Below are 40540 nucleotides of genomic sequence, written 5' to 3'. Positions count from 1 at the left end.
TAGGTGGTGGTGGCGCCGTGGTGGGAGGCCACTGCGGGGCGGGGACGATCCACCGGCAACGACAACTCCTCCGGAAGGTCCGCGAGCGCGTCGCGCCAGAACACGAGGTCGTCGCGGCGGCTTCGGATCCGGGCCGCTTCGCGCGCACTGCCGGGGTGGATCCGCGCGAGGTCGGTGCCCGGCGCCGCGGCGGCGAACTCGTCGAGGAACTCCACGAACTCGCTGTGGTGGGCGGACAGTTCGGGGCCGGTGTAGCGGTCGGGATTGGCCAGGAAGTGCAGGATCGTCCGCGGCGGTTCTCCGGTCTGATACAGGTTGACCAGGAGATCCTCGACCGGCCCGGAGCTGAGGATGTGGAAGTCCCCGGTCAACTCGCCGAAGCGGATCTTCTGGGGGAAGAACATGACGTTCACCATCGGGCCCGCGAACCGCCGCTGCCCGCGCGATCCGGTGGCGGCGCGAATATCGGCGAGGCCGCACCGCTGGTGGCGCAACGCTCCGACCAAGTCGGATTGGACCCGCCGTACCAGCGTCGCGACCGTGTCTTCCGCGCCGAGTGCGAGCGGAAGCGGCGCGAGGTTGACGAACACCCCCCCGGACCGGCGCAGGACGGCCGTGGTTCGGCCGGAGACGGGAACATCGACGAGGACCTCGTCCCGGCCGGTCATCCGGGCGAGATAGCAACCGAACGCGGCGATCACCACCGCGGCCGGGCTCGCGTCGAGCGCTTTCGCGGCGTCCGCGATCCGCACCACCAGCGCCGTCGGCAGTTCGGCCATCGCGACCACGCTGTCCGCACGCGGCGGCGCGTAGCGGGTCGCCAGACTGGATTCGTCATCGGCGACATCGGCGAGCTTGTCCACCCAATATGCCTGGTCGTCGGCGAACCGCTTCGACTCCCGATACGTGCGGTCGGCCTCGTACAGTGTGCGAAGGTCCGCCGCCCGATTCGGTTCCGGCGGCCGTTCCTCCACGGCGGCCGTATACAACTCCGCGAGCCGGTTCAACATCGTCATCGCGGCGTAGCCGTCCACCGCGACATGGTGAGCTCTGTTGTACAACAGGTAATGCCGGTCGCCGACCCGCAGAAGCGCCCCCGCCCACAACCGGTCCCGAGCCATATCCAGCGGTGCGGTGTATTCGTCGTGCATCCACTTCAATGCCGCCGCCATGGGATCCGGTTCGGCACGCGTATCGATTACCGGCCCCGTCGAAGCCAGTGACGGGTCGAACAGTTGATGCGGGGTGCCGTCCACCTCGACCAGCCGAAAATACCCTGACTGGAACTCGTGACCCGCGCGAATTATCAGCGAACGCAGAAGCTCACGATCGAGCTCGCCGTGGAACTCGACGTATTGCGCCTCGCATATCGGGACGTCCGGACTCAAGCGTTGCGCCAGCCACAGCCCCCGCTGTCCGGCTGACAGCGGTACAGGCTCTGGTGGCGACACGTCCGGTGCGGTGTTCGATCCACGGTCGGGGTCGAACTGCGGTCGCTGAACGGTCATCACCTTGCCTCCAGACCCGACCGGAAATCAGTTTAAGCCGACCGGTTCGTTCGCGTACACCTAAACCACGATGCAGAGCGGCAAATAGTTGCCGACTTTACGAAATTGATAAGGGCCGGTGCGCGGAGCTGTCACGGCAGAGGCTTATGCGACGCGGTAGGGGACGAACTGCACTGCGGCCCGATTCGGCGATGGCGCGGTTGTAGTGTCAATTGATGGCGCGGTTGTAGTGTCAATTGCGGTGCCGCACGCGAACCGTGCACTGGAGAGCGGACGGGCGCTTAGTCCCTTATTACTGATTCATCCTCGTTCTCGGCACCGCTGAATTTCCCGCATCCCCGTCGGGCTGCGCGGCGGGAATGCTGGACGTGACCCCGGTTCCGGTGGAATCGGTCACGGATCGAGCGATGCTCAGTCGGCAGCCGCGATGGGTTCGGCGATGTCTACCGAAGCGGGGACTGTCGTCTTCCATCGCGCGTCGACGACCAGACCGGCCAGTCCGACCGCGAGGCAGGCGCCGGACAGCGCGAGCATCGCCGGATGGGTGGTCCCGGTGAGCGCGTCGCCGAGGATGACGGTGCCGATCGTGCCGGGCAGTACACCCAGCACCGTGGCGAACAGATACGGCCAGAACCGGATCGAGGACAAGCCACAGCAGTAGTTGATCACCGAGAACGGTACGGCCGCGATGAGCCGCAGCGAGCCGACCGCGAGCCAGCCGCGGCGGGCGAGACGTTCATCGATGGCGCGCACCGCGGGATGGGTGAGCCGGGCGGCGACCTGATTGCGATCGAGCGCGCGGATGAGCACGATGGCCAGGGCCGCGCTGACGGTCGTCGCGCTCACCGCGAGCGTGATGCCAAGCAGCGGGCCGAACAGCAGTCCGGCGCTGACGGTGAATACGGTGCGCGGGATCGGCGCCACCGTCACCAGAGCATGGACCAGGAAGAACAGCAGCGGGAAGACCGGGCCGACGGAAGTCGCCCAGTCCTGCACCTGGCGGGGCGACGGCAGCGGGACCAGCAGCGCCGCGCCGAACAGCGCGACCGCGCCAACGATCAGCGCGACGATACGCGGGTCACGGATCAGCCTCGTCACGGGCGACAGGTTACCGGTTGGTAGTGGCGGGCAGGGTCAACCGGCTGGGAATCCGCCCGCTAGCATCAGTGGAAGCGGGACGAATGCCCGTTAACCGAAGTAGTCGCTGAGCTGGGCGAATGTGAGGGTATCGGGCGCGCACTGGCGGTGCGCCCGTGGTGAGGAAGAGGAACAGCAAGCTATGCCGATTGCTTCAGATCCCGGGGCCGACCCGGTGCCCGAATACGGCGCATGGCGCAAGGGTGTTGCCGGGGTGCTGGCGAAGGCTCGCCGCGTCGATGTCAGCGAACTTCCCGAGGAGCCCGAGCGACTGCTCGACGAGACCACCTATGACGGGCTGACGGTCGCCCCGCTCTACACCCGGCGCGATGAGCTGCCGGAGCAGCCCCTGCCCGGAACGTTCCCCTTCGTTCGCGGCCGGGACGCCACTCGCGACGTGCACCGGGGTTGGTTCGTCAGCGCCCGGTTCGCCCAGCGCGACGCCGCGGTGGCGAACCGCGAGATCCTGGCCGCGCTGGAGAACGGGATCAGCGCGATCTGGCTCGGTGCGGGCGAGCGCGGCGTACCGGTGGCGGATCTGCCGACCGCCCTGACCGGCCTGCTCTTCGAACTCGCCCCGCTCACGCTGGACGCGGGCGGCGACGTCGCCGACGCGGCGGCGCAGGTGTTCACGGCGCTCGACGGCTACACCGCGCCGGCGCGCGATGGCATCCGGGTCTCGCTCGGCGCCGCGCCTCTGACCAGCCGCTTCGCCGGACCGGCCGACACCGGTCTCGCCGAGGCCGTCGCACTGGCCGGACAGGCGGCGCGACGACCGGAAACGGTGCGTGCGATCACCGTGGACGGCACCGTCTTCCACGACGCGGGCGCCTCCGACGCCCAGGAACTGGGCGCGGCGGTCGCCGCTGGCCTGGCCTACCTGCGGTCGCTGACGGAGAGCCTGGACATCGCCGACGCGCTGGGACAGCTGGAGTTCCGGTTCGCCGCCACCGACGATCAGTTCGCCACCATCGCGAAGTTCCGTGCCGCCAGGCGGCTGTGGGCGCGGGTCGCGCAGGTCTGCGGAGCACCGGATTTCGGCGGCGCGCCCCAGCACGCGGTCACCTCGGCCGCCATGATGAGTCAGCGCGACCCTTGGGTGAACATGCTGCGCACCACGCTCGCCGCGTTCGGCGCGGGCATCGGCGGCGCCGACACCGTGACCGTGCTGCCGTTCGACTCCGCCCTGCCGCCCGGCGAACTCGGCGTCTCGCAGGCGTTCGCCGATCGGATGGCCCGCAACACTCAGCTGCTGCTGCTCGAGGAATCGCACCTCGGCCACGTGCAGGATCCGGGTGCGGGCTCCTGGTACATCGAGGACCTCACCGCCGCGCTGGCGGCGAAGGCATGGGAGTTCCTCCAGGAGATCGAGGCGGCCGGAGGCTACCTCGCCGCGCTGGAGTCCGGGCTGCTCGCCGAGCGGGTCGCGGCGACCAAGGCCGCTCGCGACGCGGATGTCGCGCACCGCAAGACCGCCGTCACCGGCGTGAACGAATTCCCGAACCTCGCCGAGCAGCCGCTGTCCGAGGCGGCGCGGCAGACCGGCCGGGTCGCCCGCTACGGCGCCGCGTTCGAGCAGCTGCGCAACCGCTCCGACGCCTACCTCGCGGAGCACGGCGCGCGGCCGAAAGCGCTGCTGGTGCCGCTCGGCTCGGTGGCCGAGCACAACGTGCGGGTCACCTTCATCGCGAATCTGCTGGCTTCGGGCGGCATCGAGTCGATCAATCCGGGTCCGCTCGCGGTGGACGGAATCGCCGCGGCGGCCGCCGAAGCGGGGGCGCCGATCGCGGTGCTGTGTGGCTCGGATACGCGCTACGGATCGGAAGCGGGTGAAGCGGTGCGGCAACTGCGCGCCGCGGGCGTGCCCACCGTGCTGCTGGCGGGTGCGGCGAAGGCCGTCGCCGACCTGGACGACGCGCAACGCCCGGACGGATTCCTCGCCGCGCGCATCGACGCCGTCGCCGCGCTGTCCGGCCTGCTGGAGAAGGTGGGAGCCTGATGACCACTCGTGAGATCAAGCACGTGATCGGTAGTTTCGCCGACGTGCCGCTGGCCGAGCGCGCGCCGGAGCCCGCCGCGGTCGACGCGGCGCAGGTGACGGAGTACGTGCGCGCGGCCGCGGCGGCCAACCAGTACGCCCCCGAACAGCTGGTGTGGTCGACCCCGGAAGGCATCGACGTGCCGCCGGTGTTCACCAAGGCCGACCGGGACGCGATCGCGGCCGCAGGATATCCGCTCGACAGCGTGCCCGGTGTCGCGCCGTTCGTGCGCGGTCCGTACCCCACGATGTATGTCAACCAGCCGTGGACCATCCGCCAGTACGCGGGTTTCTCCACCGCAGCGGACTCGAATGCCTTCTACCGGCGCAACCTGCAGGCGGGCCAGAAGGGTCTGTCGGTCGCGTTCGACCTGGCGACCCACCGCGGCTACGACTCCGATCATCCGCGGGTGCAAGGTGACGTCGGCATGGCGGGCGTCGCCATCGACTCGATCCTGGACATGCGCCAGCTGTTCGACCACATCCCGCTGGACCAGGTCAGCGTCTCGATGACGATGAACGGCGCGGTGCTGCCGATCCTGGCGCTGTACGTCGTGGCCGCCGAGGAACAGGGCGTCGCGCCGGAACAGCTGGCCGGAACCATTCAGAACGACATTCTGAAAGAGTTCATGGTCCGCAACACCTACATCTACCCGCCGAAGCCATCGATGCGGATCATCTCCGACATCTTCGCCTACACCAGCGCGAAGATGCCGAAGTTCAACTCGATCTCCATCTCCGGCTACCACATCCAGGAAGCGGGCGCGACCGCCGACCTGGAACTGGCCTACACCCTCGCCGACGGCGTCGAGTACATCCGGGCGGGCATCGACGCGGGCATGGAGGTCGACAAGTTCGCGCCGCGGCTGTCGTTCTTCTGGGCCATCGGCATGAACTTCTTCATGGAGGTCGCCAAGCTGCGCGCCGGGCGCCTGCTGTGGAGTGAGCTGGTCGCGAAGTTCAACCCGAAGAGCGCGAAATCGCTGTCGCTGCGCACCCATTCGCAGACCTCCGGCTGGTCGCTCACCGCGCAGGACGCCTACAACAACGTCGCGCGCACCTGCATCGAGGCGATGGCAGCTACCCAGGGCCACACCCAGTCGCTGCACACCAACGCGCTCGACGAGGCGCTGGCGCTGCCCACGGACTTCTCCGCCCGCGTCGCCCGTAACACCCAGCTGCTGATCCAGCAGGAGTCCAACACCACCCGCCCGATCGACCCGTGGGGCGGCTCGTATTACGTCGAGTGGCTCACCCACCAGCTGGCCGACCGCGCCCGCGCGCATATCGCGGAGGTCGAGGCGCACGGCGGCATGGCGCAGGCGATCGGCGAGGGCATCCCGAAACTGCGCATCGAAGAAGCCGCCGCGCGCACCCAGGCGCGGATCGACACCGGCCAGCAGCCGGTGATCGGCGTCAACAAGTATCAGGTCGAAGAGGACCAGCAGGTCGAGGTCCTCAAGGTCGAGAACTCGCGGGTGCGCGCCGAGCAGATCGAGAAGCTGCGACGCCTGCGCGCCGAGCGTGACCCCGACGCGGTACGGCGGGCGCTGGCCGAATTGACCCGCGCCGCGGCCTCTTCCGAGGGCGGCATGGCGAACAACCTGCTCGCGCTGGCCATCGACGCCGCACGGGCCAAGGCCACCGTCGGCGAGATCTCCGATGCGCTGGAGCAGGTATACGGCCGCCACCAGGCGGAGATCCGTACCCTCTCCGGTGTGTACCGCGACGAGGCCGGGAAGGTCACCAACATCACCAAGGCGAGCGAGCTGGTCGAGGAATTCGCCGAGGCCGAGGGCCGCAGGCCGCGCATCCTCGTCGCGAAGATGGGGCAGGACGGCCACGACCGGGGACAGAAGGTGATCGCCACGGCCTTCGCCGACCTCGGCTTCGACGTCGACGTGGGCCCGCTGTTCCAGACCCCGGAAGAGGTGGCGCAGCAGGCGGCCGACAACGATGTGCACGTCGTCGGTGTGTCGTCGCTGGCGGCGGGCCACCTCACGCTGGTGCCCGCCCTGCGGCAGGCACTGGCCGATGTCGGACGCCCCGACATCATGGTCATCGTCGGCGGCGTCATCCCGCCCGGTGACTTCGAGGAGCTCTACCAGGCGGGCGCGGCGGCGATCTTCCCGCCCGGCACGGTGATCGCGGACGCGGCGATCGACTTGCTGAAGAAGCTCGGCGCCGAACTCGGTCACGAACTCGGCAGCGGCGCCGCGGATTCCGCCGCGACGGAATGAGCGAAGCGGGTTCCCCGGCGCGCGACACCCCGAAGGTGACCGCGCGCCGGGCGATCGACGTCGACGCCCTCGCCGCGGCGGTCCGCGCCGACGAGCGTGCCGCTCTGGCGCGGGCGATCACGCTGGTGGAATCCACCAGGGCCGATCACCGTGCGCTGGCGCAGCAGCTGCTGCTGAAAGTGACGCCGGAGGCGGGCGCGGGGGGCGCGCCGTCCAACCGCGTCGGCATCACCGGCGTTCCCGGCGTCGGCAAGTCGACCTTCATCGACGCGCTCGGCATGTATCTGATCGAGCGGGGACACCGGGTCGCGGTGCTGGCGGTCGACCCGTCCTCGACCAGGACCGGCGGTTCCATCCTCGGCGACAAGACCAGGATGGCGCGGCTGTCGGTGCAGCGCGAGGCCTACATCCGGCCCTCGCCCACGGCGGGCACGCTCGGCGGCGTCGCCAAGGCGACACGCGAGACCATCGTGCTGCTCGAGGCGGCGGGATACGACGTGATCCTGGTGGAGACCGTCGGGGTGGGCCAGTCGGAGGTCACCGTCGCGAACATGGTCGACGTGTTCTGCTTCCTCACCCTGGCCAGGACCGGCGACCAGCTGCAAGGGATCAAGAAGGGTGTGCTCGAACTCGCCGACCTGGTCGCGGTGAACAAAGCCGACGGCAAACACGAGGTCGAGGCCAGAGCCGCCGCCCGGGAACTCGCAGGCGCGCTGCGGCTGATCCACCCGCACGACGCGCTGTGGCGGCCGCCGGTGCTGACCATGAGCGGTTTGGAAGGCGTCGGCCTGGACCGGTTCTGGGACACGGTGCTCGAACATCGTCGTGTGCTCACCGACGCCGGGGAGTTCGCCGAGAAGCGCCGTCGCCAGCAAGTGGACTGGACCTGGACCATGGTGCACGACCAGCTGCTGCGCAGGCTCTCGGACAACCCGGACGTGAAAGCCATTCGGGCGCAAGTGGAGAAGCAGGTCCGCGACGGCACCCTCACCGCCGCGCTCGCCGCCGAGGAACTGCTGAACGCCTTCGACGGCCGCTGAGCCGCCGGGATCCGATCCAACGCCTATCGCGCGTTCAGCTGGATCCGCGCCACCAAGGCACGGTGGTCCGCGCCGGGGAGTCCCACGGTCTCGACCGCGACCGCGCTACCGCCGGCGACGAGGATGTGGTCGATACCGACCAGGGGCGGCCACCGCTTGTCGGTCGGATAGGTGACCAGATGTCCGGCGCCCGCCTGCTCGGCGGCGTCGGCGAAGCGGCCGGACAGCATCGCGCGGAACTGCCGGTGGTCGTAGGTCGCGTTGAAATCGCCGCCGGCGAGCACCGGTCGATCCGCGGGTGATCGGTCGAGAATCACCCGCAGCCGGGACAATTCGTCGGCCCATACCCGCGTGCCGTACACCGGCGGTACCGGATGGAAGGCGTACACCGCGACCGGGCCGACGCCTGGAACGTCGGCGGTCGCCGACAGCTGGTTCAGCACGAAGCCGTCGTACTCGACGGTTTCGGTCAGCGGGTAGCTGCTCCATATTCCCGTCCCGGTCGCTGTCCTTCCCGGTGAGACGAACCGGTACGGCAAGACTTGGTCCAGTCCCGCGCGGCCGAGTTCCTCGACTGCCGTCGGCGTGAGTTCGTTCACGGTGAGGACGGCGACGTTCCTCGCGCGTACCTCGTCGACCAGCGCCCGGGGATCGGCTCCGTCGAAAAGGAGATTGGCTTGCATCACCGTCAGGGTGTGCCCGTCCGCGTCGCCGGAACGGCCGACGTACAGCGGCGCTTGCGTCCACGCCGCGATGGCGACGACGACGATCGCGACCGCCGCACCGCTCCACTGCCGCATGGCGACGAACGCCACCGCCCCCAGCACGGCAGAACCCATCAGATACGGCGCACCCGAAGCCGCCAAGACCAACATCCGCGACTGCGACCCACTGAAGTGCAGTGCGAGCCCCACGTACCCGGCCAGTGCGGCAAGCCAGGCCAGTAGCTGGACGACGACCACGATCGACTTCGAGATCACGTCCGATATTCGAACACACCGGCGAGGCCGGGCATTCGACGGCAGCCGCCGCCGACCGCTGCTGCCGAGGCAGAGCGTGTTCTTCGGCCGTTCCAGACGCCGTAGGTGACGACCGCTGCGGGCAGGTGCGGTCGGGCTGGTGCCCGCACGGCCCAGCGGCTCACGGTCATGGCGACCCGAGCCGGTCGACACCGGTCATTCGAGGCCGAACAGCGCCGCCGCGTTGCGATAGCAGACCTGGCGTAACCAGTCGTCACCGAGATCCAGCCGTTCGAGCGCCTCGATCGAATGACCGTAGGAATGTGGGATGTTCGGGAAGTCGCTGCCGAACAGGATGCGGTCGGCGAAGGCGCGCAGCCTACCGTGTTCGTGCACCGGAAACGGGGCGTCGGCCTCGGAGAAATCGGTCCACACCATGGTGGTGTCCAGCCGCACGTCCGCGTAGGCCTCGGCCAGGTCCAGGAATTCGGAGTACTCCGGCGTGCCCATGTGCGCGACGATCAGCCGCAGGCGCGGAAAGCGCCGCAGCACACCGGCGATCGGGTCCGGCCCGGTGTGCGTTCCGGGCGCGGGGCCGGAACCGCAATGGATGACGATGGGAACGCGCGCGTCCTCCAGTAGGCCCCACACCGGGTCCAGCAGCGGGTCGCCCGGATGGTAGCCGCCGACTTGGACGTGCGCTTTGAAGACGCGGGCGCCACGTTCGACGGCCTCCCGCACATAGCTCGCGGCCGGTGGTTCAGGAAAGAAGGTGGCGGTGTGCAGGCAATCGGGCGTGCGTGCCGCGAAGTCTGCGGTCCATTCGTTCAGCCACGCGGCCATGTCCGGCTTGTGGGGGTAGACGAGAGCGGTGAACGCGCGAACGCCGAAGTCGCGCAGCGTCTTCAAACGGACCTGCTCGTCGGCGCGGTAGGTGATCGGCCAGGCGCGGCCGGTCAACGGACCTGCCGAGTCGAAGTAGGCCCACACCTTCCGCAGCACCTGGTCGGGCATGAAATGCGTATGGACGTCGATGATTCCGGGCAGCCCGAGCCGGGTGCGGAAGGCGGCCAGGTAGGTCGTGTCGTCGGCGTCGGTCACCGGACCTCCTGTGTGGCGGGCGGATGCACCGTGCGCGCGAGGTCGCCGACCCGGGCGATCAGTCGCTCGAAGAACAGCTCCTGGTCGGTGCCGATCACGATGTCGGCGTTGGGTTCCCGGCCCCACATGCCCGTCCAGTCGGCGACCGTGGTCGCGCGGGTGATGGTTCCGGCCAGTTCTACGTCCACCGTCGCCGGGCGGGTACGGGCCAGCGCCGGGTCCAGCGCCACCGCGGCCGCGAACGGGTCGTGCATGTGGGCCAAGTAGCCCAGGTCGTAGCCGTGGTGGAAATCGAAGTAGAACCGCACCGCGTCGGTGACGTGCCGGACGATCGGATTGCTCGCCGCCGAGCGGGCTTCGGGCGGATCGGCGGGCGAGACGACCTCCACCGGATAGCTCTTCGCGCGCTCGGCGAGGCGGGCCAGGTGCTCGGGCCGCATCTCGATGGTCTCGGTGATGTCGAGCGCGCACACGATCGGCCTGCGCTGCGCGGGGGCCGCGGCGAACGCGTCGAAGACCTCCTTGGCGGCCTCCGGATCGACGTGCACGTTCCACTCGTTGGTCGGCGTCGTGTTGCCCGGATGATTGAACGCGCCGCCCATGATCACCAGGCGGTGCAGCAACAGCGGCAGCTCCGGTTCGATCCGCAAGGCGAGTGCGAGATTGGTCAGCGGCCCGGTGCACAGGCCGACGATCTCCCCGGGATGCGCGCGCACCAGCTCGACCCACATCCGCGCGGCCGATCGCGGCGAGAGACGGCGAGCCGACCGGGGGAGTTCGGCGTACCCGATGCCCTGGGGTCCGTGCGTGTCCTCGGTGGTGCGCAGCGGGATCGCGAGTGGTTCGGCCGCGCCGAGCGCCACTTCGATGTCCGGTGCGTGGCAGACATCCAGCCAGGCCAGATTGTTCGCCGCCACCTGTGCCGCCGGAACGTTGCCCGCGGTGGCGGCGATTCCGGTGATCTCGGCCTCGGGGGAGCCGAGCAGGTACAGCAGCGCGAGCGAGTCGTCGATGCCGGTGTCGACGTCCAGGATGATCTTCTGCCGCACGGGACGAGACTAGCGAGCCGGGGTGTCGGGGCGTCGCCGAGGTGGCCGATAGCTCGGTGATGGCAGGCGGTAGTACATACGTCTGGTACATATGTCTTAGACGTTGTAGCCTCGAGTCATGGGAAATCGCGAGGATCTGCTGGCGGGAGCACGGAAAGTCATCATCGAGCGGGGCGTCGCCAAGGCGACCGCCCGCGACATCGCCTCGGCGGCCGGTGTGAGCCTGGCGGCGATCGGCTACCACTTCGGCTCGAAAGACCAGCTGATCACCGAGGCCCTGGCCGACTCGCTGGGCACCGCGATCGGCGACAGCATGGAACAGAAGATCCGCGAGGGTAGTGGTGTGACGCCGCTGGCAGCGTTCGCCACGATGTGGAACGGCATGCCCGCGGTGTTCACCGAGAACCACGACAGCATGCTGGCGAGCATGGAGAACCTCGTTCGCGTCGCCCGCTCGCCGGAGTCGCGGAAGTTCTTCGCGCAGAGCCTGCCCGGGGCCTACCGGGAGATGGCGGACGCGCTGCGGGCGGCGCACCCGCAGCTGAGCGAAGACCAGGCCGAGGCGATCGGCGAACTGTATTTCGTACTCGTCCAGGGCCTCGGCGTACTGCAAACCATCGCTCCGGACGCGAACCTCCCCGACGGCGACCGCCTGGCGCAGGCGGTCGCCGCACTGGCCGGGGTCGAGGATTAGTGCTCATGGACCGCTCCGACGGGGATGGGGCACAGGCGCGGTACCGCGAGCACCACTGGTCGGCGCCGCGAAGGAGTTCGCGGCGCCTCAGCGAGACGGATCAGTGGGTCGGCAGGGGCCAGGCGGGACGGTCCGCGCCGTAGGTGGGTGCGGGCCAGGCGTAGTCCGGGTATTCGGGGAGTACGGGGGGCGCGGTGACGACTTGTCCGTGCCGGACCACCTGCGCTGCGCTCGGCTCCGCGGCTGCCGGATGACGCGGTGTGCGGTCGGGGGCGCTGAGCAGCCAGGACGCGGTGCGGGCCAGAGCCACACGCACGTCCCGCCCGATGCCGTCGCCCGCGCGCGCGACCAGGGCGTCGATCACTCCGGCGGCGAGGAGGTAGCCCGAGGCGTGGTCGAGCGCCTGGGCGGGCAGCGCTCCTGGCACGGAGGGCGCGCCCTCCAGGATCGAGATGCCGGATGCGGCCTGCACGATGCTGTCGAAGCCGCGCCGCTCACCCCACGGCCCGGCTTCACCCCAGGCGGACACCCGCCCGTGGATCAGCCCTGGCCTGGCGGCGGCCCGCACCCCGGCGCGCTCCAGTGCGCCCGGCCGGTAGCCGGTGATCAGCACATCGGCGGCGGCGATCAGATCATCGAGGCCACTGGTGCGCAGATCGACCAACGCCGAGCGCTTGCCCTGACAGGTGTCGGCGAATTGCCACGGGATCTCGGGCAGTTGCGGCGGGTCGACCCGCAACACTTCGGCGCCGAGCAAAGCCAGCGCCCGCGTCGCGACCGGGCCCGCGATCACCCTGGTCAGATCGAGCACACGCAATCCCCGCAGCGGCTGCAAAGGTGCGGCGCCCGTAGGCAATCCGGCTTCCCCACGGTCGGCGCGCCGGTCGATCGCGACCAAGGGGCCCGCCGCCGCGGCCTGTCCTTCCGGGCTGGCGGTCCACTCCTCCTCGGTGCGGACGCGGACCGCGATAGCGCCCTGCGCGGAGGCCTGTTCCTCCAGATCCGAGGCGCGGATCATCGCAATTCGGGCGACGGCGAGATCGACCGGCACGGAGTCGGGCAAGCCGAGTGTGGCGAGCAGTCGCGCCCGGTGATGCGGATAGTTGGCGTGCGTGCGAACCCACCCGTCGAAGGTGGGGAAGAAGCCGGAGAGGTCGGCGAACTGCGTCGGCAGTTGGCCGCCGATGCGTAACAGACGCTCGCTGGAGAAGGCCGCGGTGATGCGGGCCGGGTCGATGCGATGCGCCACCGGGGCCAGACCGCGGGCCGCTCGCATGCGGTTCGCCGCGGCGGTCAGCGCCGCGACCGAACCGGCGGCGAGTGCCCAGACCGGTAGTGTCGCGGCGAGATTGCTACCCGGATCGGGCGCGGGGGAGATGGGCGAGGCGGTGACACCGATACCGGCCTCGTAGTCCTGGACGAGCCGTGCGTGCGTGTTCACTCGCTTCAGCGTAGTTGGCGGTACGGCGAACTCGGGTGCGGTGGTCGTCACAGCCGCGCCGGATGCGGTCCGCGGCTTCCGCACCGCACCGTCGTTCTGTGATGTCACCTGCGCCGATTCGGTCCGGCGACCAGTGCGACCCGCATGCGGGCGCGCCGCGCCTCGATGCGGCGGGGTGGTCGACGAACGGATGGCGCGCCCGTCCCGGTGGGACACATGGACAGGCGCGAACGGCGACCGCAGGATCGCACAAGGGCGACGCCGAGATAGCGGATGAAATGCTGACGAGCTCGAGGCCCCGGCGTCTCGGACGGCGGTGGATGCGGGCCGTGGCAGCACCATGCCACACCAAAGAGACTGTCCGAGCGCACTTCTCGCCAGTGAAAATAGTGGGGGGCGCGAAGACCGGACGTATCGGCCAGCATGTCCACATGCTGCACCGCAGCAGCCGGCGCGGTGACGCCGCGCCGATCCGATGACCTGTCCGTCGCGTGCGGGCAGAGGGGCAGAGCATGGCCGGCGCACCGAACTGCCGCGCGTGGGCCATAGGTGAGGTCGATCGACGATGACGAACGTCTACGCCGGAAGCGCGGAATACACGGTGCCGACGATCAGAAAGAAGCCGAATTCACCCGCGCGAGAACGCGTGCCGGTCTTCGGCATCGACCTGCGGCCGCGTGCGGCTCTGCTCCCGGACCGGGTCCGCTCCGCGCCGATCACACTCGACTACGAGCTGATGGCCGTGCAGGACGCGCAGAACGCGGGGTACCTCCGGGAGATCCAGGACCTCGCCGCCGAGCGCGCGGCACTCGGCACCGCCGGTCACGACCAGGCGACGCGATTGCGCGTGGAGCAGCTCGAGGCGGGGCTCGCGGCGGCGACGACGGACGCGGCGGCGGCGGGAGTCGCCGCGGGCGACGTCGATCGTGCGGTGGAGTACGGCCGCGCCGGCGCCTACTGGGCCGACCGCCCCGCGCACCGCTACCTCGGCCGGATCGCTCAGTTGACCGACGAGATGAGTTCTCGTCTCACGGAATTGGCCGACTATCGGCAGCGGATCGCCGAACTCGAACAGCGAATCGCGCGGACGAGCCCCGGCGGGGCCTGAGCCGTCCGGTACGCCCCGGTGCCGTACCCGCTCCCGCGGACGGGGATGCTGCATCGGTGCAGGAGATCTTTCGGACTGTCGGCGTCGAGGGGTGGTTGCATGCCCGGTGCGTCGATTGCGGCGCCGAGGCGGGCGTCCGGGCGGACGAACCGGTGGTGCTCGCCTCGGTGGTGAAGGTGCCGCTGGTCCTGGAGTTCGCCAGGCAAGTAGCGGCGGGACAGTTGGACCCCGCCGACCGAGTGCGGGCGCGGGCGGCGGATCGGCTCGGCGGCGTCGGCACCGCGGGCTGCGCCGACGACGTCGAGTTCAGCCTGCGCGACGCGGCGTACTTCGCGCTCACCGTCAGCGACAACACCGCGGCGGACCTGCTGTTCGACCGGGTGGGGCTGGACAACGTGCGCTCGCTGCTGCGCGAACTGGGCCTCGCCGCCACCCGTGTGGTGGGTCCGCCGCGCACCGTGGTGCAGTCCATGGCCGAGGACATCGGCGCCGCCGACGCGGTCGAGTTCGCCCGCCGGTTTCCCGCGCTCGACGCCGAGCAGGTGCTGCGCACCCGCGCGCTGGACCCGCGGCGCACCACCGCGAGCACCCCGCGGGAGATGGCGCGGCTGCTCAGCATGATCGCCCGGGACGAGGCGGGCGCACCGGAGGCGTGCCGGTGGGTGCGTGATCTGATGCGCCAGCAGGTGAACTGGTACCGGCTCGCCGCCGCCTTTCCGCCGGACGTGCAGGTCTGGGCGAAGACGGGGACGCTGCCCGGGGTGCGCAACGAGGTCGGCGTCGTCGAGTATCCGGATGGAAAGCGTTATGCCGTAGCGGTTTTCACTCGAGCGGCGACCTTGGCGCAGCGGCTGCCGGAGGTGGATCGCGCCATCGGCGCAGCCGCCGTCGAGGCGATCGGCCGGATCGTTCACGGCGGGCCGTAGACGACGTTCCATGGCCGTTGCGGCGGGTCCGCGACCGGACTCGGCCGTGACGCGCCGTCGCCTTGCAGCACCGCGACGACCAGTTCGGCCAGCTCGCCCACCAGTGGATGCGCCACGCCTACCGGCCAGGCCAGCGACAACCGATGACTCAGCGTGCCCTCGGGCAGTGGCCGCCAGACCACGCGGGGTTCCTTCTGCGCCACCATCCCCTGGTCGAAGGCCACGCCCCGCCCCGAGAGCACCATGCCCAGGACGAATTCGGGATTGCGCGCGTGCTGCACCGAGGCCGGGCGGAAGCCGTGCTCCCAGCAGCGGCGCAGCGTGGCGTCGTAGAGTCCGGGCGCGGCCGCGCGCGGGAAGATCACCAGGCCGTGCCCGGCGAGGTCGGCCAGTTCCAGCGCCGACCGCGCGGCCAGCGGCGAATCGCGGGGCAGCACCACGCCGAGCGGTGTCTCCACCACCGGGCCGAGTTCCAGGCCGACCACGTCGACCGGGTGTTGCAGGACTCCGGCGTCCAATTGACGGTCGGCGAGCAGCCGGACCTGCTCGGCGGTGGTCAGTTCCTGCAGATCCACCCGGAGGTCTCTGGCCTCGAACGCGGTGAGCAGCGCGGCGAGCACCCGCCCGGCCAGTTCGGGCGGCACTCCGATCCGCACGGCGTCCATCTCGCCCCGATGCGCCTTCCCGACTAGCGTTCTCGTCCGCTCCCAGCGCGCGAGCAGGTCTCGCGACTCGGCGAGCAGAATCTGCCCGGCCTCGGTGAGTTCGACGCGGCGGCTGTCGCGCTCGAACAGACGCGCGCCGAGGTCGGCCTCCAGGCGGCGGATGCGCTGGCTCAGCGGCGGCTGGGCGATGCCGAGCCGCTCGGCGGCCCGCCCGAAATGCAATTCCTCGGCGACGGCGACGAAATACCGGAGCTGGCGCAGCTGGTCCACGCTGCGACGATATCTCTTCCGATATCACCGAGCGTCGACACCGGTCTTGGACACGGCCGCAGGGCATGTGGTGTGGTGCCCGCATGACAGGTTTCGGACGGCGTGAATTTCTCGGCGCGACGGCGGGCGCGGCCGCGCTGGCAGGGTTAGTCGCTTGCGCTACAACGGATTCCGCCGACAATGGTGCGGCGACTTCGGTTCCCGGGGGCGGATCGCCCGGCGGGGTGACGCTGCGGTGGTGGGGCAACAACAGCTGGGAGATCCGCCTGCCGGGGGGCAAGGTCGTGCTCATCGACCCCTGGCTGACCAGGTTCCATACCGGAACCTACACCGCCGAGGGCGCGGATCCGCAGACCCCGATCACCGTGGACACCACGCTGATCGACCACTACGTCGACAGCGGTGAATTGCGCGCCGATCACATCCTGGTCACCCACGGCCACTACGACCACCTCACCGACGTGCCGTATCTGGCGAAGAAGACCGGAGCGACGGTGCTCGGCACCGAGACGCACCTGAACCTCATGGCCGCGCTCGGCGCCCCGGAGCAACAGCTCGCCTTGGCGACGGGCGGCGAGTTCCTCCGTTTCGACGGATACACCATCCGGGTGCTGCGTTCGCTGCACTCCGCATCCGGGGCGCGCGCCACGGTGGCTTTCGCGGGTACCCGTCCAGGCCTGGGCGCGGGAGAACTGCCGCAGCCCAGAGTGATTCGTGATCTGGTCGAGGGCGGCACACTCGCCTACGAGGTGAGCGGCGGCGGCGTGAGCGTGCTGAACTTCGGCGGCTCGAACTACATCGAGTCGGAACTGGCGGGCTTGCGCCCGGACGTGCTGCTGCTGCCCGCCGGAGGCGGGAAGATTCAGGACTACGTCGGGCGCCTGCTGCGCGCCACCGGCAATCCGCGCTACGTGCTGCCCACCCACTGGGACGACTTCGACCATCCACTCACCGAACCCGCTCGCGACTGGGGCGGTCTGGAGCCGCTACGAGCGGCGGTGCGTGCGGCGAGCCCGCAGAGCACTTTCGTCACCGTGGACCATCTACAGACCTTCACGCCGTGACCGGCCTGGATCTCGCCGGGGCCGATCGGGCCGGGTGCCACAGCACAAGTGTCACCCGATGCGGCGGCCGTGGCGACTACCGTGGTCTGGTCCGGCCGCGCGCCGGGACATGCGACGGAGAAGGGAGATCGAACATGGCAGGCGGTATCACCGACTCGGAGTGGTTGCGGACGCTGCGATCCGAGGCGGTCGTGCGGCATCACCTGCTGTGCTTCCCGCCGGGCGGAGGCTCGGCCACGGCATACCGAGATCTCGCACAGCGGTTCGGGCCGGGTGTCGCGGTGTCCGCGGTCCAGTATCCCGGGCGGCAGGACCGGTTGGGCGACGACCTGATCACCGACCTGGCCGCACTGGCGGACCGGATCGCGCGAGAAGTGCTCGCGCAGGGCGAGATCGCGTCGCTGTCCTTGTTCGGCCACAGCATGGGCGCGACTGTGGCGTTCGAGACCGCGCGCAGGCTCGAGCGCGCCGGGCAGCCGCTGGCCACCCTGTTCGTCTCCGGCCGTCCCGCACCGACATTCGAGGAGACGCAGCGGCTGCACCTGGCCTCCGACGACGCGCTCATCGATGAGCTGGTACGGCTGGCCTCGGATCCCGCTCCGCTGGAGATGCTGCGCGCCGAGCCGGGCCTCGCCGAACTCGTGCTGCCCGCCGTGCGCGCGGATTATCGAGCGGTCGAGACCTACCGTCATCAGCCGGGAGAACCGTTGCGCGTCGACATCGCGGCGCTGGTCAGCACCGAGGACCCGACGATGCGACCCGAACAGGCCGACGAGTGGCGAGCGCACACCAGCGGCGGATTCGATCGCGCGACGTTCCCCGGCGGGCATTTCTACCTGGACGAGCACGGCGCGCAGGTCGCGAGCTTCGTGGAGCGCCACCTCGGCGCCTGAGCACGGCCGCCTCGTCAGTGCGGTGCGTGCACACGGGTGGCCGGGGTGGCCCGCCTGCGCAGCGCCCACCCATAGCCGATCCAGGACGCCACCACCAGCGCGGCCACGACTGCCCGCACCAACCCGAGTGCGCTTTCGGGGTAGATCACGCCGGTGATGTAGTGATCGATGAACCCGCTCGACGGCAGCCGCTGCTCCCCGGCACGCTCGCGCGCCCAGTTCTCCAGATACGTGAGCGGGCAGTCGATGCCGAACACGATCGTGCTGAATCCCCAGCAGACCGCGAGCACATGCAGCCAGATCGTGCGCCCGAAGCGCCACGCGAGGAACCCGCCGACCACCACGTAGGCCACGAACGCGAAATGCGTGACGGCGGTGGCGTCGGCCAACAGCCGGTAGAGCACGCCTCCAGCGTAACCTTCCCTCGCGCGGCGGGACCCGTGTCGGCCGCTACCACGGGGAAGGCTGATAGTCCTTGAGGAAGCAGCCGAACAGATCGATCCCGTTCTCACCCTGCACGATGGGGTCGTAGACCCGCGCCGCGCCGTCGACCAGGTCCAGCGGGGCGTGGAAACCCTCTTCGGCGAGGCGGAGCTTGGTGTAGTGCGGGCGCTCGTCGGTGATCCAGCCGGTATCGACCGCGGTCATCAGGATGCCGTCCTGCTCCAGCATCTCCCTGGCGCTGGTGCGGGTCAGCATGTTCAGCGCCGCCTTGGCCATGTTGGTGTGCGGGTGTCCCGGGCCCTTGTACGCGCGGGAGAACTGCCCTTCCATCGCGGAGACGTTCACGACGTATTTCCGGCGCGCCGCGGCGGCCGCCATCGCCGGGCGCAGGCGCGAGACGAGGATGAACGGCGCGACCGAGTTGCACAGCTGCACTTCCAGCAGTTCGGTCGGATCCACCTGCGCGACGGTCTGCACCCAGCTGTTGGTGTGCGCGAGGTCGGGCACCAGGCCGCCCGCGTCGATCGCGACGCCGCGCGCGATCCGTTCCGGCGTCGCCGATCCGGCGACCAAGGCCAGCTCGGCGACATCGGCGGCGGTGAGCGCCGGGGTGAGCGAGGCGGTCAGCGCGGTGGGGTGCGCCTGCATGGTCTTGCCGAAGCTGACCACCTCCGGCAGCGCGCCCGCGGGCAGCGGACCCGATTCCGCCTCGACCAAAGCGCTGTAGGCGCCGGGGGAGCGACGGACCGTCTGTGCGGCGTTGTTGATCAGGATGTCCAGCGGGCCCTGGGCGGCGACATCGTCGGCCAAGGCGACCACCTGGGCCGGATCGCGCAGATCGATGCCGACGATGCGTAACCGGTGCAACCAGTCGGCGCTGTCGTCCATCGCGGCGAAACGCCGGATCGCGTCGTTGGGAAAGCGGGTCGTGATGGTGGTGTGCGCGCCGTCGCGCAGCAGGCGCAGCGCGATGTACATGCCGATCTTGGCGCGGCCGCCGGTGAGCAGTGCCCGCCTTCCGGTCAGATCGGTACGAGCGTCCCGTTTGATGTGGCTGCGCGTCGCGCAGTCCGGGCACAGCTGGTGGTAGAAGGCATCGACCCGGGTGTAGCGCTGCTTGCAGATGTAGCAGGGACGCGGGCGGATCAGCGTGCCCGCGCTGGCTCCGGTGGTGGTGGAGCTGATCGGGATGCCCGCGGTCTCGTCATCGATCCGGTTCGGCGAGCCGGTCGCGGTCGCGGCGACCACCGCGCGGTCGGCGGCCGACACCGCCGCGCGCGCATCCGAGCGGCGCCGCTGCTTGAGCTTCTTGAACATGCGCCCGACCGCGCGTTGCACCGCCACCGAGTCGGGATGGTCCTTCTCCAGCGTTCCGGCCTGCTCCAGGACCCGAAGACAGGTCGCGAGGTCCTCGGGATCGATCATGCTTTCGGCCATCGCGGCGGGGGACATCCTTCATCGAGCTGGGCAGACGACCGGCCCATTGTCGCAAACTCGCCGGACCGGTCGCCCGCGCCCCGTCCGGTACGCCGTGGTCAGCTGCTGCGCGGGGTGATCGCCGCGCGGTCGGCGCGCAGGTCGTCGACGAAGTTGGCGATGGCCTCGGCGACCAACAACGGCTCGGTGATCGGCAGCCAGTGATTCGCCGGGACGGCGCAGCGCCACAGCTTGTCGACCCAGCGCGCGGAGGCGTCGTAGACGGCGGCCGGGACGAACGGGTCGGTGGTGTCGACCAGCAGCTGGACCGGGACGGCCGTCCGGCGCACCCGCGGCTTGCCCAGGTGGTGCAGCAGATTCGCCTGCGCGATGCGCGCGCCCGCGAGCAGATCGCCACGCCAGGTGGGCGCGATCCGCGCGGGCAGCGGTGATACTCCTCCGAGCCCGCGCACGAGCAGGCCGCGCAGGCGGGGCGGGTAGAGCCTGCGGGCCATGGGACCGGGCGTCAGCGCCCAGCGCGCACCGTGCAACCACCAGCCCACATCTCGGAGTTCGCGGCCGGCGCGGGGCGCCAGCGCGCGCAGCCACAGGCCGAGATGATCGAGGTTCGGTCCGGCGATCGCGGTGAACGAGGCGATGCGGGTGTTGGCACGCTCGTCGCAGACCGCTTCCCACAGTTGCACCGCGCCCCAGCCGTGGCCGCATGTGTGCACCGGCCTGCGCGGGCTGGCGGCGTCGATCACCGCGAAGAAGTCCTCCGCCAGCGTGCCGAGGCGATATTCCGACAGTACGGCGGGAACGGCCGAATCGCCGTGGCCGCGAACGTCATAGGTGATGACCCGGAAGCCGTCGGCCAGCAGGGCCGCGACCGTGGACCACACGCTATGAGTGTCGGTGAGGCCGTGCACCAGTACCAAGGGCTCCGCGGCGGCATCACCCCATTCGAAGACGGCGAGTTCGGCGCCGTCCCGGTCGACCGTCCAGGTGCGGTCCGGTCGGGGCGTTTCGGTGGTGTCGAGCAGTTCGGTCATGTCCTTACCTCATTCGCTGCCGGCTACCGATCCGATGGCACGTCGCCGTCGTGCCCGATGTCAGTAATTCCGATACGGACAGTACGAAGGATTGACCCTTGGAGGGAAAGGTAAAACGTCCGAATATGGCGCAGCTCACCACCGGAATCGCGGCACGGGCGGCGGTTTCTCCTCAGCGCTCGGCAGGCTGCCCGCCTCCGCTCGCGGTCGGGCCTGCTCATCCGGGCGCGGGCTCGCATTCGGGTGGCCGTGACGGCGGCTCGCTTCCCTTGTTGACAACTCGCCAATAGTTCGGGAATCTGAGGCGTAACCGGCGAAGGGGCCGGACCGGAGCTAGCAAAGGATCCAGCGATGGCGCGCGCGGCGTGGAGTGACGACGAGGTCGAGGCGGTACGAGACCTGGCGAAGACCTTCTTCGAGAAGGAGGTCGTGCCTCATGAGGAGAAATTCGTCGCGCAAGGGCACCCCGATCGCGCGCTGTACAACCGGGCCGGTGAACTCGGCCTGCTGTGTCCCGCGATTCCCGCCGAATACGGCGGTGGCGGCGGTACGTTCGCGCACGAAGCCGCCATCATCGAGGAGCAGGCCCGCGCCGGGGACGGATCGATGGGCATCCCCGTGCACAGTTCGATCATCGCGCCGTACCTGTACGAGTTCGGTTCCGAGGAACTCAAGCGGCGTGTGCTGCCCAAGGCCGCGAGCGGCGAGATCGTGCTTTCCATCGGCATGACCGAGCCGGGCACCGGATCGGACCTGCAGAACATCAAGACCCGCGCGGTACTGGAGGGCGACGAGTACGTCATCACCGGCTCGAAGATCTTCATCACCAACGGCTGGCTCTGCGATGGCATCATCATCGCCGCCAAAACCGACCCCACCAAGGGCGCGGCCGGTGTCTCGCTGATCTTCGCCGAAGTCGGTGACCACACTCCCGGTTTCGAGCGCGGGCGCATCCTGAACAAGATCGGCGGCAAGGCCCAGGACACCGCGGAGCTGTTCTTCGACGGCCTGCGTGTGCCCGCGTCCAACCTCCTCGGCGGCGCCGAGGGTCAGGGCTTCTACCAGATGATGCAGATGCTCGCGCAGGAACGCCTGGTCACGGCGATCATCGCGGTCGCCATGATGGAGAAGGCGGTGCAGCTCACCGTCGATTACACCAAGGGCCGCGAAGCGTTCGGCAAACCGCTGTTCGCCATGCAGAACACCAAGTTCGAACTCGCCGAGTGCGCGACCATCACCAAGGTCTCGCGCACCTTCCTCGACGACTGCATCGACAAGCACCTGCGCGGTGAACTCGACATTCCCAGCGCTGCCATGTCGAAATACTGGCTGACCGATCAGCTCGGTATCGTGGTGGACCGCTGCCTGCAACTGTTCGGCGGCTACGGCTATATGACGGAGTATCCGATTTCCCAGCTCTACACCGGCGCCCGCGTCCTGCGCATCCTCGCGGGCAGCAACGAGGTGATGAAGGATCTCATTGCCCGGTCTCTCTGACACCAGGAGTGCGGCCGCGGACGGTGGCGCCGACCCGGCGCTACCGCGCCGCCGCAGGCTCGAACCCGACGAGCGGCGCGCGCAGATCCTCGCCTGCGCGATCGACATGTTCGGCGAGCGCCCGTACGCGGCCGTCTCCACCGCCGAACTGGCGCAGCGCGCGGGCGTCGCGCGCGGTCTGATCAACCACTATTTCGGCAACAAGCGCGACCTCTATCTCGCGGTGGTGCGGCGCATGGTGACGTTGCCCAAACTCGACAACATGGTCGTGCCCACCGGCAGCTGGCGTGAGCGGGTCGATGCCAGCGTGCGCTGGCTGCTGGACACCATCGCCGAGCACGGCAGCACCTGGGTGAAGGTCACCAGCCACGAGGGCGTCGGCGACGATCCCGAGGTGCAGCAGATCCTCGACGCCGCCGACGACGCGGCGGCCGAGCGCCTGCTGCTGATGGTCGGCCTCGCCGATTCGGCACACGACGCCGAACTGCGCGCGATGGTGCGTGCCTATGGTGGTCTGGTCAAGGTCGCGGGCCGGGAATGGATCACGCGCGGCACGCTCACCCGCGCGCAGGTGCACGAGCTGCTGTGCGACATGCTGCTGACGCTGGTCACCGAATCGCTGCCCAAGGTCGACCGCAGGCAGTCACCCGGCGGCCCGGATCACCGCTCGCCGCTGTAGCGAATCGGACGCAAGGCGCCCGGCCCGTGGCCGTGGCGGCCGTGCTTCAGTTCGATCGCCTGTTCCCGGTGATGTTCGACGAGCAGGGCGCCGACGCCGGTGATCCACAGCGCGGCCGTCACGACCACACCGACGCCGGTCCAGCCGGTGAACCCGTATCCGGCGGCGGTCAGAGTACAGGCCAGCGCTACGACGCCGAGGGTGCACAACACGATGCCCGGGAGGTTGAAGTTGTCATCGAGCAAATCTCCGGCCCTGGCATGCCAATGCGGGGTATCCCGGCCGCTCGAGGTCGTCTTATCGGACATGGATCCTCCTGAAGAAAGGCCGCGGTCAGGTGGGTCGTATGTCGACCAGCATGCGCCTCGGCTAACAGATTCGCGAGAGTTGCGACACGTTTGTTATTACGGCCCGATCACAAATATCCGACACTTCGAATCAACTTTTCGCCGCGCGCGCCCTATTCTGTGTCGGTATATCGGGGCGGGTCCGGGCAGTCCGAGGTTCCTGCGCGGTGTTGGTGTGGAGAGGGACCTGAATGACACGGGCAGAACGGCGTGATACGGATCGCTGGCCGCAGGCGCGGCCGGAGGATCGCTGGTCGGAGCCGGAGCCCGACGGCGGCTGGGCGGACGAGGAGGACGAGCGCTGGCCCGAGCAGCCGCCGAGCCGCCGCCGAACCGGCCGACTGCGGGTGGAGATCCCGCCGATCGTCAATCCGTACGCGATTGTCGCGCTCGTGGCGGCGCTGCTGGGACTGTTCCCGGTCGCCATCGTGTTCGGCTTCATCGCCTTCAGCCACCCGCGCGGCCGGGTCATGGCGATGTTCGCGCTGCTGCTCGGCGTCGCCGAGATCACCGCGGTGGCCGGGTTCGTCCTGCTGACGGGCAACTGGCTGCCGGACGTGATGAACCGTCAGTCCGTGATCGCGCCCACGCCCGTCGCGTCGGTGCCGACGACCGTCGAGCGTCCGGTGGTGACGACTACGGCGGCAGCGCCGAGCCCCGCTGTGACCACTACGCCGTCAGCGAGCCAGGGACCGGTCACGAAAGGTTCGTCGTGCAGCGAGGCGCAACTCGGCCAGATCGGCAGCGCCGCCGACGGTGGCACCCTGATCTGCCTCACCACCTCCGGCGGCTACCAGTGGGCGGGCCCGCACGTCGTCGCGACCGCCGTGCAGCAAGCAGGGTCGAAGTGCGACGCCTCCGGGGCGAAGACCGGACGCACCGCCGACGGCCGGGCCCTGGTGTGCGAACTCAGCGGCCGCAGCGGCACCTGGGTGTTGTGGACCGAATAACGCTCGCTATTCGGCCTTCTTGGCGCGGCTCGGCTGCACCCTGGGCGGTTCGTTGGGCATCTTCGGATATTGCGGGGGCCACGGCGCGTCCATGAGACCGGCCGCCATGTCCCGGTCGGACATCTCCAGCAGCGGGGCGATGGACTGGGGCGCACGATCGGCCCACGGGTCCCCCGATGCGGCGTAGCGTGCCGGGACGGTCGCGATGGTCAGCTCGTCGGGCACCACCGAATCCAGATCCGCCCAGCTGATCGGCGTCGAGACCTGCGCGCCGACCTTCGGCCGCACGCACCAGGCGCCGAACACCGTTTTGTGCGGCGCGTTCTGATTGAAATCGATGAAGACCCGGTTGCCGCGTTCTTCCTTCCACCACTGCGCGGTGATGTCCTCCGGGAACCGGCGCTCCAATTCGCGGGCCAGCGCCACCGCGGCGGCCCGCACCTGATAACCGTCCCACTTCGGTTCCAGCGCCGAGTAGAGATGCAAGCCGCGTGAGCCGGAGGTCTTGATCCAGGATTCGATGCCGAGTTCGGCGAGCAGATCCCTGGTGCGTATCGCGGCGTGCCGGAGATCGGCGAAGGTGATGCCCGGCGAAGGATCGAGGTCGATGCGCAGCTCGTCGGCGATCTCCAGATTGTCGGCGCGGTTGGGCCAGACGTGGAACCCGAGGCATCCCTGGTTCACCGCCCACAGGATGTGGGCGAGATCGTGGGCGACGAGGGCGTCGCTGGTGGTGCCGTTCGGTGTGGACACCTCCACGGTGTGCAGCCAGTCCGGCGCGGATTTAGGCACCCGTTTCTGGAACCAGGACTTGCCGGACGCTCCGTCGGGATACCGCTCCAGCAGCAGCGGACGCCCGCCGACCACATTCAGGAACGGCTCGGCGATCGCCTGGTAGTAACGCACCAGATCGAGTTTCGTCTCGCCGCGCTTGGTGAAATAGATCTTGCCCGGATTGCTGATCGTGACGGTCCGGCCGTCGGTCTCGATGTCGACGGACTCGGTCATCGCGCCGCGCCTTCGCCGAACAGCGTGCTCAATTCCGCGGGCGCGACCTCGTCCAGCTGCGCGTAGGTACACGATTCCGGCGTCCGGTCGGTGCGGAAGCGCACCAGCCTGCCGCCGTGGCGCAGCCGTCCCGACTGCACGTGCTCGTAGCGCACCTCGGCGACCAGCTCCGTCCGCAACGCCTCCCAGGACAGATCCTTGCCGCCGGTCCAGCGGCTGACGCCGCCGGGCATCTTGCCCTCCGCCGCCGCCTGCGCCGCGGCGTCGGCCCAATCCCGCCAGGGATGGTTGTCGAGCGCGTTCTCCCGCAGTGGCGCGAGCTCCTCGACCAGTTCCTTGCGCCGGGCCGCGGTGAAGCTGCTGGCCACGCCGACGTGGTGCAGGCGGCCCTCGTCGTCGAACAGTCCGAGCAGCAGCGAGCCGACCCCGGCCCCGTCCTTGTGCCAGCGGAAACCCGCCACCACGCAGTCGGCGGTGCGCTCGTGCTTGACCTTCAGCATCACCCGCTTGTCCTGGAGATAGGCGAGGTCGTCGGATTTGACCATCACGCCGTCGAACCCCGCGCCCTCGAAACGGGTGAACCAGTCCTCGGCGACGTCGGGATCGTGGGTGAGCGGAGTCAGGTGCACGCGCGCGAGCGCGGTGTCCAGGATCGTTTCGAGCAGCCGCCTGCGTTCGATGAACGGCTCCCCGGTCAGATCCTTGTCGCCGAGGGCGAGCAGATCGAAGGCCACGAAACTGGCCGGCGTCTCCGCGGCCAGCTTGGCGACCCTGGACGCGGCCGGATGCAGCCGGTTCTGCAAGGTGTCGAAATCCAGACCCTGTTCGGTGACCACCACGATCTCGCCGTCCACCACGCAGCGGTCCGGCAGCGCCTGCTTCAGCAATTCGGCGACCTCGGGAAAATACCTGGTCAGCGGCCGGTCATTACGCGAGCCGAGTTCCACTTCGGCGCCGTCGCGGAACACGATGCAACGGAAACCGTCCCATTTGGGTTCGTAGCTCAGGCCCGGCTCGCGCGGCACCGCGGGCGCGGATTTGGCCAGCATCGGCCGCACTGGTGGCATCACCGGTAGATCCACGCGATCCTCCTCGGGTTCGATCCTCACCCATGTCGACGGTGCGCGCGGACCGAACTCATCGGTATGCGGCCGCGGCCTCGGCTCGATCGTAGGCGGGTGCCCCGACAGGTTCGTGGACTTCGCCGGTCAGTTCTCCAGCCAGCCGTGCTGGTCGGCGAACGCGGTGAGCCGGTCGCGGATGGTGAGGATCTCACCCGCGGTGAGCGCGGGGCTGGCGTCCAGGAGCAGTTCGGTGATCAGGCGCTGGTGCTCGGCGACGGTGAGCTGTCCCGAACCCGCCCTGTCCTTCCCCTTGTGCCGGGCGGGGGGTGCGGACGACCCGCCGACCACAGTGAGATTGACCGCCTTGGGTCCGCGGTCGCCTTCGGTCACCTCGAACTCGAACACCCGTCCCTGTCGCAACTCGTCCTCGTCCAGGCCGATGTCGTTGACGTGGACGAACACATCGGGTCCACCGTCCTCCGGCCGAATGAATCCGAATCCCCGAGAGCTGTCGAACGACACCAATTTCCCGATGGACACCAACACCCGCTCCTCGTCGCCGTCGCTACTCGGCAACTTTAACGCGCCTTTTCGCCGTCGTCGGAGGAAAGCGCCTTTTGCAGCGAATTGAAAACGGTCAGTCCCTGACCGACCATTCCGTTCACCAGTTCGCTGACTCCGTCCGGTCCGTTCAGTACGGTGAGATTCGCGTTCGCCAACCCGTTCGACGCCTGCCGCACGATTTCCGGAAGTTGTTCGATCAACAACTGATCCAGCGCGATGCGGTTGTTCGACGCGGCCGCCTCGGCCTGGATCCGGGTCCGGTCGGCTTCCGCCTCGGCCAGGATGCGCACCCGATCCGCTTCCGCCTGAGCGGGTTTGACGACCTCGGCCTGCAACTGCTGCTCACGCAGCTCGGCCTCCTTGCGCGCCTGCTCGGCCTGGGCGGTGAGCACCTCCTGCAACGCCATCGCCTCGGCGAGCGGGCCCGCCTGCGCCGCCTCCGCGTTGGCCTTGTCGATGTCGCGCTGGTACTGCGCGCGCAGGATCGCCGTCTCGCGCTGATATTCCGCCTGCCTGCGCTGGGATTCCTGCTCGGCCTGCGCCGCCGCCTGCGCGGCCTGCGATTGCGCGATCTGCGCGTCGCGCTGGACGGCGGCATTGTGCGGGGCGGCGAGCGCGGCGATATAGCCGAGGTTGCCGTCATCGATGGACTGGATCTGGAACGAATCGACCCACAGACCGATGTTGCTCATCTCGACTTTCGACGCGACGAGCACTTCGTCGGCCAGTTTCTGCCGTTCCCGGATGATCTCCTCGACCGTCATCGAGCCGACGATCGAACGCAGGTGCCCGGAGAAGATGCGTCCGGTCAGCACCGACATCTCCCGCTCCTGCTCGGAGAGGAACCGCTGGGCGGCATTCACGATGGAGGAGGTGTCGTTGGCCACCTTGAACGCGATCACAGCGCGGACGTCGAGCTGGATCGCCTGTTTGGTGACGCACCGCTCCTTGATCTCGGATTCGAACATCGCCAGCGACAGGTAGCGCACCTTGCGGAACAGCGGAATCACCCAGGCGCCGCGTCCGATGACTACTTTGAACGGCGTGTTGTCGCGGCTCTTGCCGCCGCTGACCAGCATCGCCTCGTCCGGGTCCGGCACATGGTAGCCCAGCACGTCTGTCTCCCTTACTTTCTCAGGTTTCTGCTGCCGGGTCCGGGGCGAGCGGAATCCACGGGACGACGTCGACGACGCGCCCCGGATGGACCGCGATGACCAGCACGGTCGCACCGGCCGGGATCGGCTCGGTGGACTGTGCGATGTACAGCTCGGTTCCCCCGCGAATCGCGACCAGGACCTCGCTCAGCGTCCCGGCACCTCGGATCGGCGATGTGAGCGTACCCGTCAAACCCACCACCGGGTCGGTCATCGCGCGATCTCCTTCTTCCGGCTCTCGGACCGTCACCCTACGTCTCGCACAGCGCCTTTCGGTATCGGTGCGGCGGAACGGCGCGGCGGCGCGAGTATGTTTCTTGCATGGGAGGTCGGCTGGCGCTGGTGGTGGGGTCGGAATGCGCGGCGCTGGGAGATCTGGGTTTCACCGAAGAACTCGCCAACGGCTTGTACGGGAGTCTGACCGAAGCGGGCGGGTGGCGGCCCGCCATCGAGCTGGACGGCCCGGTGCTGAATCCCACTGCCGCGCAACTGCTCGAGGCCGTCGACGCTGCCTTCACGGCGGCATCGCAGCGGCAGGCAACCCTGCTGCTCGGCTTCATCGGGCACGGCGTGGCGACCAGCGCCGAGGACTTCTACCTGCTCGGCCACGATTCACCCGCTGATCCCACCTCGCACAACGCGTTTCACCTGACCCAAGAGATCCGCGAGCGGCTCGACCGCGCCGCGCTGGACGGGCTCGTGCTGCTCGTCGACGCCTGCGAGGCGGGGCAGGGCGTCCAAGGGGCCGCGCGCCGGTGGACCGATCTGCTGGCGCAGTCGGGCGGCCGGATGGAACTGCTGGTCGCCTCGGGCGACGGGCCCGCGTATTCCGGATGCTTCACCCGCACCATGCTCGCCACCTTCGACCTGGGCCTGCCGCTGCGCGGGGAGAACCTGCTGCCCTCGGACCTGGTCGATCCGATCGCCGTGCAGTGCACCCATCAACAGCCGCAGCATCTGTCGTTCAGTTCCGGCGCGGTGTCCCCGGCACAGGGCGTCGACCCGGGGCTGTGGCTGGTGCCGAACACCGCGCGCCACCGCGACGCGGTGAGCGGACGCTCCGCGGCCGGATTCGTCGACCAGCTCACCCGGCGTCTGCTGCTGACGCCCGATGTGCGCGAGCGTCTCGACGCGATCGTCGACGCGGGCAGCCACCGGCTGCGTGCGGTGCTGGGTCCGGCGGGCGTGGGCAAGTCCACGCTGCTGGCGATGCTGATCCGCCCCAGCCTGGTCGACGGGCTCGCCGTCACCCCCGACTACATCACCGCCGCGGTGTTCCTGACGGTGAACAGTTCGGTGGAGTCCGTGGCCGCTGAGCTGGCCGCGCAGCTCGACGCGCGCGTGCCCGGCTTCCGTGAGGCGGCGCGCGCGGCCAGGGCGCACCGGCCCAGGGACGAGTTCGACATCTTCGACATCCTGGTCCGCCGCCCGTTGGCGCGGCTGTCCACGGCGGGCCGCCGGGTCACCCTGGTGTTCGACGGACTGAACCAGCCGCAGGAGGGGACCAGGCGGTTGCTCGTGGCCGCGATCGCCGATCTGACCGGCCGCGAGGATCTTCGGCACGTGCGCGTGATCGTCGGCATCCGGCCCGGCACCGGCGTGGAGGACGATCCGGGGCTGGCGCACATGTACCGCATCGATATCGCCGAACCGGCGGCCGACGATATCGCCGCCGTGGTGGATTCCGCGCGCGGCACGGCGCCGCTGGGCCCGGTCGACTGGATCGGCTGGATCCAGCGGCTGCTGGCGGAGACCCCCACGGACGCGAGCGGTTCGCGGGTGGTGGCGGGCGGCTGGCTGGTCGCAGGCATCCTGCTGGAGGTCGCTTCGGGATTGACCGACGGCGCGGTGGCCTCCGGGATCGGCCTCGACCGGGTCATCGCGCTGCGGGTCGAGACGGCGCTGCGCGGGCTCGATCCCGAAACCTCCGGTGACACAGCGGCTCTGCTCGGTGTGCTGGTCGCGGCGGGTGTCGGGCCGGTGTTGCCGCTGGAGCTCTTGGATTCGGCGCTGTTGTCGCTCGGCGTCGACCTCAGCGCCGCCCGGGTCCGCGACATCGCCGTGAATCTCGGCACCCTGGTCACCCGCAGTCATCCCGGCACCGTTCGCGAGTCGCTCGGCGTGACCCACAGCGCGTTCCTGCCCGCGCTGGGCGCGGAATGCCACCGCCTCGGCGTGCGCATCGCGGACGCCCACCGCGCCCTGGTCGCGGCGATCCAGGCCGACGGAGGCGACCGGGCCGCGGACTACGCGCGCGGCGCGGCCGTACGCCACTGCCTGGCCTACGGCGATGCCGCCTTGGCCATCGACTTCCTGGAGAAACTGGAAACCGGCAGGTCGGCCGACGACCGCGACCTGTGGGCGGCGTGGACGCCCGACTTCGCCGAGTCACTGGGACCGGACCATCCCGACACCTTCATCACGCGGGAACGGTGGGCATATCACCGCGCCGAGAGCGGCGACCTGGTCGGCGCCGTCGCCGATTTCGAACAGTTGCTCGCCGACCGGTTGCGGGTGTTCGGACCCGACGATCCGGCCACCTCGGACACCCGCGACAAGCTGGCGAGCTACCGCGCCCGCTGCGGCGACTACTCCGGCGCGGGCGAGGAGTTCGAGCATCTGCTCGCCGACCGGCTGCGCCTGCTCGGGCCCGACCATCCCGAAACCCTGCGCACCAGGAACAACCTGGCGTCCAATCGCGGCGACGTCGGCGATTTCGCCGGGGCGATCGACCGGTTCGAACAGCTGCGCGCCGACCGCGCCCGCGTGCTCGGCGCCGATCACCCGGACACCTTGCGCACCCGCAACAGCCTCGCGTACTGGCGGGCGGCAAGCGGCGATCTCGCAGGCGCACGGGCCGAATTCGAGCAGTTGGTAGCCGACTATCTGCGCGTCTTCGGCGCCGACCATCCCAATACGCTCGGCGCGCGCAACAACCTCGCGGCGTTCCGCGCGCGAAGCGGTGATCTGTCCGGGGCGGGCGCGGAGTTCACCCGACTGCTCGACGATCGTCTGCGGGTGCTCGGACCGGACCACCCCGACACGCTGCTCACCCGCGGCAAACTGGCCGCCTACCGCGCCGACAGCGGCGATCTCGCGGGCGCGATCACCGACCTGGAGAAACTGCTCGGCGACCGGTTGCGCGTGCTCGGCCCGGACCATCCGGACACCTTCGACACCCGCAACGAACTCGCGGGCTGCCGCGCCCGGCACGGCGACCTGACCCGCGCCGTCGCGGAACTGGAGGTGTTGCTGGTCGCGGAGTTGCGCGCTCTCGGCCCCAGTCACGGCGCCACCATTCGGACGCGGAACACGCTGGCGTACTGGCGGGGCCGGTCCGGGAACCTACCGTCCGGCCGCACCGGGTGACGTGCGGGGCGGTCAGGAACGGTAGAGCGAGCGATACACCGTGAGCATCGCGAGGCAGTGCTCGATGATCTGCTCGCGGGTGGCGCGCAGCGAGCCGTTCAGCCATGCCGAGAACATGCCCGCGTTCCCGCTGGCCATGGTCACCGCCGCCAGCCTGCGCTTGACCGGATCGTCGATGTGGCCGAACAGATGGTCCTGCATGATCCGGGTGAAGACCGGCATCACCGCGAAGGTGGTCTGCCCGAGCCCGGTGCTGGAATACGGCTCGACCAGGAACAGCCGCGATTTGCGCGGGTCGGCGAGCACCTTGTCCACCAGGATCTCCGACAGCGCGCGATCGCGGGACGGGTCGTCGGTGGCGGCGAAGGCCGTCATGGGTTCGAGGAATTCCTCGGCGACCTGACGGTAGAGCACGTCGAGCAGCTCGTCGCGGCTGGCGAAGCTTTCGTAGAAGTAGCGGTCGGTGAGATTGGCCTTACGGCACACCGCCCGCATGGTGACCCCGCTCGCGCCCGACTCGCCGATCAGATCGAGCGCCGCTTCCAACAGCGCCGCCCGCCGCGTCTCCCTGCGCTCGGTGAGCGTCGTCCCACCCCAGATCCGTGGGCCCCCGTCGTCGTCTGCGTCCTGACCTGTCTGCACGGCCCAACGATAGTGCCTGGCGGCGCGCCCCGGCGCCGCGCGCACCCGCCCCGCCCTCCCCGGTCTTGCCGAACTGGATTCCGCGCCGTCACGGTGCGGTAACTGACGGTTTACTCGACCTGGTTACCTTCCCTGGGTTGCTCGGTGGTTCGGTAGTGGAGGTGACGGCGCGTGCACAACTCCGCTGCGGCGATCTCGTCCGAAGGAATCGGTCACGTACTCGGGCATGCGGGGATGCGCCCCGTACGACCGGCGGTTCGGCCTCTCCCGCCGCCGCGGCGGCCGCTGCCGCTGGCCCGTGGGCCGCGTCCGGCGCACATCCCGCTCGCCCCCGCGCAGGAACGGATGTGGCACGCCGCGCGGGCCGGGAACTCGAGTGACTGGAATGTGACTCGCGCGGTGCGACTGTCCGGGCCGGCACTGCGGCCCGAGGGGATCGTCGCCGCGATCGACGACGTCGTCGCCCGGCACGAACCGCTGCGCACCCGTTACCCGAGGACCGCCTCGGGCCCGGCCCAGGTGATCGTCCCCGCGGACGAGGCCGGGGGGCGGACCGACGTCGTCCTGGCCACCGAAGCCGAATTGCCGCGGCATATCGCGGAATTCGCCGCGATCGAGTTCGATCTGGAGACCGACCTGCCGCTTCGCGCCCGGCTGTGCGTGCTCGGACCGCACGAGGTGGTGCTGGTGCTGGTCGTGCACCACATCTCGATCGACGGGCGGTCGGTGGCCCCGCTGCTGCGCGATCTCGGCACTGCCTACCTCGCTAGACAGGACGGAGCCGCGCCGGACTGGCCGCCGCTGCCGATCGACTACGCGGACTACACCTTGTGGAAGCACGCCCAGCTCGGTGACTACTCCGACGAATGGAGCCGCGCCACGCAGCAGTTGCGGTACTGGGCCAACACCCTGGCCGGTCGGCCGCCGGTGCTCGATTTCCCCTGCGCCCGGCCTCGTGCCATCCGCCGAGGCGGTGCGAGCGCGGGTGCCGTCGTACCGGTCGCGTTCGCCGCCGGTGTGCACCGTGCGCTGCTCGATCGGGCGTGCGCGGCGCGAGCCAGCCTGTTCATGGTGTTGCAGACCGCGTTCGCGGTGGCCGTCGGCGCTTTCTCCGGCAGCGCCGACGTGACGGTGGCCACCGCGGTCGCGGGCCGCGATCACCGGCTGCTCGACGACCTGGTGGGCAACTTCGCCGACGACGTGCTGATGCGCGTCCGGCTCGACCGCGCCGCCGACGCGGAGGAACTGCTCGATCAGGTGCGCGGGGTGGCGCTGGCCGCCTTCGCCCATCCCGATACACCCGGCCAGCGGCTGAAGCGCTGCCTGCTGCAGGACGCGGCCTGCCCGCTGTTCCAAGCGACGCTCATCCTCCAGCGCGGCGCGGCCGCCCAGCCCGCGGCGGACGCTTCCGGCGGGGTGAGCATCACCGAGGTCGACACCGGAATCGTCCGCGCCAAGCACGACCTCGAATTCGGTCTCGTCGACCGGTACGACCGGCTCGGTGCGCCCGCGGGCATCGACGGCGTATTCATCTACCCGGCCGCGCTGTTCGAGCGGGGCACCGCGGTCGCTTTCACCGAATTGTTCACCGCCACAGTCGAACTCCTGGCCGCCGGTTACCGTGGTCCGGTTACCCCGTTGCTGACGGACTTGTCCGCCGGGCGGCGGTGAGCCCGCGGGCGATCAGCCTCGTTCCAGCGGCAACCCCGCATCGCGCCAGGCGACCACGCCACCGGCCAAGCTGGTGGCGTCGTAGCCGGCTCGCCTGGCCCGTGCGGCGAACCGCACCGACAGTTCACCGACGGGGCAGACGAAGACGACGGGGCGCGAGCGCGGGAACGGGATGCCGTGCCCGAACATGTCGTCGAGCTGGTCGTCGCGGATGTTCAACGCGCCGGGGACGTGCCCGATCCGATAGGCCATGGCGCCACGGCTGTCCACGATGGTCGGGCGTCCGGTCCGGTCCAGCTCGGCGAGCTGCTCGGGCGACAGCCGCGGCACCGCCGCCAGCTCCTCCGCGGTCGGGGCCGCTTCGCGTTCGGCGCGGCCGAACCGTTCCGGCCTGCGCTTCTTGATGTACGACAGGTACGGTTCGAGGCGATCGCAGACGATGAACACCGCCACGAGCGGATCGTCCGGATCCCTCGCGGACACATCGAGCGCGCCGAGCGTCTCCAGCGCGGCGGCGTAACTCGCACCGCTGGTCGGCCCGGCCAGGACCCCGTATCCGCTCGCCAGGCTCAGCGTCGCGTCCACGGCGTCGCCCGCCGTCACGGTCACGATCCGGTCGTAGAATTCCGGCTGGAACAGCCCGACGTCCCACATCTCGCTCTCCGAACGGATGCCGGGAATGAAGTCCGATCGCTCCGAAACCACCGCGACGGTGCGCAATTCGGGATTGTGCTTGCGCAGGTAGGTAGCGGTCCCCCTGGTGGAACCGGTGGTGCCGAGCCCGCCGATCAGATAATCGATCCTGGTGATGCCATCGGCGGCCAGGTCCTCGTGGATCTCCCGGCCGGTGCCGTGGTGGTGCGCCTCGATGTTCTTCTCGTTGGTGTACTGCGACAGATGCCGGTACGTAGCGGGCTGCTGGGCCATGGTCGCCTCGATCACCGAGTAGACGTCGTTCGGCGTCGTCGGGTCCGGGCACTCGGAGAGGCCGGGCAGTTCCACGATCTCGGTGCCTAACAGCTGCAGCAGATCACGGACCTCGCCCACTTTGATCCGGTTGGTCACCGCGCGCAGGTCGATCCCGTACATCGCGCCGAGGACGCGCAGCGCTTTGGCCGTGTTACCGCTGGACGCCTCGATGAGTGTCCGGCCCTCGGCGCGGATTCGCGCCAGGTCGTCGCGCAGCATCGCCCAGGCCACCCGGTCCTTCACCGAACCGAACGGGTTGTGCGACTCCAGTTTCGCGTAGAGTTCGACATTCGCCAGCCCGTGCACCGCGGGGTCGAGCCGCAGCAGCGGCGTGTTGCCGATGAGTTCGGTGATGTGGTCGTATCGCATCAGGGGGCCTCGACGGATCGGACCGGACGGTTGACGAGGTCGGTGGCGTGCGGCGCGATCTGACGCGGCCGGGACGACTCGACGGGGAAATCGGGCTCGTAGTCGGCGTCGTGCACGACCCGGAACCCGTCGGGCGTCCGGGTGACCGCGAGTTTCGCGGGCAGGGGATGCATGGAGGCCGTCGCGGCGGACAGGTCCATGTGATAGGCGGCGGTATTCGGGAACACCACCGAATCGCCCGGCCGGGGCCGCGCGGGCAGCCACACCTTGTGGTTGGTGATCAGATCGCGCTCCAGGCACAGCCGCCCGGCGAGGTAGACGCCGACCGGACCCGTGTCGCGGTCGCCCGCGGTCGCGTCATCGCCGGGCAGGAGGATCGGGTCGACCATGACCTCCTGATCGGCGGGCGTCACCGAATCGCGGCTGAGGTCGACGTGCACCAGCACGCTGCCGTCGGCGACCTCCTTGACGAACTCGACTGTGGCCACCGTGATACCCGCGTGATCTACCAGCGCCTTGCCCGGCTCCAGCCACATCTCCAGCAGATTGTCGCCCGCCACCTGCGCCACCGTGCGTCCGCCGTGCCGCTCCAGCGGAGCGTCGAGCAGATCGGCGAGCATGCGGTCGGCGGCGATGGTGTTGGCGTACTTGTGGAACACCGGTGTGCCGTGCACGGCCCCGCCCGCGACGTGGTAGCCGAAGGTGTTGCTGCCCCAGGTCATCGGCTCCCCGCGGCCGAGCAGCGATTCGCGCAGCGCGAGCACGTAGGCGTCGAACCGCTCGGCGTCGGCGGTGAACACCTGCCGGAAGCCGCCGCCGATGTCGAGCACCGACGGGGTGAGCCCGTGATCGTAGGCGCGCTCGATCAGTCGCAGGCAGGTGTCGATCGCCCGGACGCGCTCACCGAGGTCGCCGGAGTCGAGGTGAAAGGCGAAGCCCAGGAAGGCGATCCGCCCGCGCCGCGCCGACAGCAGATCGAATGCCTGCCCGACATGCGCGAGCGGTATCCCGAACCGGCTCACCTGTCCCGCGTCGAATCCGGAAATTCGCAGTAGCACAGGCACTTCCGCTTGCGTTCCGGCCAGTTCCGCGATGCGGCCCAGCTCCCAGAGGTTGTCCACGTTGATCGTGACCCCTCGGTCGACGAGTTCACGCAGGAAGGCTTCCCCTTTCGGGCCGGTGACCTCGATGCGCGCCGGATCGAACCCGGCGGCGCGGGCGCTGGACAGTTCGTGCGGTGAGGCGACGTCGACGGCGATGCCCTCGCGTTCGGCGGTACCGACGAACGCGCGAGACTGGTTCACCTTGTGCGCGTAACAGATCCGGTGGCCGGGAAGGCTCCGCTCCAGCACGGAACGCAGGCGCAGGAGATTCTCCGAATACACCTGCGGGAACACCAGATGCGCGGGCGATCCGAATCTCGTCAGCGTTTGCGTCGGGAGGCCGGGAGTGTCGAGAAAAGCGCGGACGATCGGGTGGAGCTTCGCGGGCAGCGCCGGCGGCCACGGCGTCATACGGCGGCTTCCGACGGCTCGGTGGCCGACGCCCGCGGCGCGTCGTCCGGCCGCTGCGCGACCGGGTTGTAGCCGCCGTCCCGGATCGCCTCGAACGCACGGGCCCGATTGCGCGGGCTGCGGAACTCGGCCACCACCCGTTTGCTGTCCAGGTCGATCTCGACCACGCGGATGTCCATCGACTCCAGCACTCCGCCGATCGTGCGGACGCAGTGCTTGCAGGTCATGTCGGGCACGTAGAACACCTGGTCCTCGGCGGTCGCGACCCGGTCGGCGGTCGCCTGGTCGAGTTCGGCGCTCACCTCGGCGACCGCGCAGCGGCCCGCGATCTCGGTGAACGTCGCGACGAATCGGTCGACCAGCAGCGGGAGGAGACTGAAATGCCCGCTGTCGAGCTGGTGTGGCGTGGCGGCCGGGCAGGCCGGATGGCTGCCCTTGGGCAGCAGGGCGTATTGCCGGGAGATCAGGTCGAGGTCGTCGTGGTACTTGGCGATCGCCTCGGCCACCGTGAGGCCTTCGGCCGTGGTGGCGCGCTCCATCACGGCGTGCGCGTCGGCGATGGTGGCGTCCTTCATCGCGCGCAGGGTCGCCACCGACTCCGCCGAATAGCGGACGGTGCCGTCGGGTTGCGCGACCAGCGTCACCGGGATCATGCCCCGCCGGTAGGTCGAGGCCTGCAATTCCCAGAACCATCGCGTGGCGACCGCGGCGAAGATCCCGGAAACGCGGAGCCCTTCGGCGAATTCGGCGGCGTCGCGGTAGGGGGTCGCGTCCACCAGCAACGCGTGCTGGGCCAGCACGCGCCCCGCCGCCTCGATGCCGACCCGGAAGATGTCGCGCGGATCGTGGTCGGTGGTCGTGCCGGCCAATACGGCGTGTTCGCGAGGTCCGAGCGCCGCGACCCGCGCGGCGAAATCGGCGTCGGCGTCCAATTGGCGCCACAACGCCAGGACCGTCTCGCGCGTCGCGATCGGCACCGACGGGCCGAGACCACCGGCACGGAAGTGCCCGGTATTCGGGATGCCCGCGCTGTCGGTCCACGCGATCCGATGCGTCGCGCTCGTCACCTGGTCCGCGCGGCACGGCCGCATGAACCGCTCCAGATACAGCCGCTGCGAGTAGGTGAGATGGCTGTCCGGCTCGAGACCCAAGGCCGTACAGGCGTATTCGAATCGCCGATGTCGGGGAGCGGGTACCGGTTCGGTGAACAACCCTGGCTGCGCCAAGTCGGCCAGCACCCTGGACGCGGCCCGCCGGTCGTAGCGGGAGATGTCGTTACTCACGTGACCTCCTCGGCGATGGTTCGCACGCACGCGACGAATCGGTCGATCTCGTCGGGCGTGTTGTAGATGTGCGTGCTGACCCGCACCGAGCCCGCGCCGTCGGACTCGGCGGGGACGCAGTGCGCACCGGTGCGCACCAGGAAACCGAACTCGCTCAGGACGAATCCCGCGTCGGCGGCCGAGATCCCCTCCAGGGTGAAGGAGACGATGCCGTAGCCGACCTCGCAGGTCGCGTGCGCCGGGCCGGGCAGGAACTCCAGGCCGGGAACCGGTCGCAGCCCGTCGATCAGCCGCAGGGTCAGGGCGCGATTGTGCGCGGCGACGGCGTCGAGACCGAACGATTCCAGCACCTCCAGTGCACTGCCGAGGGCGAGGATGCCAGGAATGTCGGGCGTTCCGCCTTCCAGCCGCGACGGCATCGGCCCCGGGCGCAGCCCGCCGGGACCCGGTTCGACGCCGGAGTTGCCCCCGGGCAGGAACGGCGTCAACCGGTCGTGCACACGCCGGTGGCAGTAGAGGATCCCGGTGCCGGGCGCACCGAACATCTTGTGCGCGGCGAAGATCGCGAAATCCGCACCGAGCGCGGTGACGTCGACCGGAAGATGGCCGCCGCTCTGCGAGCAGTCGAAGCACAGCAGGATCGCCGGATCGATCCGGCCGCGCAGTTCCTCGAGAGTGCTCAGACCGCCGAAGACATGGTGCAGATGCCCGGTCGTGATCAGCCGGGTGCACGGGGTGATCTTGGCCAGGATGTCGTCGGTGTCCGCCTCGCCCGCAGCGGTCACCCGGTAGGGAACGAGGTGGATGCGGCGTCCGAACCGGGCGAGCAGCCCGCGCAAGTGCTGCCACGGGTACACGTTCGACGCGTGATCGCTTGCGTTGTAGAGGATCTCGTCGCCATCGGCGAGCGCCGTCAGACCCCACGACAGCGCGACGGCGTTGAGTGCGGCGGTGGCGCCCGCGGTGAAGACCACCTCGTCCGGATGCTCGGCGCCGATGAACGCGGCGGCGTGTTCGCGGACGCGGGCGATCCGAGCCGTGAGACCGGTGGCCCAGGGGTAGGTGCCGCGGCCTGCGTTGGCGGTGTTGTTGCTGTGGTAGCGCTGAATGGTCTCGATCACCGGCAGCGGCTTCTGCGTGGTGGCGGCGCTGTCCAAATAGACCTCGGAGGCGCCGGCGATGGCCGGGAACAGCGCCCGCACCGCGGCGGGCGCGAACGTCGGGATTTCCGGCGGCCGGGGAATGTCCTCCGTCCGCGTCACCGGCGATCTCGGGGTGGGGGACCGCAACGTGACGCTCCCTTCCCACCGGTAACTCGGACGTCACCCACGATACGCATTTTCGGTACGGACTTCGAAGTTTTGTCGTGGACAAAGGCTTTCACGACTAGCCTGGAACGTATGCCTCTGACCCTGCAAGAGCGTCAAGAGTTCCTTGCGCAGCCGCATATCGCGGCGTTCTCGGTGGCCGCGGGCACCGGTCGTGGCCCGCTCACCGTCCCGATCTGGTACCAATACAGTCCCGGTGACGAGGTCTGGATCCTGACCGGCCCGGAGTCGCAGAAGATGCGCTACATCCGGGAGACCGGCCGGTTCGGTCTGATGGTGCAGCAGGCCGAACCCACGGTCCGCTACGTGAGCGTGGAGGGCCCGGTCACCCGGATCACCCCGATGACCGACGAGATGCACCGTGAAATGGCCGCGCGGTACGTACCCGCCGAATCGGTGGACACCTACCTGAAGGCGGCCGAGGCCTACGGTGAGCAGGTCGCCGTATTCCTGCGGCCGGAGCACTGGCTCTCGGCCGATCTGGGGAACCTCAGCGAGCTCTAATATCTGCCCTGCAGGTACTCCACGAGGTGTTCGCGTTCGTCCGCCAATTCCGAGATCGCGCTCTTGACCACATCGCCGATGCTCACGATGCCGACCAGCCTGCCCTCGTGCACCACCGGCAGATGCCGGATGCGGTGGTCGGTCATGGTGCGGCGCAGGCCGTCGACCCGGTCCTCGGGCGCGCAGGTGCGCACCGCGGAGGTCATGATCGCCGAGACCGGCATGTCCAGCAGGTCCGCGCCCCACGCGTGCAGACTGCGTACCACGTCGCGCTCGGAGACGATGCCCGCGATCGTGTTGCCGTCGGGGGAGACGACGACAGCGCCGATGTTCCGCTCGGCCAGCGTGGCGAGCAGTGTGCGTACCGTCGTATCGGGCGCGACCGTGGCCACGTCGCTGCCTTTTCTGTGCAGGATCTCCGAAATTCGCATATTTCACCATCCAGACGTCGCGGCACTACCAGGATCGCAAGTTCACGGTCCGGTGACCAGCACGAATCCGTTACAGGCCACGATCAGGTCACGGCGCGGACGTCACAGGCGACGGGCGACGCTGCGGTCCAGATCCCGGGCCAGCAGGGCGA

The 40540-nt window shown here is 69.4% G+C and carries 37 protein-coding genes (1 of these 37 only partly in view); 14 read left to right on the top strand and 23 right to left on the bottom strand.

Features of this window, described 5'->3' with window-relative positions:
* Both ACL03I_RS26670 and ACL03I_RS26665 read right to left on the bottom strand, forming a co-directional pair.
* The coding region (locus ACL03I_RS26670; RefSeq protein ID WP_412807213.1) for a condensation domain-containing protein at positions 1–1508 on the bottom strand (1508 nt) is incomplete at its 3' end.
* A 411-nt stretch (positions 1509–1919) separates the two neighbouring features.
* On the bottom strand, positions 1920–2606 hold the full coding sequence (locus ACL03I_RS26665) for a TVP38/TMEM64 family protein (RefSeq protein WP_364436203.1): 687 nt from the start codon (positions 2604–2606) through the stop codon (positions 1920–1922).
* A gap of 181 nt (positions 2607–2787) precedes the next feature.
* On the opposite strand from ACL03I_RS26665, the gene ACL03I_RS26660 reads away from it, so the two are divergent.
* From ACL03I_RS26660 to meaB, 3 genes are read left to right on the top strand one after another with little or no spacing between them, the layout of a single operon-like run.
* A complete protein-coding gene (locus ACL03I_RS26660; RefSeq protein WP_412807212.1) occupies positions 2788–4644 on the top strand; it encodes a methylmalonyl-CoA mutase family protein in 1857 nt (618 codons plus the stop codon).
* Positions 4644–6923, top strand: coding sequence for a methylmalonyl-CoA mutase (scpA, locus tag ACL03I_RS26655; protein ID WP_412807211.1), 2280 nt, complete (start codon positions 4644–4646; stop codon positions 6921–6923). Before ACL03I_RS26660 ends, scpA begins: the two co-directional genes overlap by 1 nt.
* Positions 6920–7963, top strand: a complete 1044-nt coding sequence (gene meaB / locus ACL03I_RS26650; protein ID WP_355078446.1) for a methylmalonyl Co-A mutase-associated GTPase MeaB — start codon at positions 6920–6922, stop codon at positions 7961–7963. Before scpA ends, meaB begins: the two co-directional genes overlap by 4 nt.
* 23 nt (positions 7964–7986) lie before the next feature.
* Here the strand turns inward: meaB and ACL03I_RS26645 are convergent, their stop codons facing one another.
* The 3 genes from ACL03I_RS26645 to ACL03I_RS26635 all read right to left on the bottom strand — a co-directional run bounded on the left by ACL03I_RS26645 (position 7987) and on the right by ACL03I_RS26635 (position 11072).
* A complete protein-coding gene (locus tag ACL03I_RS26645; protein ID WP_412807210.1) occupies positions 7987–8943 on the bottom strand; it encodes an endonuclease/exonuclease/phosphatase family protein in 957 nt (318 codons plus the stop codon).
* Positions 8944–9138: 195 nt separating this feature from the next.
* On the bottom strand, positions 9139–10023 hold the full coding sequence (locus tag ACL03I_RS26640) for an amidohydrolase family protein (protein WP_412807209.1): 885 nt from the start codon (positions 10021–10023) through the stop codon (positions 9139–9141).
* Positions 10020–11072, bottom strand: coding sequence for a nucleoside hydrolase (locus ACL03I_RS26635; protein WP_355078443.1), 1053 nt, complete (start codon positions 11070–11072; stop codon positions 10020–10022). The genes ACL03I_RS26640 and ACL03I_RS26635 overlap by 4 nt, the downstream gene beginning before the upstream one ends.
* 118 nt (positions 11073–11190) lie before the next feature.
* Here ACL03I_RS26635 and ACL03I_RS26630 point away from each other — a divergent pair, with 118 nt between their 5' ends.
* Positions 11191–11766, top strand: a complete 576-nt coding sequence (locus ACL03I_RS26630) for a TetR/AcrR family transcriptional regulator (RefSeq protein WP_379255435.1) — start codon at positions 11191–11193, stop codon at positions 11764–11766.
* Positions 11767–11866: 100 nt separating this feature from the next.
* Here the strand turns inward: ACL03I_RS26630 and ACL03I_RS26625 are convergent, their stop codons facing one another.
* Positions 11867–13207, bottom strand: coding sequence for a CoA transferase (locus tag ACL03I_RS26625; protein WP_364436226.1), 1341 nt, complete (start codon positions 13205–13207; stop codon positions 11867–11869).
* A gap of 565 nt (positions 13208–13772) precedes the next feature.
* Here ACL03I_RS26625 and ACL03I_RS26620 point away from each other — a divergent pair.
* Positions 13773–14315, top strand: coding sequence for a hypothetical protein (locus ACL03I_RS26620; RefSeq protein ID WP_355078440.1), 543 nt, complete (start codon positions 13773–13775; stop codon positions 14313–14315).
* Between the two features lie 56 nt (positions 14316–14371).
* The gene (locus tag ACL03I_RS26615) at positions 14372–15241 is read left to right on the top strand and encodes a serine hydrolase (RefSeq protein WP_412807208.1); all 870 of its coding nucleotides are present in this window, start codon (positions 14372–14374) and stop codon (positions 15239–15241) included.
* Here ACL03I_RS26615 and ACL03I_RS26610 read toward each other — a convergent pair.
* Positions 15226–16176, bottom strand: coding sequence for a LysR family transcriptional regulator (locus tag ACL03I_RS26610; protein ID WP_397280057.1), 951 nt, complete (start codon positions 16174–16176; stop codon positions 15226–15228). The genes ACL03I_RS26615 and ACL03I_RS26610 overlap by 16 nt on opposite strands.
* 83 nt (positions 16177–16259) lie before the next feature.
* Between ACL03I_RS26610 and ACL03I_RS26605 the strand changes: the two genes are divergently transcribed.
* Complete coding sequence (locus tag ACL03I_RS26605; protein ID WP_412807207.1) at positions 16260–17240, top strand: MBL fold metallo-hydrolase; 981 nt, start codon at positions 16260–16262, stop codon at positions 17238–17240.
* 134 nt (positions 17241–17374) lie between these two features.
* Positions 17375–18133: a thioesterase II family protein gene (locus ACL03I_RS26600; protein WP_355078436.1), complete on the top strand. Its 759-nt coding sequence runs from the start codon at positions 17375–17377 to the stop codon at positions 18131–18133.
* Between the two features lie 14 nt (positions 18134–18147).
* Here ACL03I_RS26600 and ACL03I_RS26595 read toward each other — a convergent pair whose 3' ends face one another.
* The 3 genes from ACL03I_RS26595 to ACL03I_RS26585 all read right to left on the bottom strand — a co-directional run bounded on the left by ACL03I_RS26595 (position 18148) and on the right by ACL03I_RS26585 (position 21045).
* Positions 18148–18537 (bottom strand): DUF2784 domain-containing protein, encoded by a 390-nt coding sequence (locus tag ACL03I_RS26595; protein ID WP_355078435.1) that lies wholly within the window; start codon positions 18535–18537, stop codon positions 18148–18150.
* Positions 18538–18583: 46 nt separating this feature from the next.
* Positions 18584–20014: an SDR family NAD(P)-dependent oxidoreductase gene (locus ACL03I_RS26590; protein WP_412807206.1), complete on the bottom strand. Its 1431-nt coding sequence runs from the start codon at positions 20012–20014 to the stop codon at positions 18584–18586.
* A gap of 98 nt (positions 20015–20112) precedes the next feature.
* Positions 20113–21045 carry an alpha/beta fold hydrolase gene (locus ACL03I_RS26585; RefSeq protein ID WP_412807205.1) on the bottom strand — a complete coding sequence of 311 codons (933 nt, stop codon included), beginning with the start codon at positions 21043–21045 and terminating at the stop codon, positions 20113–20115.
* 351 nt (positions 21046–21396) lie between these two features.
* On the opposite strand from ACL03I_RS26585, the gene ACL03I_RS26580 reads away from it, so the two are divergent.
* On the top strand, positions 21397–22542 hold the full coding sequence (locus ACL03I_RS26580; RefSeq protein WP_412807204.1) for an acyl-CoA dehydrogenase family protein: 1146 nt from the start codon (positions 21397–21399) through the stop codon (positions 22540–22542).
* Positions 22526–23221, top strand: coding sequence for a TetR/AcrR family transcriptional regulator (locus ACL03I_RS26575; RefSeq protein WP_355078431.1), 696 nt, complete (start codon positions 22526–22528; stop codon positions 23219–23221). Before ACL03I_RS26580 ends, ACL03I_RS26575 begins: the two co-directional genes overlap by 17 nt.
* On the opposite strand, the gene ACL03I_RS26570 is transcribed toward ACL03I_RS26575, so the two are convergent.
* The gene (locus tag ACL03I_RS26570; RefSeq protein ID WP_355078430.1) at positions 23203–23529 is read right to left on the bottom strand and encodes a hypothetical protein; all 327 of its coding nucleotides are present in this window, start codon (positions 23527–23529) and stop codon (positions 23203–23205) included. The genes ACL03I_RS26575 and ACL03I_RS26570 overlap by 19 nt on opposite strands.
* A 230-nt stretch (positions 23530–23759) precedes the next feature.
* Between ACL03I_RS26570 and ACL03I_RS26565 the strand changes: the two genes are divergently transcribed.
* A complete protein-coding gene (locus tag ACL03I_RS26565; RefSeq protein WP_412807203.1) occupies positions 23760–24518 on the top strand; it encodes a DUF4190 domain-containing protein in 759 nt (252 codons plus the stop codon).
* 6 nt (positions 24519–24524) lie between these two features.
* Here the strand turns inward: ACL03I_RS26565 and ligD are convergent, their stop codons facing one another.
* The 5 genes from ligD to ACL03I_RS26540 all read right to left on the bottom strand — a co-directional run bounded on the left by ligD (position 24525) and on the right by ACL03I_RS26540 (position 28522).
* Positions 24525–25526 (bottom strand): non-homologous end-joining DNA ligase, encoded by a 1002-nt coding sequence (gene ligD, locus ACL03I_RS26560; protein ID WP_379255459.1) that lies wholly within the window; start codon positions 25524–25526, stop codon positions 24525–24527.
* Positions 25523–26608: an ATP-dependent DNA ligase gene (locus ACL03I_RS26555; RefSeq protein ID WP_379255460.1), complete on the bottom strand. Its 1086-nt coding sequence runs from the start codon at positions 26606–26608 to the stop codon at positions 25523–25525. The genes ligD and ACL03I_RS26555 overlap by 4 nt, the downstream gene beginning before the upstream one ends.
* Before the next feature lie 126 nt (positions 26609–26734).
* The gene (locus tag ACL03I_RS26550) at positions 26735–27166 is read right to left on the bottom strand and encodes a cold-shock protein (protein WP_379255461.1); all 432 of its coding nucleotides are present in this window, start codon (positions 27164–27166) and stop codon (positions 26735–26737) included.
* Positions 27167–27168: 2 nt separating this feature from the next.
* Positions 27169–28269, bottom strand: a complete 1101-nt coding sequence (locus ACL03I_RS26545; RefSeq protein WP_355078427.1) for an SPFH domain-containing protein — start codon at positions 28267–28269, stop codon at positions 27169–27171.
* 19 nt (positions 28270–28288) lie between these two features.
* A complete protein-coding gene (locus ACL03I_RS26540; protein WP_412807202.1) occupies positions 28289–28522 on the bottom strand; it encodes a hypothetical protein in 234 nt (77 codons plus the stop codon).
* A gap of 107 nt (positions 28523–28629) precedes the next feature.
* Between ACL03I_RS26540 and ACL03I_RS26535 the strand changes: the two genes are divergently transcribed.
* A complete protein-coding gene (locus ACL03I_RS26535) occupies positions 28630–31677 on the top strand; it encodes a tetratricopeptide repeat protein (protein WP_412807201.1) in 3048 nt (1015 codons plus the stop codon).
* Between the two features lie 12 nt (positions 31678–31689).
* On the opposite strand, the gene ACL03I_RS26530 is transcribed toward ACL03I_RS26535, so the two are convergent.
* Positions 31690–32319 carry a TetR/AcrR family transcriptional regulator gene (locus ACL03I_RS26530; protein WP_412807200.1) on the bottom strand — a complete coding sequence of 210 codons (630 nt, stop codon included), beginning with the start codon at positions 32317–32319 and terminating at the stop codon, positions 31690–31692.
* A gap of 171 nt (positions 32320–32490) precedes the next feature.
* Here ACL03I_RS26530 and ACL03I_RS26525 point away from each other — a divergent pair, with 171 nt between their 5' ends.
* On the top strand, positions 32491–33990 hold the full coding sequence (locus ACL03I_RS26525) for a condensation domain-containing protein (protein ID WP_412807199.1): 1500 nt from the start codon (positions 32491–32493) through the stop codon (positions 33988–33990).
* Between the two features lie 12 nt (positions 33991–34002).
* Here the strand turns inward: ACL03I_RS26525 and ACL03I_RS26520 are convergent, their stop codons facing one another.
* Genes ACL03I_RS26520 through ACL03I_RS26505 form a run of 4 tightly spaced genes read right to left on the bottom strand, consistent with a single transcriptional unit; the run spans position 34003 to position 39387 of the window.
* Positions 34003–35328 (bottom strand): pyridoxal-phosphate dependent enzyme, encoded by a 1326-nt coding sequence (locus ACL03I_RS26520; protein WP_412807198.1) that lies wholly within the window; start codon positions 35326–35328, stop codon positions 34003–34005.
* Positions 35328–36842, bottom strand: coding sequence for an alanine racemase (locus tag ACL03I_RS26515; RefSeq protein ID WP_412807197.1), 1515 nt, complete (start codon positions 36840–36842; stop codon positions 35328–35330). Before ACL03I_RS26515 ends, ACL03I_RS26520 begins: the two co-directional genes overlap by 1 nt.
* A complete protein-coding gene (locus ACL03I_RS26510) occupies positions 36839–38125 on the bottom strand; it encodes a heavy-metal-associated domain-containing protein (RefSeq protein WP_412807196.1) in 1287 nt (428 codons plus the stop codon). The genes ACL03I_RS26515 and ACL03I_RS26510 overlap by 4 nt, the downstream gene beginning before the upstream one ends.
* Positions 38122–39387, bottom strand: a complete 1266-nt coding sequence (locus tag ACL03I_RS26505) for an aminotransferase class V-fold PLP-dependent enzyme (protein ID WP_397074675.1) — start codon at positions 39385–39387, stop codon at positions 38122–38124. The genes ACL03I_RS26510 and ACL03I_RS26505 overlap by 4 nt, the downstream gene beginning before the upstream one ends.
* A 138-nt stretch (positions 39388–39525) precedes the next feature.
* Between ACL03I_RS26505 and ACL03I_RS26500 the strand changes: the two genes are divergently transcribed.
* Positions 39526–39957, top strand: coding sequence for a pyridoxamine 5'-phosphate oxidase family protein (locus ACL03I_RS26500; protein WP_355078418.1), 432 nt, complete (start codon positions 39526–39528; stop codon positions 39955–39957).
* On the opposite strand, the gene ACL03I_RS26495 is transcribed toward ACL03I_RS26500, so the two are convergent.
* Together ACL03I_RS26495 and ACL03I_RS26490 are read right to left on the bottom strand one after the other, a co-directional pair.
* Positions 39954–40388: a CBS domain-containing protein gene (locus tag ACL03I_RS26495; RefSeq protein ID WP_355078417.1), complete on the bottom strand. Its 435-nt coding sequence runs from the start codon at positions 40386–40388 to the stop codon at positions 39954–39956. The genes ACL03I_RS26500 and ACL03I_RS26495 overlap by 4 nt on opposite strands.
* Before the next feature lie 102 nt (positions 40389–40490).
* Positions 40491–40540, bottom strand: the final stretch of a protein-coding gene (locus ACL03I_RS26490; RefSeq protein WP_355078416.1) for a PucR family transcriptional regulator. It continues 1213 nt past the right edge of the window; the window shows 50 of its 1263 coding nt (coding positions 1214–1263); the start codon falls outside the window, past its right edge — the gene reads right to left on this strand; its stop codon occupies positions 40491–40493.

Origin of the sequence: Nocardia sichangensis, assembly GCF_047200615.1 — a bacterium.
GTDB lineage: Bacteria > Actinomycetota > Actinomycetes > Mycobacteriales > Mycobacteriaceae > Nocardia > Nocardia sichangensis.
This window is presented reverse-complemented; position numbering and strand designations above follow the sequence as displayed.

Excerpts from the sequence above, each read along its gene's own strand:
- ACL03I_RS26660 (WP_412807212.1), top strand. The coding sequence starts at position 2,788 with ATGCCGATTGCTTCAGATCCCGGGGCCGACCCGGTGCCCGAATACGGC.
- scpA (WP_412807211.1), top strand. The coding sequence starts at position 4,644 with ATGACCACTCGTGAGATCAAGCACGTGATCGGTAGTTTCGCCGACGTG.
- meaB (WP_355078446.1), top strand. The coding sequence starts at position 6,920 with ATGAGCGAAGCGGGTTCCCCGGCGCGCGACACCCCGAAGGTGACCGCG.
- ACL03I_RS26630 (WP_379255435.1), top strand. The coding sequence starts at position 11,191 with ATGGGAAATCGCGAGGATCTGCTGGCGGGAGCACGGAAAGTCATCATC.
- ACL03I_RS26620 (WP_355078440.1), top strand. The coding sequence starts at position 13,773 with ATGACGAACGTCTACGCCGGAAGCGCGGAATACACGGTGCCGACGATC.
- ACL03I_RS26605 (WP_412807207.1), top strand. The coding sequence starts at position 16,260 with ATGACAGGTTTCGGACGGCGTGAATTTCTCGGCGCGACGGCGGGCGCG.
- ACL03I_RS26600 (WP_355078436.1), top strand. The coding sequence starts at position 17,375 with ATGGCAGGCGGTATCACCGACTCGGAGTGGTTGCGGACGCTGCGATCC.
- ACL03I_RS26590 (WP_412807206.1), bottom strand. The coding sequence starts at position 20,014 with ATGGCCGAAAGCATGATCGATCCCGAGGACCTCGCGACCTGTCTTCGG.
- ACL03I_RS26585 (WP_412807205.1), bottom strand. The coding sequence starts at position 21,045 with ATGACCGAACTGCTCGACACCACCGAAACGCCCCGACCGGACCGCACC.
- ACL03I_RS26580 (WP_412807204.1), top strand. The coding sequence starts at position 21,397 with ATGGCGCGCGCGGCGTGGAGTGACGACGAGGTCGAGGCGGTACGAGAC.
- ACL03I_RS26570 (WP_355078430.1), bottom strand. The coding sequence starts at position 23,529 with ATGTCCGATAAGACGACCTCGAGCGGCCGGGATACCCCGCATTGGCAT.
- ACL03I_RS26565 (WP_412807203.1), top strand. The coding sequence starts at position 23,760 with ATGACACGGGCAGAACGGCGTGATACGGATCGCTGGCCGCAGGCGCGG.
- ligD (WP_379255459.1), bottom strand. The coding sequence starts at position 25,526 with ATGACCGAGTCCGTCGACATCGAGACCGACGGCCGGACCGTCACGATC.
- ACL03I_RS26540 (WP_412807202.1), bottom strand. The coding sequence starts at position 28,522 with ATGACCGACCCGGTGGTGGGTTTGACGGGTACGCTCACATCGCCGATC.
- ACL03I_RS26535 (WP_412807201.1), top strand. The coding sequence starts at position 28,630 with ATGGGAGGTCGGCTGGCGCTGGTGGTGGGGTCGGAATGCGCGGCGCTG.
- ACL03I_RS26520 (WP_412807198.1), bottom strand. The coding sequence starts at position 35,328 with ATGCGATACGACCACATCACCGAACTCATCGGCAACACGCCGCTGCTG.
- ACL03I_RS26515 (WP_412807197.1), bottom strand. The coding sequence starts at position 36,842 with ATGACGCCGTGGCCGCCGGCGCTGCCCGCGAAGCTCCACCCGATCGTC.
- ACL03I_RS26500 (WP_355078418.1), top strand. The coding sequence starts at position 39,526 with ATGCCTCTGACCCTGCAAGAGCGTCAAGAGTTCCTTGCGCAGCCGCAT.
- ACL03I_RS26495 (WP_355078417.1), bottom strand. The coding sequence starts at position 40,388 with ATGCGAATTTCGGAGATCCTGCACAGAAAAGGCAGCGACGTGGCCACG.